The sequence below is a fragment of the Ectobacillus funiculus genome (genome assembly GCF_004138295.1).
Lineage (GTDB): Bacteria > Bacillota > Bacilli > Bacillales > Bacillaceae_G > Ectobacillus > Ectobacillus funiculus.
This window is the reverse complement of sequence record NZ_SCFM01000045.1, coordinates 1-56,405: the sequence shown is the minus strand read 5'-3', so window position 1 is coordinate 56,405 and position 56,405 is coordinate 1. Positions and strand designations below refer to the sequence as shown.

The window sequence follows — 56,405 nt, the reverse complement described above, 5'->3', positions numbered from 1 at the left end:
TGTTTTGTTCAGTTTTCAAAGAACTTGTCCATCGCTCAAAGGCGACTTTCATACTATATCATTTCACGCTATCCATGTCAACAATCTTTTTTAATTCATTCCAGATTGTTTTGCTCTCAGCGACGGATATTAATATATCAATTAATTCATTCGAATGCAATAGTTTTTTATTATTTTTTATTTTCGAGAGCTGCATAATTCTATCATATAAAGAAAGCTCGCCGATTGGCAAGCTCTGCCTTTAGGCGAAGCAGAGGTGTTGTTGTACTTATAGTTTATTCCTAACATTTCTCACTACGTCGAATGGTCTTCTAACTAGAAATTTATACTCTCTTAAAGAGTAAATATTAATAGGGGGATGCATATACATCAAAACATATATCCCTCGCTTACTTTTCCATAAACCTCTGCCCCTCATCCCTTATTTGTCCGCAGGAGTATTAAGGTGCTGTAACACTTTTGTAAAAGAGCCATTTCCTTTCTGGGAACGTAGTACAATTTTACTTATTCGCCACTCAGTCCCCCTTCGGCAGGTTGGCGCGCTCCATAAAAGGAACAACCTGATCGGATCAATTAAAAAAACCCGCAGATTGGCAAGCCCTGCCCTTAGGCGAAGACAAAGGCTTAGTTGCACTTATACTTTGTTCCTAAAATTTCTCACCACGTCGAATGGTCTTCCAGCTAGAAATTTGTACTTTCTTAAAGTGTAAAAAGTACTTAATAACGTTACATCCAAAATAGAAGAAGCGAGGTGTTCTTGATGAATGGAATATCGAAGCAAGAAAAAAGCTGGATTTTCTACGATTGGGCAAATTCAGCTTACTCCCTCATTATCACAACAGCTATCTTCCCCATATACTTTAAGGCAGCAGCAAAGAACGCAGGGGTAACGGCTGCAAACTCGACTGCATATTGGGGATACGCCAATTCAATTGCTACGTTGCTTGTATCAATTCTCGCTCCTATATTAGGAACAATTGCTGACTATCGTCATTTTAAGAAAAGGTTCTTCACCTTCTTCTTTTTCTTAGGAATAATCTTTACAACACTGCTGGCAATCATCCCTGGAAAGCAGTGGATTGTGCTGCTGATTTGTTATATGTGTGCCGTGATCGGCTTTGCAGGAGCTAATATTTTCTACGATGCATTTCTCGTTGACGTAACGAGTGAAGAACGGATGAATCGAATTTCCGCTAGAGGGTTTGCAATGGGCTATATCGGGAGCACAATTCCATTTATTTTATCCATCGCCCTCATTATTCTGGCACAGAAAGGCGTACTCCCGTTAAGCGTTACTATTGCAAGTCAAGCTGCATTTGCTATTACCGCGCTCTGGTGGGGATTGTTCACTATTCCCATGCTAAAAAATGTGGAACAGCGTCATTATATCGCGCAAGAGCCAAATCCAATTATAAATAGCTTTAGACGATTATTTGGAACCTTTCGGAATATAAAGCAGCAGCAGCCCCTCTTTCTTTTCCTGCTCGCTTATTTCTTTTATATTGACGGTTTGGATACAATCATTACAATGTCCACCGCATACGGAACAGACCTAGGGATCAGCTCTACAAATCTATTAATTATTCTATTCGTCACACAGGTTGTTGCTTGTCCGTTTGCATTATTATATGGAAGGCTTGCAGAAAGGTTTAATACAAAAATAATGCTATATGTCGGCATTATCATGTATATAATCATTTGCATCTATGCATATTTTCTTAAAACAACATTAGACTTTTGGATTCTTGCTATGCTTGTTGCTACCTCTCAGGGCGGCATCCAAGCGTTAAGCCGCGCTTACTTTGCTCGTCTTGTTCCGAAAGAAGCAGCAAATGAATTTTTCGGTTTTTATAATATTTGCGGAAAATTCGCAGCTATTATCGGCCCTGCACTTGTTGGTGTGACAGCACAAATGACTGGAAATACAAACAGCGGCGTATTCAGTTTAGTGGTACTGTTTATCCTAGGGGGACTATTACTGGTACGTGTACCAGAGCGAGCGGCAGCTTCTCATGAAGAACATATATGACTCCGATTGGCGAGCCCTGCTCTTGGGAGAAGACAGAGGCGTGGCCCTACTTATACTGTATTCCTAAAATTTCTCACTACGTCGAGTTGGCTTCCAGCTAGAAATTTATACTTTCTTTACAGCGCAAATCAAACAGCCCCTTTCATTTCTAAGAGGTGAAAGGGGCTGTTTGTCCTGTCGTTGCTTTAGTTATCAAGGGCAAATAACTTTCTATTATGCTATGTTATCCAAATTATTCAGCCTTCAGTTTCCAAACTACGCTTTGGAAATCGCCGTGTACTGTTGCAGGAATAGCTAAGCCGCTATACATCAACTCATCTCCCCCGTGAACCTCCGCATTATCCAACGTATAGTTCGCATCAGGATTTAGTCCTTTTAAAGGAAGAACCGATAAAGGAGCGTTCGCCTCAGCCAATACTCGATAATAGAATACTAAGGCTTCTGTTTTATCTTCAGAAACAAACATCCATGCTGTTTCATTTCCTGCAAATGGGCTGCATAAGCGGTAGAAGTCTCCAAACTGAATCAATTGACGATTTTCCTTATAAAAAAGAACCTGCTTTGTAATCTCTTCCTTCTCCTGATCCGTTAGCTTTGTTAAATCAAGCTCATATCCGAAGTTTCCGCTCATCGCAACGTCCCCGCGCATCTTAAGGGATGTCTCGCGGTGCACCTGGTGATTCGGAACAGCTGATACGTGAGATCCCATGGAGCTAATTGGGTATACAAGGCTAGTGCCATACTGAATTTTCAGACGAGATATTGCATCTGTGTTGTCGCTCGTCCATGTTTGCGGCATATAATGCAGGATGCCTGGATCAAATCGTCCGCCGCCGCCTGAGCAGCTTTCAAATAACACATGAGGAAAGGCTGCTGTAATTTCTTCCATCACTCGGTATAAACCAAGCATATAACGATGTGCTGTTTCCCGCTGACGCTCAGGCGGAAGAGCTGCCGAACCGATTTCTGTCATATGGCGGTTCATATCCCACTTCACATACGTAATCGGAGCACTAGCTAGAATCGCACATACACGCTTAATAATTTCATCACATACTTCTGGGCGGGAATAATCAAGAACCAACTGGTTACGGCTTTCTGAGCGCGGGCGATTCGGAACATGCAAGCACCAATCCGGATGCTCGCGGTATAAATCGCTGTCCACCGAGATCATTTCCGGCTCAAACCATAAGCCAAACTGCATATCTAGGTTCCGAACACGCTCCGCTAAATCATCAAGTCCCTCTGGAAGCTTGTCACGATCCACAAACCAATCGCCAAGGGAAGTTGTATCATTATCTCTTTTCCCAAACCAACCATCATCTAAGACAAACAACTCAATTCCTAATTCGCTTCCAACCTTTGCAATATCTTCAATTTTATCGGCGTTGAAGTCAAAATACGTCGCTTCCCAGTTATTAATTAAAATTGGCCGTTCTTTATCACGGAACGAACCGCGTGCCAAACGAGTTCTATATAAATCATGGAAGGTTTTAGACATCTCACTAAAGCCATTCGCCGCATATACCATAACAACCTCTGGACACTGGAAGCTTTCACCCGATTCTAGTTTCCAACTGAAGTCAAACGAGTTAATCCCCATTGAGACACGAGTATTATGAAATTGATCAACTTCTGCTTGAGCAATAAAGTTCCCGCTGTACACAAAGTTAAAAGCGTATACTTCTCCGTGGTCCTCTGTTGTATCTTTGCTTACTAATGCTAGAAATGGATTCTGTTGATGACTGCTCGCTCCGCGGCGGCTCTCAACAGATTGCATGCCTACTCTTAATGGATGGCGCTCTACATAGCGCTCTCTCCCCCAAGCACCAGAGAGGTGAACAAAATCAAAATTATCTGTACGAAAATCTACGTTTGCGCTTAACGCACTTAATAGCTTTAGGTTCTCGTTTCCTTTATTTTGATATGATACCGAACGTGTAATTACGTTTCTCTCCTCATAGACTGTGTAGGAAAGGGTAACGATTAAGTCTGTAAGCTCATCCTTCATTTCCACTTCTAGAGTGCTCGCTTCTTCATCTTGTTCTGTATATGTTGCCGGCAGGCCAGGTAGGGATGGCTTCCCATGAACAATCCGGTGAGATTGATAACGCAAATCCGTTACCGTCGTACCATTTTCTAACTGCACTTGATAAGCTGGTACCCGAAAATCTGTTGCCCCATAGCTTGGGTATTCCTGCGGCAGCGTATCAAGAGAGAATGTTCGATCCTTAGAAGGAGATGGATTCCCTGAGAATGCTCGATCTAGGAATTGAAGTGCATTCGTTCCAGAAAAATTCCGAATCTTTCTTCCCCAGTATAAATGAACAAGGTATCCTGACCTCACTTGCATTACATAACTCGTATTACCTGCTTGCAAATGAAATGTTTGTGTAGCTGAATCAAATTGTATCCCCATAAGATAACCCACCTTTTCTCTAAATGTTTCTAAATCAAAATCAATCCTATTTCACAGCTCCTCTTGTCACTCCGCTGATAATCCATTTTTGTGCAATGATATACACAATCACCATAGGAGACAACGCTAATAAATACGAAGCAAATGCCAGGTTGTAGTCAGTTCCAAATTCAGATTGGAACACATATTGTACGAGCGGTAGCGTCATTTGCGACTCATCGTTCAACAAAATGAGCGGCAGCAAAAAGTCATTCCAAGCCCATAAGCATGTCAAAATCGCCACCGTTGCATTCATAGGAGCAAGCAGCGGGAAAATCACCTTCCAGAATACACCCCACGTGCTGCAGCCATCCACAATCGCAGCTTCCTCAAGCTCTCTTGGAATCGAACGAATATAACCTACATATAAAAAGATATTAAAAGCAATTCCATATACCACATATAGGAAAATCAATCCGTTTGGATTATCCATCCCAAATGTCGACGTTTGTTTGACAATCGGAAGCATAATAATAGGAAATGGAATAAAAAGCGCACTTACAAAGTAGTAATACAAAACCTTAAAGAACTTTTTATCCATATTTCGGGCAATGGCATAAGCAACCATTGAATTTGTTAAGATCGTAAAAATAACAGTAATTGCAGTAATGTACACACTGTTCCCAAATGCGTGAAAGAAATTGGTCGCTTTAATCGCATTCGTAAAGTTTTCCCAATGTAATGCTTTCGGAAACGAAAGAACAGATTGGGCAGTTTCAGATGGTGACTTGATGGCAATCATAACCGCGATATACAACGGGAACAAAATCACTAAGGATCCGAGAGCAATCAATGTAGTTACAGGCCAATTTACGCGTTTGCTCATTACATATCCACCTCTCGTTTTTGTAAAAATCTAATTTGTAATACAGAGATCACTACAATGATGATGAAATATACAACAGAGTTCGCGGACTGATACGCAAATTCCCCACCTGAGAATCCACCCTTATAGATCAGCAGCGAAATTGACTCTGTAGCACGTCCAGGTCCTCCATTCGTTAAAGCAACAATTTGATCGAAGACCATTAAGAAGTTTTTCATAGCTAAAACCATATTGATTGTAAAGAAAGGTGCAATCATCGGGAACGTGATATGCCAAAATTCCTGCCATTTATTTGCACCATCTAAACCAGAAGCTTCATACAATTCAGACGGTACAGTTTGCAAGCCTGAAAGATAAAGAATTGTGTTCATTGCGCAAGCCTGCCATACTGCTACGATTACAACACCAACCCATGCCCAGTGTTCATTTCCTAAAATATTTGTGGAAAACAATGCAATCCCAAGCTTTTTCCCTAACTCTGGTACAACATTGGCAAATAAGTAGTTAAAAATAAAACCAACGATAAGCATACTTAAAACGTTCGGGAGAAAATACACACCACGGAAAAAGTTTTTATACTTAATTTTAGCGTTCAGCCCCATCGCAATCAGCAAACTAATCACGTTTACTAAAATAGTAGCCAAAACGGCAAACTTAAACGTAAATAAATACGAGTTCAGAACGTTGACATCCTTAAATAAACTCAAGTAATTTTTTAAACCAACAAAGTCATACCTTAAGCTAAGACCATCCCAGTTTGTAAAGGAATAATAAATCCCTTGCAGAGCCGGATACGTATGGAAGATTGCAAATAAGAGCACCGCTGGGACTGCCATAATATAATACGCAAGGTGGCCTTGCTTTAGCTTTTTCCTTTTAGGCACAACAGAAGACTCTGTGTTCTCAGTGGTTAATTTACCCACATTGTTCATGCGATTACCTCCTTATATAATAGGGAGAGGGAAACTGAAATTTCTCTCGATTCCCCCTCAACCATTCATCTATTTACGGCCTTGTACCTTTTTCCATTCAGTATCCAACTTGTTTAAGAGGTCATTTGTATTTTTATTTTGTGTAAACTCTTGAAGAACTTTGTCAAAGCCTACAGCACTTGGGATATAGTGATCTGGGAAGTCTACAAGCGCACCCTTCGCAATGCTATCGTTCAAGCCTTCAAGACTCGTATCTTTCTGCTCTACTCCCTTCACAGCGGAGAAAGCTTTTTGATCGTCAATATATGCTTTTGCAGTTTCTTGCGTTAAAAGGAAGTCGATAAACTTTTGTGCTTCTTTCGCATGCTTTGTTTGGCTGGATAAACCTAAAAGCAAGTCCACACCAGAAACAACCTTTGTTTCATTTGGATTGTTTGTTACAGGATATGGGAATACTCCTAAATCAATATTCGGGTTCGCTTTTTTGATTTCTGAGATTGCCCAAATACCTTGCAGGTACATAGCGGCTTCACCTTTTGCAAACGCTACGTTTCCATCGTTATAAGCTTTGCCCATCATATCTTTATGGCCATACTGCAGCAACTCTGCAAATTTATTTGCCGCTGTTTTATATCCTTGCGTGAAAGTTGTCTTGCCTGCGCTTAAATTTTTAAAGAAGTCTGGTCCTTGTGTATTCGCAGCAAGCACGTTGAATGCCGGAAGGGTAGTCCAAGAATCTTTAAATGTGAAATAGAATGGGATTTTCCCTGCATCTTGAACCTTCTTCGCTACACCAATGAACTCATCCCAAGTTTTTGGCACTTCCAGTCCTAGCTCCTTGAAGATTGCCTTGTTGTAAATAACAGCGTCAGCATTCGTTGCATATGGAATTCCATACACCTTATCTGAAGCGGTTACATCTTTTAGCATCTGTACATAGGACGGTTGAACTTGATCTAATCGCTTATCCTTCGTAACATCTGTAAATACTCCCGCTTTTGAGAGATCAGCAAAAACGTTATCTGCACCGATACCCATAATGTCTGGAATATCGCGTTTAGCAACACGTGTTTTTAAAACTGTTGTAGCATCCGGTGGATTGGAAACAACTACATCAATATTTGGGTTTTCTTTCTCAAACTTCTTAGCTAGCTCTTGGAATGTTCCCTTAGCTTCTGATTTATACTCAAAAAATTCAATTTTCACCTTACCATCGGAGGAAGCAGTATTGTCTGACTTGCCGCATCCGCTAAGGGCAGCGATTGATAAAGCTCCAGTGATTACTAACGGTATTACCTTTTTCATTACGTAAACCCCCTAATAATGTATAATTTTTATATATAAAATTATTGCTAACAAAAAGTGTTTCATTCGATACAAGGGGAGCTAGGTTCCCCCTGTATATTTAATTTAACAACTTTCTCGGACTATCAGTTTTGTAGGGAGCACAACCTTAACCGGAATTTGTCGCCCCTTCAGCCGACTCAATAACGTATCCACAGCAAGAGCTCCCATTTCATCTGTATGCACCTTTACACTTGATAAAGGCGGATTAAGAAAGGCTGCGGCTTCGATATCATCAAAACTTATCAGCGCCATTTCTTCCGGAACCTTTATACCAGCTTCATGAAGAGCACGCATGGCTCCAATCGCCATCGGATCACTTGCCACTACAAACGCTGAAGGACGATTCCCCTTATCTAAAGCCTCTTTCATTAGTTCATATCCTCCAGCCGAAGTCCATTCACCAATAAAAGTATATTCAGTATTATATAACCCCTTCTCTTTCGTGATTCTTTGAAAGGTCTTCTCCCGTGTATCCTCCATACGGTATACCTCTCCATTCAGCCGTTTTACCATCTCTTTTCCGCCGATATACCCGATACGTTCATGTCCTGCAGCAAACAATTGATGCAGCACCCCTTCTGTAGCTCTCTCATAATCAGAGATTACAGAATCAAATCGATCCTCATCGGGAGAACTGTTCACAAACACAACATTTGTGTTTTGAAGGTAAAATGGATTTCCTTCAGCTATATCAATACTGCCTATTACAATCAAACCGTCCATCTCTTGAAAATTACTATAGATTGTTTCTTCGTTAATTCTGATTACCGATGATATGTTGAGCCCAATCTGCTCACAACGCCTCTCTATCCCTTGGCGGATGGAGAGAAAATATGGATCATTTACCTCATCCTGCGGCGTTAAGGCTATAACTAGTCCAATTTGAAAGGTACGTTTTTCTTCCTTTGCTGCCTTCCCGCTTGATCTTCTTTTGGAAGGCTTATAATCTAACTGCTGTGCAACTTCCAATACTCTTTGACGTGTGTCATCGGAAACAGAAAGGGTTTGATCGTAATTTAATATGCGAGACACTGCTGCAGTAGATACATTTGCTTCGCGTGCTATATCCTTTATTGTCGCCATCAACTACTGATCCTCTCTTTCTTACAAATCTTATATGTTAGAAATTAGTAAAATTCATTTTCCATTAACTAAAGTTAACTAAATCCCTGATAACAATATACCAGTTAATGAAAGCTCTTTCAATATATTTATTACTAAATTTTAAGTAAATTTATAATTAAATCAATAAAACCCCATTAATTCTAGACTTTCCTTATTAAAATAACCTGATTTCCCCCTTTATGTTTTTACTAAAAACAAGTAAACACCCCATATTTTTCTTTTTCATCTTATTAAAACTTTAAACATACCCTCTCTATCATCTCCTTCCATTACTTAGTTTAGTAAAACTTTTATTAAATTCCCAGCCAAACTTCAGGTATTCTCAACATTAAATTAGTTGAATGTAAAGATTTATAAGATATTAGATAACTTTGCTCGAGCAAACAAATAAACCTCTCCGTTTTGCTAAGAGAGGTTTATTTCACTGCGGGAAATTTTAAAAATACAGTGTAAGTCTTCGTCTAACAGCTCACTAATCAGCAAATTTTCTTTCTTAATTGAAAAATGGACACACGTTCTAGACGAAATCTCTTATATAGCTAACCTTTTTTAAACAGCTATTACGAGTTTGGAGACGCTTATTTAATTAGCTCAAGCGCCCCTACCAATGTTTTTAAAAGGAACTGTAGATCCTCCTCTTTAACATTTAGCGGCGGGGACAATGTTAACACATTATTATAACCCGCTACCGTTACACCATTTTTACCAATAATCAAGCCATTTTCCTTACATGCTGAGATTACTTTATTTACAAGGTTTACATCCAGCGGTGCCTTTGAAGCCTGATCCCGGACGAGCTCAATCCCAATTAATAAACCTTTCCCTCGTACATCACCGACAAGCGGATGATTCTTTAGTGCTTCCTTTAATTCTCTAAGTAACTGAGCACCAATTGTACGAGAGCGCTCAACTAAATTTTCCCGTTCCATAATCTCCAAGTTTTTTAATGCAAGCGCACATGCTGCTGGACTGCCTCCGAATGTATTAATATGCCGGAAAAAATCGTATTCCTCGGTTCCGCTAAATGCTTCGTAAATTTCACGTTTTACAGCTGTTGCCGAAAGCGGCAAATATGCGCTCGTAAGTCCTTTTGCCATTGTAATAATATCCGGCTTTACGCCATAGTTCCTAAAACCAAACGGCTGACCCGTTCTCCCAAAGCCGCAAATAACCTCATCTACAATGAACAAAGCCCCGTGCTTTTCACATACCTCCTTAACACCTCTCATATAGCTGTCCGGTGGAATGAGAATACCGCCCCCTGTAATGATAGGTTCCATAATAACCGCTGCAATCGTCTCACTTAATTCCCACGTCATCACGTTATCAATCGCTTTAACGGATTCCATCTCACAAAGCTCTTTTCCATCCTCATTACTGCGATAACTGTCCGGCGGTGCAACATGAAGAAATCCTGGTGCAAGGGGCTCATACTTATATTTCCGCTGCGCTTGGCCCGTTGCTGCCAACGCCCCCATGGAATTGCCATGGTACGCACGATAACGAGATACGATTTTATAGCGTGTATGCTCACCCTTTTGCTGATGATATTGACGCGCAATTTTAAATGCAGTTTCATTTGCTTCTGACCCGCTATTGGAGAAAAAGATAACATACTCATCTCCAAGCCATTCATTTAATTTTTCTGCAAGCTTAATAGCAGGTACGTGACTTTGTGTAAGTGGAAAATACGCGAGTGACTTCAGCTGTTCATACGCCGCATCTGCAAGCTCCTCCCGTCCATACCCAACATTCACACACCAAAGGCCTGCCATTGCATCTAAATACCGCTTCCCTGTATGATCCGTAACCCACGCCCCTTCCGCCTTCTCCACAACCATTGTCGCATCAGGGTTATACGGCTTCATGGAATGCCAAAGATATTGTGAGTCCTTTGCCAAAATATCGTATCCTTGATTCATTTGCACCATCATCATGACCTCTCCTTCTTAAAAATCAAAACGGGATGTAATCATTTTCTTACGTGTAAAGAAATTTACGCCGTCCTTTCCATTTACATGCAAGTCCCCGTAGAAGGAATCCTTCCATCCGGAAAATGGAAAGAATGCCATTGTCGCTGGAACTCCCACATTGACGCCAAGCATGCCTGCATCCGCTTCTTCGCGAAACTTGCGGATTGCTTTTGCATCCTTTGAGTAAATTGTTGCACCGTTCCCATAACGTGACTTTCGAATATACAAAAGTGCCTCATCAAGATCAGCCGCATGCAGTAAACTTAAAACAGGTGCAAAAATTTCATCCTTTACGATTATCATCTCAGGAGTAACACGATCAAAAATTGTCGGTCCTATAAAAGTACCTTCTGGCATCCCAGTCATGTCCTTACGACCATCACGGACGAGGACCGCCCCTTCCTTCACACCAGCTTCAATATAATGCATGACCCTCTCTCGATGTGATTGGCGAATAACCGGTGTAAGCAGTACTTCATCCTCCATTCCATCCCCGATAATAAGTGTATCCGCCTTCTCCTTCAACACTCTTACAAAGCTATCATTATCACCAACAACAACGACAGCACTGCAAGCCATACAACGCTGACCCGCACTTCCAAACGCTGAGGTAATAATATGCTGCACTGCTTTTTCGATATCCGCATCCGGCATGACGATATGATGATTTTTTGCACCTGAAAGAGCTTGAACCCGCTTTCCCTCTTTAGCCGCGCGCTCATACACATATTTCGCCACTGGCTGTGAACCTACGAACGAAATTGCCCTTACGTCCTCATGCTCGAGTAAACCGTTTACAACATCGCGCGAACCATGAACAATATTTAGCACACCAGCTGGCGCTCCTGCCTCTGCGAACAACTCAGCAAGCCTGTTAGCTAAGATCGGTGTACGCTCAGAAGGCTTTAACACGAATGTGTTCCCACATGCAATAGCTAGCGGAAACATCCAAAGCGGTACCATCATCGGAAAATTGAATGGTGCAATACCGCCGACAACACCAAGCGGATAACGGAACATCTCAGAATCAATCTCTTCAGCAATACATGATAAGGTTTCACCCATCATTAAGGTTGGTGCTCCGGATGCAAACTCCACACACTCAATCCCGCGCTGAACCTCTCCGTATGCTTCCTTATATGCTTTTCCGTTCTCCTGTACAATGAGCCGCGTTAGTTCCTCATGATGCTCTGTTAATAAATGATGATATTTATATAAAATACGTGCACGCTTCGGAACTGGCACATCCTTCCACTTTTGAAAGGCCAGCTGTGCTGCCCGCACTGCTCTCTGCACATCCTCCTTTGTCGAGAGAACTACCTTCGCCAACACCTTTCCTGTTGCTGGGTTCGGCACCTCCAATGCCTCTTTGCCGCCTGCCTCTATCCATTGACCGTTAATGAAGTTTTTCAGTATGACCGTACCATTTTGAGAAGCTGCCATCTGATTCCCCCTCATGAACTATTATCCTCTTTTTTCCATTATCTCTCACGAAACTACGATGTTCATTAGACAGAACGTTAAACCTTTACGGTAGTTTCCTCTACACATTGCACAACTAGAAAAAACGCTACAATCCCCTGTAAGCAGAACCAGATAGACAAATGTTTTCGCACGCTAAAGAAAACTCGCTGATTGGCAAGCCCTGCTCTCGGGCGAAGACAGAGGCGTAGCCCTACTTATACTGTATTCCTAAAATTTCCGACTACGTCGAATCACTTCTAGCTAGAAATTTATACTTTCCTCCAGTAAAAAAAAACCAACCTATACATACAGGTCAGCTTACCTATCTTTCAACAGGATATTGTTTCATCTGCTTCGTCGAAACGAGATAATCATATGCTTGCAGCATAAACTCGATAACAAGGCGTTTTTCTGAATTCATAAAATCATTGCCAAGCAAGCCCTCCAGCTTTGTAATCCGGTGATATAGCGTTTGGCGCACAACAAACAGCCGATTTGCTGTCTCCTGCTTAGAGCCATTGCAGGATAAATACACTCGCAATGTTTCCATTAACTTCCCATTGTATTTCTTATCATAACGAACAACCGGATCCAAATATTCCATAACAATTCCCTGCAAATCGCTCTGCTCATTCAGCATAGAAAGGATGCGATACATATGCAAATCCTCATAAAAATGACATACCTTCGCCAGGTTATTTTGAACCCTTATCGTTTCCTGTGCTGTTTTAAAGCTTCTATGCATATCCGATAACTGCTCAATTAGTTTTCCTACCCCGACTGTCACAACTGTCTTTCGTTTCTTAATAAATTCTGAGTTTAGTAACTTCTCAATTCCCATCTCTAAACGCTGCTTCTGATTTTTAGTCTCTCGATAATTTAATAAAATAAAGGTCGCTTCATTTCTCTTTTCTATAGATAGTGCATAGAAACCCAGTTGCTCAAAAATAGTCCGAAACAACAGCTTAAAATATGTTTTATCAGAACCGGATTGGGGAAATTCATGGAACTTGCAAATACATACTGTTCCACCCTTACATTTTCCATTTGCATAGGAGCTCTTTAAAAAATCAGCAATTTCAATCTCCGTATGCTCTCCATGAAGCCAGCTGTTCACCCATTCATCCTCTTCTGCCCGCTTTTTTTCTTCCACATATAAATCTCGTAATAAGTGCTGCGCTACAGCGGTGGAAGTCCGATCTAAGATTAACGTATCATATTCACTAATTTCCTCGTCCTCAGCATAAATATACAAATCAGCATAGTTCTGCCCTAACACTTGGATCGATTGATGTGCAACCCGCTTTTGCAATAACTCCTTCCCCTGACATTCTACCAAAAAGGCATACGAAACATCGCTGCTAGATGGAACCATCTGCACATCATTTCCCTTCATCCGGAACAACACTGTATGACCAAGATGATCATGCAGCAGCGACAAAATTTCTTCATGATGCTGGATGGACAATAATTTCTTATTAAGTTGCTGGGAATACTCTTCTAGATTCGAAATCATTTGATAATGCTGATGAATTAAGTGAGAGTGGATATCGTGGGTAATTTCAACGAAAGGAACTTCCTTTAAAAAAAGTAAAATAGGGAATTGATGCGCATTAGCCAATGCAACTCCTTCCTGTGGAATAGGAAAGACTGACGATCCCATATCAATACACAGTCCAGAGGCGTTGCTGTCGATCAGCTCCTGCAGAAAAGCTACAAAGGCCTGCGAATCATCGCGCCAACCAACTCCAGTTGACAAAATAAGTTCATTTCCATTTAGCAGCGATTTGATTTTTGCTACTTCTACAACATGAACCCATTTCACAACTCGATATAGTCCCCCCTGTCCAGCAATGAATTGAATGTTTTCAAAATGCTTCCTTTTCAATATGTCCGTTACGGTAAGCTGGAAATGATATTGCATCTTCTCACTCCTTTTTGAAAACATAATCTTCTTAATACTATTCTTGCAGACTAGCACTTTTCCCTTTATAGCCCAACAATGCTTGCTTTGTCCTTATGTATAAGAAACTATACAATTATTTAAACTCTTCCCTCTACCGATTTGTCAGATTACCTGACTCTATTTCCTTTTATGGATTGCTAAATACACATCCAGCTTGTATGCCATTTCTCCATACGCGTATATGTAAAAGGGATTGACTGCATGCAGTCAATCCCTTTTACATATACTATCCTGCTGTTCCTTGGCGAATCAAAAAAGCCGAAAAGTACTTCCTTCCATCGGCCGTCCGAACATGCAGCGTTTCTGTTTCGCTTTCCCCATCATTCTGTCTCTCAAATTGTACGAAAGCACCGTCTAAGTTTTCCTGAACGGCCCGAATACTATATCCCTTCTGAATAAGAAAATCAATTCTATCGCGCTCCGTCAAAAACTCTTGATAGGACATGCACACACCCCTTTTTCACACTTCCGGTTATCCCCACATATAATTTTCAATTTGAGAAAGTAAGATTATTGCACCGGGATTGAGTCCTGCTGGTGTTTCATATCCTCACCGTATTTTTTTCTCTTCAGATACGATCCGTAACCAGCCTTCCCCACAAATTGCCTGTTTCGTACAACAAATTCACCGCGACATAGCACACTGACTGGCTCCCCTATTACCTTCATGCCTTCAAACGCGTTATAATCCACAGCCATATGATGCGTTTCCCTAGAAATGACACGCTCTACATTCGCGTCAAAGATGACAATGTCTGCATCTGTTCCAACTGCAATCGTCCCTTTTTGCGGAAATAAACCAAACAGCTTCGCAATTCTTGTAGAAGTAATATCAACAAACTGATTGAGCGTAATTCTTCCCTGTTTCACACCTTCAGAAAACAAGATGCTCATACGATCTTCAATTGTCGGGCCGCCATTTGGAATTTTTGTAAAATCTCCGCGCCCGAGCTCCTTTTGCCCTTTAAAGTCAAAGGAACATTGATCAGATCCGATTGTTTGCAGCTGACCGTTTTTCAAGGCATTCCATAGTACATCCTGATGCCATTTCTCACGCAGGGGCGGTGACCATACATATTTCGCCCCTTCAAAATTTGGCCTTTCTAAATAGGAGCGATCTAGTACTAAATATTGCGGACACGTCTCTCCCCACACATCAAGACCCTTATTTCGCGCCTCTGCAATTTTCTCGACTGCATCAGCACAGGAAACATGTACAACATAGAGCTGCGAATTCGCTAGACCCGTCAGCTGGCAAGCCCGTCCTGTTGCTTCTCCTTCTATTTCGGGCGGTCTTGTAAGCGCATGATAGATAGGATCTGTATTCCCTTCCTTGAGTGCTTGCCTTGTTAAATAATCAATCACATCACCGTTTTCCGCGTGAACCATGACAAGCGCACCAAACTCCTTTGCCGCGAGCAGCGTACGGTATAGCGTCCCATCATCTGCCTGAAATACATTTTTGTAAGCCATAAATACTTTAAAGGAAGTAATCCCTTCCTCATGAATAACCTGCGGAAGCTCCCTAAGCACATCATCATTCATTTCGCCAATCATTAAATGGAAGCTATAATCAATAACCGCTTTATCCTTTGATTTTTCATGCCATGTCTGGATTGCATTGCCTAGCGGCTCCCCTTTATTGGTTAAGCAAAAGTCAATGATAGTAGTCGTTCCGCCAAACGCAGCTGCTACCGTACCTGTCTCAAAATCATCTCTCGTAACTGTCCCGCCAAAAGGCATATCCAAGTGGGTGTGCGGATCAATACCTCCTGGAAACAAATAGCGTCCTGTTGCATCAATTACCTCTACACCCTCACTCTTCAAATCTGTACCAATAGCTGCTATCTTTCCGTCTTCAATCAATACATCCGCTTCGTATATATCAGCAGCCGTTACAATTGTTCCATTTTTAATCAGCTTTCCCATTGTATAAGTTCCCCCCTATATATCTTCCGCCTCACCTTCACAATTCACTTACTTTACAATATTAGTCTCACAATCTGATAAAGCCCCCAATGCAGCTTGACGCTCATTCCACGTCATTGGCGCAATTTCACTTGGAAGCTCTACCATTGAAATCGCACCGTCCACTGGACAAACAATAGAGCATAAATTACAGCCTACACAATCCTCCTCACGAACACGGAGAAAACCTTTACCTGATGCGTCCCTCAGCATATCAATACATTGATGGGATGTATCCTCACAAGCAATATGGCATTTATTACAATTAATGCACGTTTCGGTATTAATACGAGCAACTATCTTATAGTTCAAGTCAAGATCTCCCCAGTCAGAGTAACGCGGAACTGATTTTCCGATAATATCCCTGACAGAAGCAATTCCTTTGCTATCAAGATAGTTATTGAGCCCATCGATCATATCCTCAACAATACGGAAGCCATGGTGCATGGCAGCGGTACAAACTTGAACCCCTGTCGCACCCATAAGTAAAAATTCTGCAGCATCCTGCCAGTTTGAAATACCGCCAATACCTGAAATGGGCACATTAATACGCGGATGACGAGCACATTCCGCTACCATGTTTAACGCAATTGGCTTCACCGCCGGTCCACAATAGCCGCCATGAGCTCCTTTTCCAGCAACATGAGGAATTGTATTCCACGTATCAAGATCGACACCCATTAAGCTATTAATAGTATTAATCATACTAACAGCATCAGCACCGCCCTTCACCGCTGCCTCCGCTGTTGCTGTAATATCGGTGATATTTGGCGTAAGCTTTACAATAACTGGTGTTTTTGCGACTTCCTTCACCCAGTATGTTTGTCTTTCAACAAGAGAAGGAACCTGACCGGAAGCAGAGCCCATACCTCGTTCTGCCATACCGTGCGGACAGCCAAAGTTCAACTCAAGTCCATCCACACCAACCTCCTCGACACGCTTTACAATTTCATGCCATTTCTCCTGCTTTGGTTCAACCATAAGCGAGGCGACGATCACATGATTAGGAAATCTCTTTTTTGTTTCGTAAATTTCCTTTAAGTTGACCTCTAATGGCCTGTCTGTAATCAATTCGATATTATTAAAACCGGCTACTCGCTGACCGTTAAAGCTAACCGCTGCGAATCGGGAAGAAACGTTTAAAATTGGATCTCCAAGCGTTTTCCATACAGCTCCGCCCCAGCCTGCTTCAAATGCACGCTGTACTTGGTAACCAGAATTCGTAGGCGGCGCTGACGCCAGCCAAAACGGGTTTGGAGATTCAATACCTGCTAAATTTATTTTTAAATCCGCCATCTTCCGTTCCCCCTTCTCCTGAATTAAACGGTTTCTGTCACAGACGCAAACTGCTTATGTATCTCATGAGCCGTCAGCTTTCCTTGCTGAGCTGCAGTTACGACCATCGCCTCGCCTTGTCCTTTACCAAATGTCACATCACCACATGCATAGACCTTCGGGTTTGATGTTTGAAATGTTCCCTTCGTAACCATTACAACACCGTGGCTATGTGTGAGACCAAATCCCTCAATCATCTCTATGTAACGCGATTGGCCAATCGCTTTAATTACAACATCCACAGGAATCACAAATTCAGAGCCTGCTACCACTTCCGGACGCCGTCTACCGTCCTTATCAGGATCACCAAGGGCCATTTTCACGCACTCGATACCTGTAACACTTCCATTCTCACCAATAATACGCTTAGGCGCAGTCAGCCACCGGAATTCTACGCCATCCTGCTTGGCAAACTCGTACTCGAAATCGTACGCACTCATCTCCTCACGTGTGCGGCGATATAAAATCTTAACATTCTCTGCACCAAGCCTTACCGAACATGTCGCACCATCAATAGCTGTATTCCCCGCACCAATAACTACAATTCGTTTTCCAATGAATTCGTTTGTCAGCTCGTTTGTTTTTGTCCGTTTCACAAAATCAATAGCATCATACACACCGTCCAGCTCTTCTCCATCAATGCCAAGCATCGGAACCTTTCCCATACCAATTGCAAGCACAACAGCATCATATCGTTCCAAAAGCTCCTCTGTTGAAACATCACGACCCACACATGTATTAGTTCGAATCTCCACATCTAAGCTTCTCACTTGATCTACTTCCCAATAAGACACAGCCTGTGGCAGACGGAATGAAACAATGCCGTACGTGTTCAATCCTCCTGCCTGTGCCTCCGCTTCAAAAATGGTTACAGTATATCCGAGACGAGCAAGCTCCCTTGCTGCCGACAAGCCTGCAGGCCCTCCACCGACGACCGCTACTGTTTTCCCCTTCTTCTCCCCTACCTCAAACAATATCTGTTCATTTCGGATCGCCCAATCCGTTGCATAACGCTGCAAACTTCCAATCTGAATCGGCTTAGTAGCATGGTTTAACACGCAAGCACCCTCACATAGCTCCTCCGTTGGACATACACGTGAGCAGCTAGCACCAACTGGATTTGACAGCATAATCGTTGCTGCCGATCCCTTTAGATTTCCTGAAGCAATCTTCTTAATAAATTTCGGAATATCAATTTCCGTCGGGCATGCCTTTATGCAAGGAGCGTCGTAACAATATAAACAACGATTTGCTTCTTCAGCTGCCTCTCTATTTGAAAGCCCGCTCTGAACCTCCTTAAAATTTGACCGCAAGTCTGTTAATGAAAGAGCCACTTTTTTCGTTTTATTCAATCTCCCTCAACCCCCTTTAGAAAATAGGAAAAACGAATTCTATGAAAAAGAGTGAGAATTTCATTTCAAAAACAAATCGCTATCTAAACTGATTTTGCATTGCGGTCCTACCCCGCATCCATTCCCTAATCATATCGCCTTGTATGTATGCAGATGTCCCGGTCGTTTTTGTACTTGTTCTTATTGTAATAATTTTCTGAATTCTTTCCATTATACAATTTGTAAAAAGTTTACATGTTTTTATTAAGCATAATGTAAAATTTCAGCCAATCACTATCAGTGAAAATAACCAATGATTTGCAATCTCTTTCAAACTTTAAACCCATAAGAACCTCCATCATAAATAAGCTACTTTGACAGATTTTTTATTAAGTTGTTTACTCTTCTCCTTATTTCCCAGGAAAATTTGGGTTTTCGACAATATTTCTTGACAAAATACGCTTCTATTCCTGTTCAATCAAACGTTTGTTTAAATAGTTATCAAGGATTCCATAAAACTTCTAAGCAGGAAAAGTGCAGATACTCGCTTCTTTTTGATGAGCAAACAACCTCTGTACAAGAAATTTGTATACAAATAAAGAAAACTCGCCGACTGGCGATCCGTGCCCTTGGGCGAAGACAAAGGCATAGTTGCACTTATACTGTATTCCTAAAATTTCCGACTACTTCGAATTCACTTCTAGCTGGAAATTTATACTTTCCTACAATGTAAAAAAAGCTTGTCCACAATTTGGATAGCTTCTTGGAATAGTTTGCTTTTATTTTAATTTCAAATATAAAATAGAAAGGACGTTATGATTAGCCCGCCCCTGGTATCAGCCCCACCTACGCTCTATACCTTGGCAGCCACGCATGCTGCCCTACCCACTTCCTACTGTAACATTGGTTTGTAAATCGCTTATTAATCCTTTGTAAAAAAAAGGATTTTCGAGCATATCTTCCATTCGTTTCATACTTTCGTTATCGATGCTTTTTCTGTGTGCCAGTCAGGCAATTCCTTGTATTCATGCGAATAAATTTCACCTTGGTTCAACCCCTTACGACAAACAGTCACTTTCAAGGTAAAACAGATAGCACATTTCCCAATGTTTTTGGGTGCTATGTATCCTAATATTATGGCTAGATCTTTGATATAGCACTGTTGTTCTAAAGAAGGCTTGCTAATTACCTCTATTTTTTGCCTAATTCAAGGCGAAGGTATACTATAACTATATAAATTATGTAGGAGGTGCACTTTTGACAAATTCATTCCGTGCCTTTGTTGTGAACAAAACAGAAGACAATTTCTCTGCAGATATTCAACACCTAACATTAGATGATTTACCTGAGGGAAATGTAACCATCCGTACAGCTTACTCAAGCGTCAATTATAAGGATGGCTTAGCAAGTATCCCAAAGGGGAAAATCGTTCGATCATATCCATTCATACCGGGCATTGACCTTGCTGGTACAGTAACAGAATCAAATGATTCCCGCTTTCAGGCAGGAGATGAGGTTATTGTGACAAGCTATGAGCTTGGGGTATCCCATTTTGGCGGTTTTAGCGAGTATGCACGGGTTCCAAGTGACTGGATTGTCCCGCTTCCGAAAGGATTAACGTTAAAAGAAGCAATGGTATTTGGAACTGCCGGCTTTACAGCAGCCCTATCCATCCATCGTTTAGAAGAAAACGGACTTACACCAGAAAAGGGACCTGTGCTCGTAACAGGTGCAACAGGCGGGGTTGGAAGCACAGCTGTCGCAATGCTCGCAAAACGCGGCTATCACGTTGTTGCCAGCACAGGCAAGGCATCTGAGCATGAGTACTTGCGAGCAATCGGGGCTGCTGACATACTTTCTCGTGAGGATTTTTCGATTGACCCAATTCCAGTGCTCGGGAAGCAAAGGTGGGCAGCTGCAATTGACCCTGTCGGAGGCAAAGCACTTGCTTCCATATTAATCATGTTGCAATATGGGGGCTCAGTTGCAGTAAGCGGCTTAACAGGTGGCGGAGATGTACCGACAACTGTATATCCTTTTATTTTGCGCGGAGTAAACTTGCTCGGCATTGATTCAGTGTACTGCCCAATGGAGCTGCGTAAAACGCTCTGGGAACGTATGGCAACCGATTTGAAGCCAGAGGCACTTCTAAATTACATTGCTCAAGAAGTTACATTGGATGAACTGCCTCAGGTACTTTCCTCAATTTTAAAAGCTGAAATGCGTGGAAGAACAATTGTAAAGTTGTAAAGAAAATTCGTCAATTGGCGAGCCCTGCCCTTGGGCGAAGACAGAGGCGAAACTGCCCTGACACTGTAGCCCTAAAATTTTCGACTACGTCGAATGACTCCTAGCTGAAAATTTATGCTTTCCTGCATTGTAAAAAAGCAGGTCATGTTATAGCTAGCTTCCTGTAACATGACCTGCTTTTTTGTTTATGTTCTCTCCAATTAAAATTTAGTAAGCACCTCTTTCAAAAATACCCTAAAGACTTCCGCCTCCTCTGTTTTTGTCTTTTGCAACAGATATGTTTTCGATTTCGGCGCTATAACCTGCTCTCTCCTTATCTCTCTCAGTCTGCTATTTTGCACTTCATCTCTAACCATCGTTACTGGTAAATAAGATACACCAAGCCCCTGTTCAATAAAACGCTTTGTAATCTCCACTTGATTTACAGCCATCGTTCTCACATTCGGATAATAGCTTTTAATTTGCCGTAAAAGATAATCCCAATAATCCGGATGATTATCCGTAATGACTCTGTATGTACTAAGTGCCATATGTTCTTCAAGACAATACTCATTATAAGGACCTACCAAAACAACCGGTTCCTCATGTACAACCTCGCTATATATATTTGTTTGCATTGCTTCCACTCGCGTTAAGCCCAAATCCGCCCTGCCTAAGCTAACCTCCTCTCCTACCTGAAAAGAAGAAGTTATCTGAACCACTACGTCTATATCAGGATTTTCATCCATAAAGGTCCTTAGTAACGACGGAAACATAGAGGATGCAATTTGCGGTGCCGCTGCAATTACTAACCTCCGCTTATAGCCCTGCCTCCATGACTCGAGACTGGTTCGACCTTCCTCGTATTTATCTACGATGCTCCTTGCGTATGGAAGAAACTGATAGCCAGCAGCAGTTAAAACTGATTTTTTCTTTGTTCTCTCAAACAACTCAACATGGAGCTCCTCCTCAAGACGTTTGATATGCTTTGTGACAGCAGGCTGCGTTAAAAAAAGCTCTTCAGACGTCTTCCTAAAATTCTCGTATTTAGCTGCAACGATAAATGTTTTTAACCACTTAATCTCCAAAATCATCCCCCCGTGATAACGATGCGTTATCAAAATCCCTTTCTTTTGTTAATTTTCATTATATATCCGTTTTTGTACAATACAATTACAAACACTACATGATTTGTAAACCACAGATACTAAGGGGGAATAAAAAATGAAGCATGCTGGGCAAGATGCATGGAACGCTACAATGTATGACACAAACCACTCCTTCGTTTCAAGATTCGGTCAGGACTTAATTACTGCATTAGCTCCAAGAGAAGCTGAACACATTTTGGATGTTGGCTGTGGTACAGGAGATTTGGCAAATAAAATTCACGAGCTTGGAGCCCAAGTGATAGGAATTGATGCATCAGAGAATATGATCCAGCAAGCACAGCATAAATATCCACAGATACAGTTTGCTGTTCATGATGCAACTGCGCTAGATTATCACGAGGAGTTTGACGCGGTATTCTCCAATGCGGCACTTCACTGGATTAAGCCGCAAAGGCAAGCTCTGCACAGCATATATCAGAGTCTGAAGCAAGGAGGCCGATTTATTGCGGAATTTGGCGGTAAAGGTAATATTAAAATGATTACAGATGAAGTGATCAATCAATATGCAGCTTATGAATTAGAATACGACATGGCACAGTTTCCTTGGTATTTTCCGAGCACTGGTGAATATGCAGCTCTCATGGAGGAGGTAGGTTTTACCGTCGCTTATATTCAATACTTTTATAGACCGACACCTTTAGAGGGGAAGGATGGAATCCGGAATTGGCTGCATATGTTTGGAAGTGGACTTTTTATCGGAGTGCCTGAGGATGTAAGAGAACAGATGATTATGGCAGTTCAAGAGAATCTTGGCAAGAGCTTGTTTCATGATGGAAAATGGATTGCTGATTACAAAAGAATTCGCGTAATAGGCATTAAGGAATAGACATGTTGATCTTCCTATCCACAAAAGGAGAGCAGAAATCCTGCTCTCCTTACCGAAACTTCCGAAGCAGCCTCTCCCGGTACATACCAAACGCACCTGTACTTCGCATCTTTCGCTTTTCCATTAATTGATTGAAACGAATTTCCTTCTCCGTTAACTTGCTTTGCACTGAAGTTCGTTCCTGTTCATCTATGCAGCAGGCAAGCAAATCTTCAAGCTTCAGCATATCCTTTTTAAGCTGAACCTCCTCTGGAACCATTCCAGCATTCTTTAAAATCTTATATCCCATTCGTAAGTCTTCTGGCACACCAGATAAGTCATCGAGTTTTAACGGCTTACCCTCACCAGGCAAATTCTCAAAATCACCATTTTGTATTGACTGTCGAATGCGTTCTTCCGCCATAATTAAGAATATATCCATTGTTTCGCCTCCCTTGCAGTTTCAAAGTCTTATCTATCTGTTTCCTGCAAATGTTACTTATTTTCCTCCATTACATTTTATCTCTACTATTGCTGCTTTGTAAAAACACTTAATACATACAAGTATCATTTTATTACATTTATTTAATTATAGACATGAGCGACATATCCTATTCATATACTTTTTATATCTATGAACGAACAAACTGCCTACAGCTCCCAGGCTATTCGTTCATAATCGAGCCCTGCCTTCGGGCGAAGACAGAGGCGTAGCTGCACTTATACTTTATTCCTAAAATTCTCACTACGTCGAATTGTCTTCTGGCTAGAGATTTATATTTTCTTAAAGTGTCAAAAAGCCCTCAGTTTTAAAAACTGAGGGCTTTTTATTTATATTAGAATTTCGCGTGATATTTTTCGATTTCCCAAGTGTGTACAGCTGTACGATAGCTATCCCACTCACCTTTTTTCAATGCAACGTATTCGTTAAATACGTGCTCGCCTAATGTAGCGCGGCCGATTGTACCGTTCTCTAGCTCAGCTACAGCTGTTTCTAAGCTGCCAGGAAGGTTGTCGATGCCGTATTCAGCACGAACTGCATCAGTCATGTGGAAGATATCTTCGTCAACTGGAGCTGGAGCAGTTAGGCCTTTCTCTACGCCATCTAAACCTGCTGCTGCGATTACCGCAAATGTTAGGTATGGGTTCGCAGATGGATCTGGACAACGAAGCTCAACGCGTGTAGCAAGACCACGTTTTGCAGGGATACGGATCAATGCAGAACGGTTAGATGCAGACCATGCGATGTAGCAAGGTGCTTCGTAGCCAGGCACAAGACGCTTATAAGAGTTTACTAGAGGGTTTGTAACCGCTGTAAAGCTCTTTACGTTTGCGATTAGACCAGCGATAAATTGGTATGCAGTTTGAGAAAGCTGGCGAGAATCAGCTGGATCGAAGAATACATTTTGGCCATCTTTGAAGAAGGACATGTTTACGTGCATTCCAGAACCGTTAATACCGAAAACTGGTTTTGGCATAAATGTTGCATGAAGACCATATTTCGCTGCAATTGTTTTTACAACCCATTTGTAAGTTGTAGAGCTGTCTGCAGCACCTAAAGCATCTGCATACTTGAAGTTGATTTCATGTTGACCTTCAGCTACTTCATGGTGAGACGCTTCGATTGTGAAGCCCATTGCTTTTAATGCACGGTAGATTTCTAAACGAACGCGCTCGCCAAAGTCTTTTGGAGATGGCTCGAAGTATCCAGCGTTATCATGTAAAGCCATTGTTGGGTTACCGTTGTCGTCTGTTTTGAATAAGAAGAACTCAAGCTCAGGACCTACAGAAATTGTGTAGCCTTGTTCACCTGCTTGTTCTACTACTTTTTTCAATACGTTACGAGTGTCGCCTTCATAAGGAGTGCCATCTGGGTTAGCTGCGCTGCAAAGGAAACGTGCTTCAGAATAGCCTTCTTCTACTGTCCAAGGAAGAACAGCGAATGTATTTAAATCTGGTTGCAGATATAAGTCAGATTTGTTGATTGGAGAAAATCCAGTAATAGAAGAACCGTCAAACATCATTTTGCCTTCTACAACATCTTCTAATTGTGCAGATGTAACTGTTACGTGCTTTAAAATACCTTCGATATCTACAAATTGTAAGTGAAGAAGCTCCACATTTTTTTGCTCTACGATTTCTTTAATTTTTTCAAGAGTAAGTGTACCGCTATTTGCTTGAGAAATTTGACTCATGTTACTCTCCCTCTCATTTCCGTGTCATATTTTTTAACATAGGCTTATTATAATCCAAACAACTTGGTCTTTTCAATAGCTTTTTTGAACTTTTATTCGTTAAAATTTTCCTAAACGGGTCAAATTTTCGATAATTCCTTAACAAAAACGTTTTCTTTTTAGAAAATGTTCATTATTACAAGCAAAAAAGGACTACAAAAACTAAAGAAAGCTCATCATTGGCAGAAACAGAGATGTAGTTGCCTTACACTGTATTTCGACAATTTCCGACTGCGTCAAATGACTTCAAGCTGGAATTGTATATTTTCCTACAGTATAACCTATAGAAAATGTTGTTCTATAAACAAGAATTACCTCAAAGCATCAAATATAGAGCTTATACACAAAAGTGATGCTTTCCGCCTAAAGCAATGACATCAGCAGTATGCAGTATTAAGACGAATTATTTTTCTTAAGCTTCATTCTCATAAAGAAAAGCAACGAGCCAAATACTCGTTGCTCTTCTTTATCTTAAAATGCCCAGTTGCCGTTTTTAAAAATCGGTTCACGCTTTCCATCTTTTGTTACACCGTAGATATTCATATCAGCTGATCCAATCATAAAATCTTCGTGCACAAGGCTTTTGTTTGCACCGCGCTCCGACAGCTCCTCTGGTGTCATTGCTGTTCCATTTTGCAGATTAACTGGATATGCTTCGCCCAACGCAAGATGATTTGATGCATTCTCATCAAATAGCGTATTATAAAACGTCAATCCAGAATTAGAAATCGGGGAACGATGTGGAACAAGCGCTACTTCTCCAAGCCGGCGTGAACCTTCATCCATATTTAACAGCTGCTCTAGTGTTTCATAGCCTGTTTCTGCTGTAAAATCCACGACAACTCCATCTTTAAATGTTAGCGTAAAGTTATTAATTACGTTACCGCCATAATTCAACGGTTTCGTGCTGCGCACTGTACCGTTTACGCCATCCTTATGCGGCATTGTGTATACTTCCTCCGTCGGCATATTTGGATTAAATCGTATACCGCCTTGGTCTACAGAACCCCCACCCTGCCATACATGATTCTCCGGCAGGTTTACAGTAAGACTCGTCCCTTGCGCTTCATACATAAGCTGCACATACTGCTTGTCATTTAGGTACGTTACCTTTTGCTTTAATGTTTCATTATGTGCATGCCATGCCGCAATCGGATTTTCTTGATCAATACGGACAATTTTAAAAATAGCATCCCATAGCTTCTCTATGGCTTCTGCTTCCTCCACATCAGAAAACACTTTTGCTGCCCACTCTGCTGTTGGAACTGAAATCAATGACCAGCGTGCTTGATCTGCCATCATATAGCTGCGATATTTTTTCAGCGCTGTACCAGCTGTTTTATTCCACATGGAAATACGCTGCGGATTAATTCCTTTTAAAAGCTCAGGGTTCGGAGAATAAATAGACAAAAATGCAGCTCCATTTTCCGCCATTTCCTCCATACCCTTAGCTCTCCACATCGGATATTCTGTGAAGGCTTCATCTGGTGCCTTTTCATATTTAATGCGTGTGATATTTTCATCTTGGAATTCTACATGTACATTTTTGGCGCCTGCTTCATATGCCTTTGTAACAATTTTACGTACAAACTCCGCTGCTGGAAGCGGAGCATTTACGACAAGCGTTTGTCCTTGTTGAATGTTTACTCCGATACGTACTGCCAAATCAGCATATTTTTCAAGCATTTGTTCGAGTTGTTTCATCTATTGTCCCCTCCATATGTATGTATTCATTTCACTATGTTAATACGAATTCCAGAACGCAAAGAAGTTATGTGCAGCTGAACTGTTAATTACAAATTTAGCTAGAGATATTAAAGCCCTCCAGCTTCTTTATGTTTCCAAACACAGAAGCCGCTGCTGGCGGCTTCCTGAGTAAGATGTTGTTCTAATTCATTTATTCGATCATTTGTATACAATAGCCCTTTTGCTGCAGCTTTTCAAAAACCTGATCAATATGAGCCTGATCCTTTGTCTCAAGTGAAAGATGCAGCTCTGCGTAACCAGGGAATACCTTCATGCCAATACGCTCATGTTGAACATTCAATACGTTTGCTCCAGCCTCCGCGATAATTTGCAGCACCCTTTGCAATTGTCCCGGCTTATCAGGCAAGGTAGTAGAAAAATGGACAAAGCGGCCAGCTTCTACCATGCCGCGCTCGATAATGCGAGCGATAACATTCACATCTACGTTACCGCCACTTAGGATCACAGCAATTTTTTTCCCCTCAATCGGAAGCTTTTTGTATAGAAGCGCTGCAAGCGCACTAGCACCAGACCCTTCTACAAGAAGCTTGCTGCGCTCTAACACCATTAGCATCGTACGGGCGATCTCCATTTCATCAACGGTAACAATATCATCTACATATTTTTGAATCAATTGAAAGGTTAATTCCCCCGGTCTTCTGACAGCAATGCCATCTGCCATTGTCGGAAGTGCATCAACTGTTGTGACTTGCTTTTCATCCCATGATTTTTTTATACTTGGACAGGCTATGACTTGCACACCGTATACCTTCACAGAAGGCTTCTGCTCTTTAATGGCTAATGCTACACCCGCAAGAAGCCCCCCTCCTCCAGCTGGACACAGAATAACTTCAACATCGGGTATCCCCTCTAGTATTTCTAGGCCGACTGTCCCTTGTCCTGCAATAATTGCCGCATCATCGAATGCATGTACAAACGTTGCTCCTGTTCTCTCTTTAAGCTGGAGCGCATAGGCGAGTGCCTCATCAAAGACATTCCCCTGCAGTTCTACCTTTGCGCCGTATCCTTTTGTTGCTGCAATCTTACTAAGCGGTGCACCTTTTGGCATCACAATTGTACACGGAATTTGCAGCATGCTGCTTGAGTACGCTACACCTTGGGCATGGTTACCCGCAGAAGCAGCAATGACCCCTTTTCTAAGCTCAGCCTCTGACAAGGACATAATCTTATTGTAGGAACCTCTCACCTTAAACGATCCTGTTTTCTGTAAATTTTCTAGCTTTAGATACACCTCATTGTTTGTAAATTCACTGAATGTACGGGAATAATCTAAAGGAGTTTCGTGAACAATTCCCTTCATTTTCTTCCGCGCTGCGAAAACATCCTGTATGGATACCATGCCCAATCCCCCATGTCTCTACATTGCATAATACAACTGTATTGTTTGTAAGGATGATGAGTTTATTCTCATCCTGTATTGATGCAACGTTCATACTAAATAATATACAAAATGATAAATTTTGTGCCCATCCTAAATGGGCGCTACATGGAATCGTTTTCCTAATATAAGGTCATCAAATATCCCTCCTACTATTAAAGATACTTTCAACCCCAAGGAAGCGCTTTTGATATAAGGTTAGCTTCTCAAGGCTTTTTAACAGCATTTTTTTTGATATACACATCTAAAAATGGATAAATGCATAAATAGCCTTCATACAGAAACCTTCAGTTTGTTTTAAAATAAGACGACAAAACCATTGAAACCGATACCACAATATAATAAAATTAGGTTTGAATTAAGAAAAAAGGAACGGGATAAAGAAAACTCGCTGATTGGCGAGCCCTGCCCTTAGGCGAAGACAGAGACGTAGTTGCACTTCTATTGTATTCCTAAAATTTCCGACTACGTCGAATTGACTTCTAGCTGACAATTTATACTTTCTTACAGTGTTAAATAAAAGAAGCTCTTATCTAAGTTTATTTTTTAATAACGTTTAAAATATTTTTTTATACCTCGTTTTGAAAGCGATACCAAAATAATGCAGTACACTCAATCAAAGAGCAATGCAATTTTCCCTTTATACAGCGATTATGTCAAATATCCAAAAAGAGTCCTACAAGCAAAAATGCCAAAGTCCCAATTGTGGAACAGGCTTTCAGGAGAAGCTAAGAACGCCAACTATTTATTTTTAGAAGAGAAAGGAGAAGAAATATGGAGAAAAAATGGTGGAAGGAAAGTGTCGTATATCAGATTTATCCTCGAAGCTTTATGGATAGTAATGGGGATGGAATTGGGGATCTCAAGGGAATTCTTTCAAAATTAGATTACTTAAAAGAATTAGGAATTGATGTTATTTGGATATGTCCTATGTATAAGTCTCCAAATGACGATAATGGCTATGATATTTCAGATTATCAGGACATTATGGAGGAATTCGGTACGCTAGCGGACTTTGATGAACTGCTAGAAGAAGTTCATCAACGCGGAATGCGATTGATTCTTGATTTGGTCATCAATCATACAAGCGATGAACACCCTTGGTTTATTGAATCTCGCTCCTCTAAAGATAATCCAAAGCGTGATTGGTATATCTGGAGGGATGGCAAAAACGGCAAGGAACCAAACAACTGGGAATCTATTTTCAGTGGTTCTGCTTGGAAGTATGATGAAGAAACAGAACAATATTTTATGCACATCTTCTCCGAACGACAGCCTGACCTAAATTGGGAGAACTCTGAAGTAAGAAATGCTTTACATGATATGGTCAATTGGTGGCTGGAAAAAGGGATTGATGGTTTCCGTGTTGATGCAATTTCCCATATTAAAAAGGAGCCAGGCTTCCCGGATATGCCGAACCCAAATAACTTAGATTACGTTCCCTGCTTTCCTTATATGATGAATGTTGAGGGGATTGATACATGGCTAACAGAACTTTCCCAAAAAACAATCAAGAACTACGATGTTATGACTGTTGGAGAAGCAAATGGTGTAGGGATTGATGATGCCGAAAAATGGGTTGGTGAAGAAAATGGCCATTTCAATATGGTTTTTCAGTTTGAATTTCTAGGTCTTTGGGATAAGGATTCAGAAGATCTTGTCGACGTACGTGCATTAAAAAAAGCATTAACCAAATGGCAAACTGGTTTAGAAGGTAGAGGTTGGAACGCCCTCTTCATCGAAAACCATGATCAGCCACGCAGGGTTTCAAGCTGGGGAAATGATCAGGAGTATTGGAAAGAGAGTGCCAAAATGCTAGGCGCTTTATATTTTCTCATGAAGGGCACACCATTTATTTATCAGGGCCAGGAAATTGGGATGACGAATGTCCAGTTTCCGTCTATTAACGAATACAATGATGTCGGTATGATTAACTACTATAAGGTTGAAACGGCAAAAGGCCGTTCCCATGAGGAGATTATGGAAGTCGTTTGGAAACAAGGTCGAGATAATTCCCGTACTCCGATGCAATGGGATGCAACCAACATGGGAGGATTTACAACCGCGGGCCAAACTTGGTTAGGTGTAAATCAAAATTATAAAGAAATTAACGTAACAGAACAATTAAAGGATCCTGACTCTATTTTACATTTTTATAAAAGCTTGATTCATTTGCGAAAAGAAAACCCAGTGTTTGTATATGGCACTTATGAATTGTTATTGCCAAATCATCCGAAGCTATTCGTATACACTCGCACATTAGGAAACCAAAAAGCCCTAATCATTTGCAACTTTAGCGAAGCAGAAACTAGTTTTAAAGTCCCGAATCGTTTCAGTCATTCTGTTTCAGAACTTGTTATGAATAACTATGTAGTTGTGGATAAAGCTCTGCCTAAGCGTCTCACCCTAAGACCTTACGAAACCCGTGTCTATTTAATGATGTAACACCATAAGCGAGCACAGAAGCGTAGTTGCACTTACACTTCATCCCTAAAATTTTCCATGATGTCGAATTAACTTCGATCGGGAAACTTATACTTTCTTAAAGCGAAAGAGGGGGGACTACTTTGAGTACCCCCTCTTGATATTCCCTCGCGATTCTCTCACCTTGTTACCCTTCTATCACGTCACTCAGACGAACCATAACCCACTCATTCTCCTAAACAAGCACGAGACAACAGTCTCAGGGGTCCTACTCTCTTAATCAAAAGGGCGCCTTATTTTCATTTTATAAGACCCTTGTCCAATCCAACTCCTCTCTTTCTGCATTAATATAGAAAGAAGAATTCTTTAAAAAGAGGAGATTTGGCGTGCTTTCAGACAATATTATTAAAACAGGGATGAAATACTTAGGAACACCATATGTATTTAATTCGTCACCGTATCAAACTAACACCTTTGACTGCAGTTCCTTTATGCAGCACATTTTCAAACGACACGGTGTCACTCTTCCAAGAAACTCACGGCAGCAGTATCGAGCTGGTGTCAACGTTCCCTACTCTAATATACAAAAGGGAGACCTGTTATTTTTTACAACACCACGGCGTATGAACAGACAAGGGATAGAAAAGATTGGGCATGTAGCTATCTATATTGGACAAGGTCGCATGCTCCACACCTCTCGTAGGGAAGGAAAGGTATCTGTTGTCCAATTTGCGGGTAATTGGAAAGAAAGGTTTATCGGTGCAAAACGATTCGGATAGGAAAAGCGCACGGTCGCCCCGCTTCTGAGGAAGACAGTTCCTCGCATACTGAGGCGCCTTTTGCCTCGATAGATAGAGGTCTTTAGCATATAGACACCCCCCCGCCCTGCCCTTGGGCGAATACAGCGTCGTGATTGCACTTACACTGTATTCCTAAAAGTTCTGACTGTTTCGGATGACTTCTAGCTGGAAATTTATAAATTGTTTAATATATAAGACATAGGAGCAGCTTGTGTAACTGCTCCATCTTTTATCTTAGCTAGTAAACTGTTCAATGTTCCGTTTTAATTCGCAGGCACATGTCCCTAAATCCTCAGCCAGCTTATCAATGACTGCAATGTTCTCAGATTGCTTCATTGTTACCTGAGAAACCTCCTGCGCACCAGTCGATGTTTCATCAGCATTTACAATATTAAGGCGCTTTTACATGTTAATCCTCTTTTCTGTCCTTCCTAACTCCGCTATAATCAACTATGTATGAATAAAAACTGATTTTAAAAGGAAACATTTCAAATACATTTAGGATAAGGTGCATAGCTATGAGTATTTTAACAGTAAAAGATTTAAGCCACGGCTTCGGTGATCGTGCTATTTTTAATAACGTCTCCTTTCGATTGCTCAAAGGAGAGCATATTGGGCTCATCGGTGCGAATGGTGAAGGAAAATCAACATTTATGAATATCATTACAGGCAAGCTTCAGCCCGATGAAGGAAAGGTTGAATGGTCGAAAAACGTACGTGTTGGCTACTTGGATCAGCATGCAGTGCTGCAGCGTGGTATGACGATTCGCGATGCATTACGGAGCGCATTTCAATATTTATTTGATATGGAAGCGCAAATGAATGAATTTTACGTCAAGATGGCGGAAGCAACTCCGGAAGAGCTAGAACAAATGCTTGAAGACGTTGGAGTTATTCAAGATATGTTAACTAACAATGATTTCTATGTAATTGATTCTAAGGTTGAAGAGGTGGCCCGCGGACTTGGACTTGATGATGTCGGTCTTGATCGAGATGTTCAGGATTTGAGCGGCGGTCAGCGTACAAAGGTTCTTCTTGCTAAGCTTCTTCTTGAAAAACCCGAAATTCTCTTACTGGATGAGCCGACAAACTATCTTGATGAGCAGCATATCGAATGGTTGAAGCGTTATTTACAGGAATACGAAAATGCCTTTATTTTAATATCCCACGATATCCCATTCTTAAATAATGTAATCAACTTAATTTATCACATGGAAAATCAAGAGTTAAATCGATATGTCGGTGATTATGATAACTTCATGCAAGTATACGAAGTAAAGAAACAGCAGCTTGAATCAGCTTATAAAAAGCAACAACAAGAGATTGCAGATCTGAAGGATTTCGTAGCTCGCAACAAAGCACGCGTTTCTACCCGTAATATGGCGATGTCTCGCCAAAAAAAGCTGGATAAAATGGAGGTTATTGAGCTTGCACAGGAAAAACCAAAGCCAGAATTTCATTTTAAGCCTGCTCGCACTTCCGGAAAGCTAATTTTTGAAACAAAGGATCTAGTTATTGGCTATGACAGCCCTCTTTCTAAACCGTTAAACCTGCGGATGGAACGCGGACAAAAAATCGCCCTTGTCGGAGCAAACGGGATCGGGAAAACAACGCTTCTCAGAAGCATTCTTGGTGAACTTCAGCCAGTTTCTGGTTCTGTTCAATTAGGTGAGCACCTGCATATCGGCTATTTTGAACAGGAAATCAAGGAAGCAAACTATAATACATGTATTGAAGAGGTATGGAACGAGTTCCCTTCCTTTAATCAATACGAGGTACGCGCCGCCCTCGCGAAATGCGGATTAACAACAAAGCATATCGAAAGTAAGGTAGCAGTGCTAAGCGGTGGAGAAAAGGCAAAGGTACGCCTTTGTAAGCTTGTCAACAAGGAGACAAACCTTCTTGTACTCGATGAGCCGACAAACCACTTAGACGTAGATGCAAAGGAAGAACTAAAACGTGCCTTAAAAGAGTATAAGGGCAGCATTCTTCTCATCAGCCACGAACCGGAATTTTACCGCGATGTGACTACAGATATTTGGAATTGTGAATCCTGGACTACAAAGGTCTTTTAATATAAACGGAATCCCAATTCGGCAACACTTGCTAATACAGCACAAAATCTTCAGCATAAACTATCAAAGTTTAAAGTGTAAGGAAAAACGCCCGGCCTATGACAAAGCCGGGCGTTTTTCCTAGTATTAGAATACGATTGTTTTATTTCGATCAACGATTACACGGTCTTCTAAATGCCATTTCACAGCACGCGCCAATACGCTACGCTCGATAGAACGACCGATTTTTTTAAGCGCCTCCACATTGTGGTGATGACGCACTCGCTCTACCCCCTGCTCAATAATTGGTCCTTCATCTAAATCGTTCGTTACATAATGAGATGTAGCCCCAATTAGCTTTACCCCACGCTCATGTGCACGCTCATAAGGTCTCGCGCCAATAAAGGCCGGAAGAAACGAGTGATGAATATTGATAATTCGATTCGGATGTGCAGCTACAAAATTAGGAGTTAGAATTTGCATATAACGCGCTAAAATAATTACATCAATCTTATACTCCTCTAGCAATCGCAGTTGCTGTGCTTCTGCCTCTGCACGATTTTCCTTGTTTGCAGGAACATGGCAAAAAGGAATGCCAAATGACTCTGCTGTTTCGCGGGCATCCTCATGGTTGCTGACGATAAGAGCGATATCTGTTAATAAACCTCCGCTTTGCCATTCCCAAAGCAATTCTAATAAGCAATGCAATTCTTTTGAAACAAAAATCGCTGTGCGTTTTAAATCATGTACATAGGATAGCTTCCATTTCATAGAAAACTGCTCAGCAATCTCTTCGAAAGCTTGCTCTATCTCTTTTGCTTTTTGGCTTAATCCTGGGCACTCAAATTCAACACGCATGAAAAATATACCGCCCTCTGGATTTGTAGAATACTGACTGGATTCAATAATATTAGCATTATATTCGAATAGGAATCGAGATACCGTTGCCACAATCCCTGGTTGGTCAGGGCAGCTAATTAATAAACGCCCTCTATTTCGATTTTGCTCCTGAAATGCTTGCATTTGCTTCTGAATATATGGTTTCATTTGTTCTACCTCTCTATTACTATTGATTATCAATTATACTTTGCGCAGAGAAATATGCAAATATAATGTTTACAATTTTGAATTGGAAATGATAGGTGTACGCTAAATCATAGCTTTTCATATTCATCATATAAGGAACAGATCCGTATCATTTCAATGAAATGCTCTCCAAAACTTCCCTTGTGTATGAAGAATATCTCTTATTCTAATATAAGGGATCGTGAACGTTGGAAAACCTGCTACAAAGGGAGCAATTTCATACGGTTTGAAATAAATATATAATGCCTTATCTGTTACATAGAATGGCTGATCTGCTTGTATTCCCTTATACGCATCAGGAAATACATACGAATATTGATTTTCTGTTTCAATTTGTTGTTTGATGATGTCACTTAATACTTTCTCATAATTACTGTCCTTTATAAATAGGTCTTCAAGCTGATAAATCGTCCCATCTCGTACATCTATGTGGACGTATACCTTCGTTGGCATACCGTGAGCTGCTCCAAATGGAAATTTATATCCGTTCAGCTCTAATACAAGTAAATGCTTCTGGAAAAGCGACAATGAAAAGTCCCCTGTATAGCTATATTGCTGCGCAGTGCTATCAATCGGTTTCACCTGGGAAAGGCGCTTCAACTCCTGATTTACTTCTTCTTGTGCAGCTTTATTCTCCATGCCTTCTATTCTCGGATAATATACAAGATAATGACGGTTCGGTTTATATTTTTCTTCCCTCACTGTATACAAATTATTTAAACGTATCGTTCGATTTTGCTGCCATACGACATCCCCAAATCTGTTTCGATATGATAAACGATTATCTACATTTGCTTCAATCAGATTTCCAACGATGCGAACCGTCCCGTTTCCATGCACAATTGGTAGACCCGTCTCAGCTTTTCCATTCTTACCGATAAAAAAGGTATTCCTGCCATCATCTACAGAAGCTAACCCCTTCTCATAATTGCCTACATCATAATACACAAAATCCGTTAAAAACAAACCGCTTGTATCTGTGATAGCATAGCGTGATCCGATAAAAGGTTGTTTTTTATCAAGTGCCTTCCCTACCGCAAGCCTACCTTCTCCAAGAGGCAGAATATCATTATACGCAGGCTTAATGATCAATCGACCATTCCTATCAATAAGTCCAAATGCGTTCATGTAATTCTCCGCTGTATTCACGACAGCTCTTCCTTCTTGAAACGTCTGTGCTCCTGTATATTTCGGTTCAATCACAACATGTCCGGTTTCATCTATAAACCCATACCGACTATCTGACTTCTCTTGAAAGGCTAATAAACCTTCCCCGATATCTCCAACAAAGGCATACGGATAAGTATGGACAATTGTTCCGCTTCTATCAACCAATGCAAATTGAGAATCACTTATTTGTACAACAGCTTTTCCACCCTTAAAGTCCCTAGCTAATTCATACGAAAGAGGAATAACCTCCCTGCCCTGTTCGTCTAAATAACCGTATAAATATTTACCCTGTTGGTTTGTATCAGCGTATATAGCACGCCCTTCTTTGTATGTCCCAATATAGCTGTAGGGCTTGCTCGTTAGTACATTTCCTTTCTCATCAATAACATGAAATCCACGGTTATCTGTAACAGCGGCACGTCCTTCTGAAAATTCCGAAATGGTTCCGTATCTAGGTTTTACAACGAATGCTCCAGATGCATCAATTACCCCGAATACCCTCCCGACTCTCACAACGGCCAAGCCATTTGCTTGAAAACGAAGCGCATCATCGTATTGCGGCGGCAAAATAAACCGTCCCCCGCCATCGATATATCCCCATTTCTCACCTTGTAGTGTTTGAATGGAAGCACGGTATAAGTAGGCCGCCCTCATGTTCGATAGTTCTTCCCTTAGCTGCGGCCATTCTCCTTTAAGCATAGGAGGAGCAGTTAAGCTTGTAGCAGTACCGGTTGATAGGAGGGCTTGATTCGGAATCTCTTTCATCTTTTCCTGATAGTATCTTGCAACCTTTTTTCGGTAGTATGGATACAGATCCGCTGCAGGCTCTAAACTGTTATTTCTCCACCTGTATACCCCAAGCTGATACATCTCTTCATTTTCACGCAGCCACAAGGCAATTTCATATTGTCCATCTAGGACCGGCATATCCTCAACCTCTATCCCGCTAAAATAGATCCCCGGCCTTGTAATTTCTCGTACTCCGTTCTGCGTCCACTCATATATGGAAAGCTCTGACCAAGTCTCCCTTACCTGCCAGCCTGCAATAATATTCACCAGCCCTCTTCCTGTAACAGGAGCTACATATAAATAGGAAATATCATAGCCGCGTCCTCGTATATGAGCAATTACCCTCCACCCCTGGTTAAACTGCTTCAGGGTTAAGAGATAGATCTCCCCATACCATCTGTAGGCACCAGTTATTTCATTTGCTCCGTCACCCTCTATGTCGGCCTCATAGATAACTGCATGATCGCCATCCATAAGCAAGCTTGCATGAACCGGTAAAAATGCTTGTAAAAGACTCGCGTATCCTCCCATGCGCTCCCCCCTATTTTCCTTATAAATCTGAATGTTCGTGAGCTGCACTTATTGCATATAAATAATCCTCTTTTATAAGAGATAGACTAAACAGGGTACTTGTAATACTTTTACACGAAGCAAATTTACTTAGAATGAAAATACAGCAACACTTTCTTTTATTCCGATTCTTTTCAGTATATGATAGATACTGACACAATTTACGAAGGAGACTTATTTCCATGTCTAATTTAGAAAATAATGAGCAAGCAGTTCCAAAGAAAGTCAGTCTTCAAGAAGCGATGAAACAGATGCTCGCTAACAAGAAGCAAGGACAGACAGCTGGTAAAACAGACAATGGTCTTGTCAAAAATACAAAAGCAATGAAAAGCCAGCAGACGAAAAAACCAAACAATCAACGACGAAGAACAGGTGTATAATAGTTTTTTTGGGAATTTATTATTATAATATATTCAGTTCCTGAAAATATTGACGAGAACAGCACTTGTGAATACGTAAAAAACAAGGCTTTCAAATCGTTCGAAACAAATTGTGCTACAAGGAGGTTTAAAAGATGGAGCATAACACGTCTAACTTCATTCGAAATATTGTAAAAGAAGATCTAGAAACAGGTAAGCGCGATTATGTTATTACCCGCTTCCCGCCAGAGCCAAACGGCTACTTGCATATTGGTCATGCAAAATCGATTGTATTAAACTTTGAACTGGCAGATGAATTTAAAGGAAAAACAAATTTACGATTCGATGATACGAATCCTTTAAAGGAAGATGTCGAATATGTAAACTCCATTAAGGAAGACGTAACATGGCTCGGCTACGACTGGGACGGCTTATTCTTCGCTTCTGACTATTTTGAAGAAATGTATGAGCGCGCAGTCCTTCTCATTAAAAAGGGACTGGCTTATGTGGATGACCTATCAGCAGCGGAAATCCGTGAATACCGTGGTACTCTTACACAGCCTGGCAAGGAAAGTCCATTCCGTAATCGTTCTATCGAGGAAAATCTCGACCTATTTAACAAGATGCGCAACGGGGAATTTAAGGACGGCGAAAAGGTATTACGGGCTAAAATCGACATGACCTCACCTAATATCAATCTGCGCGACCCTGTTATTTACCGTATTGCTCATGCAACGCACCATAATACAGGCGATGCATGGTGCATCTATCCAATGTACGCATTCGCCCACCCTCTTGAGGATGCAATTGAGAATGTTACGCACTCTATTTGTACAACAGAGTTTGAAGATCAACGTCCTTTATACAATTGGATTATCGAGAATTGTGAAACAGAAAGCAAACCGCAGCAAATTGAATTTGGTCGCTTAAATCTCACAAACACTGTTATGAGCAAACGAAAGCTAAAGCAATTGGTAGATGAAGGTATAGTAGATGGCTGGGATGATCCACGTATGCCGACAATTTCCGGCTTGCGCCGAAAAGGCTACACACCGGAAGCTATTCGTACATTCTGCCGTGAAATTGGTGTCGCAAAGGCATTCAGCACAGTTGACTCGCAGATGCTGGAGCATTTTGTCCGCGAAGACTTAAAATTAAAAGCACCGCGCACGATGGGGATTGTTCGACCATTAAAGGTTGTTATTACAAACTATCCGGAAGGCGAAGTGGAATGGCTCGATGCGGAAATTAACCCAGAAAATCCTGAAATGGGTATAAGAAAAATTCCGTTCTCTCGTGAAATTTACATTGAGCAGGATGACTTTATGGAAAACCCGCCAGCAAAATATTTCCGTCTCTTCCCTGGCAATGAAGTACGCCTAAAGCATGCATACTTCATTAAATGCAATGATGTTGTGAAGGATGAAAATGGAAATGTGATTGAACTTCACTGTACGTATGATGTGGAAACAAAGAGCGGCAGCGGCTTTACAGGACGTAAGGTAAAAGGAACGATTCACTGGGTTGAAGCTTCCAAAGCGATATCAGCTGAATTCCGTTTATATGAGCCGCTTATTCTAGATGATCAAAAACAAGAAGAAGGTGAAACCTTCCTTGATCATATAAATCCAAATTCCTTAGAAATTCTACAAGGCTATATTGAGGAAAATATGAAGGATGTACAGCCTCAGGATAAATTCCAATTTTTCCGTCACGGTTACTTTAATGTAGATCCTAAACATACATCGAAGGATCATATAGTGTTTAACCAAATTGTTTCCTTGAAAAGCTCATTTAGAATATAATAAGTAGAAATGAGGCTGTGAAAAAATTCTCCACAGCCTCATTTTATGTTTATATACCTTATGCCACTAAATTTGCGCTTTTCAATACCTCTTCCAGCTTTAGAAGAGCTTCCGCCTCATCTTGTCCTTCCGCAGAAATCTTTACTTTCGCTCCTGCTGGAATCCCAAGAGCCATTACACCCATAATCGATTTCAAGTTTACTATTTTCCCGTTGTACTCCAGTGTAATTTCAGATGCGCATTTACTCGCCTGGCTCACTAATACAGTTGCAGGTCGTGCGTGAATCCCTGCCTCCTCAATCACTGTAAATGTTTTTTCAACCATAATCAATCTCCTGACTATTTATATTTATACCCGATCCTTAGAGGTTGTAACATACTCATACAACTCTACAAATTCCATTGCTAAATCCTTTATCATAATCGCATTCATTAAATGGTCTTGAGCATGAACCATTAAAAGAGAAATCTCGTTCTTTTCTCCTCTAATTTCACCTTGAATTAAAGAAGTTTGTATATGATGAGCCTGATTTAATGCCTCGCCAGCCTCTTGAATCTTTTCTCTTGCAGTTGCAAAATCCCCTTTCTTTGCTGCTGCAATAGCCTCCATTGCTGAGCTTTTACCATTTCCCCCATGAAGGATAATTTGAAAGACAACTTCTTCTGAATTTCCCACAACCTTTTCCTCCTTTGAACTATGAGCAAACTCGCTTATTCTATTTTAGCTGTTAATTGCTCTGCAACCTTCACTACTTCTTCCCCATTGCACATTCCATAGTGAACAGGATTAATTACATCAACTGGAACCCCCTTCTGTTGCCCTAGCTGTTTCAGCTGTGGCAGCAAGAAACGCACTTGCGGACCTAGCAATAACACGTCAGCACTATCAATATGATTTTTCACTACATCCCCTGGAACTGCCCAGATTTTATACGACTTCCCTTGCGCTTCTGCACTTTTCTCCATTTTCGTTACTAATAAGCTAGTCGACATTCCTGCTGCACAACATAATAAAATATTCATATAAGGATTCCTCCATTTATTTAATAATTGAGATGAAATTGTGTTTTTTTGATGATTTCATTCTATTATAAAAACGCTTACAATTAAACATATGCTTTTTCCGTTATGTAACGGAAAGTTTAAATACAAGATAACTACTGTCTGGAAACTTATACCTTCCTGCAGTGGTACAAAAAGGCTGGTCCTGGTACAATTTGATTCGTACCGGAACCAGCCTCTCTATTATGCTTCAACCTTTGCAAAAAATTGTGGTAAATAATCTTTATGTGCTTCTAGCATTTCATCCAAGATTTTTTTACCAACCTTATCGGAAGGAACAAGCGGGTTAATTGTCATAGCAAGTAAAGCTGTATCATAGCTGCCTGTTACAGCTGCTTCGGCAGCTACACGTTCAAAGGACTTGATTTGCTGTACGAGTCCTCGGACTGCAACTGGTAAATCTCCGCTAATGATTGGCTTTGGACCTTCTTTTGTAATTACACAGCTCACCTCAACAGCAGAGTCATGTGGAATGCTTGCAATCGCACCGTTATTAATCGTATTAACCGGTTGAATATCACGTTTATCATTATAGATAGAAGAAATTAGACGAACAGCTGCATCGCTATAGTAAGCCCCGCCGCGTTGCTCTAATTGAGGCGGCTTCACAGCCAAATTAGGATCTTTGTACAGCTCAAATAATTCATCCTCAAGCTGCTTGACCACTTCTGCTCTTGTTGTACCCTCTTTAAAGTTTTTCAGCTCTTTTTGAAGCATTTCATCTTTTTTGTAGTAGTACAAATGATATGGACAAGTTAAAGCGTTGAGCGCTCGAATGAATTCCGGTTCCCATCCTTGTCCTTCTACATTTTTAACAAAGCTGCTGTTTTCTGGATTTGATAGCATTTCAATCACTTTATCTTTTACACTTACTCCATCTACATACACATCTAATCCGTATACCATATGGTTTAGACCGGCGAAATCAATACGAATGCGGGAATGCTCCACATCTAGCAGCTTTGCAATCCCCATTTCAATTCCAATCGGAACATTACATAAACCAACGATTTTCCTATGATCTGTATAACGAAGAACAGCCTCTGTTACCATACCAGCCGGGTTTGTGAAGTTAATTAACCAAGCATTTGGACATAATTCCTTAATATCCTTTACAATATCCAAGATAACTGGAATTGTGCGTAATCCTTTAAATAGTCCACCTGGACCATTTGTCTCTTGTCCTAATACTCCATGGCTTAAAGGAATTCTTTCATCCTTCGCACGAGCATCAAGTAATCCTACACGAAACTGAGTTGTAACAAAGTCTGCATTAGGCAAGGCCTCTCTTCGATTTAACGTTAAATGTACCTCGATATCTAGACCTGCTTTTTCAATCATACGCTTAGCAAGGTTTCCTACAATTTCTAACTTTTCTTTTCCTTCTTCTACGTCTACTAACCATAATTCACGTACAGGCAGTTCCTCATAGCGTTTAATAAAACCTTCTACTAATTCCGGTGTATAGCTTGATCCTCCACCAATCGTTACAATTTTGATACCTTGTTTCAATGTATTGTTTTCCATAGTAATCCTCCTCTTTAAATAAGTGGTATGTATATAGTGATTCCAACCAGTTTATGCGTTATAACACCGGGAAGAGCCCTAGCTATGAGCACATCCCGGAGAAAACATGTTACTCAAATCGTCTTCGTCTACATTCATAGCTAAATTGCTCAAACACTGACACCTTGGGGTAACTTTATTAGCTCATACATATCTACCATCTCTGTTGCTAGATCCTTCATTGTGATCGCATTCATTAAATGGTCTTGCGCATGAATCATAAGAAGAGAAATTTCTGTCTTCTCCCCGCGAATCTCCCCTTGAATTAAGGATGTTTGGAAATGATGAGCCCCATTGAGCTCCTCTCCAGCTTCCTTCAGCTTCTCTCTTGCTTCTGCAAAATTACCCTGTTTCGCCGCTGCGATAGCTTCCATTGAGGAGCTTCTTCCATTTCCGGCATGAAGGATGATTTGAAAAATCACTTCTTCTAAGTTGCTCATGATATATTCCTCCTTTATGAAATCAATTTGACACAGATAAAATGTATGTCAGGCAGGTTGTCTCCTGCCTGATATAGACAAATTGTTTGAAAAGAGCTTATGCAATCTTATTACCTGTTGCATCACTTCCGCCTTCTTCAACGAAATTCTTCTTATCCCACATTTTGAAGAATGGATAGTACATACAAAACGCAATCGCGATATTTACCAGCTGCATCACAGCCCCGGAAATTTTCCCGCCTGTAGCTAAATATCCTGATAGAAGCGGCGGCATTGTCCAAGGCACTGCAATTCCCGCTGTTTTAGCAACTAAGCCCGTTGACATTCCAATATATGTTGCGATTACTGTAAGAATTGGTGTTAAGACGAACGGGATAATCAGCATAGGGTTCATAACAATCGGCATACCAAAGATAATCGGTTCATTGATATTAAAAATAGCGGGTCCAATTGCTAATTTTCCTAATTGCTTTCCTTGCGTACTTCTAGAACGTAGAACCATAGCTACTACAAGCGCCAAAGTAGCACCGCTTCCACCAATGTTAATAAAGTTATCAAAAAATTGCTGTGTTACAATATTCGGTAATGCCTCATGATTTTGGAAGGCTAAACGGTTTTCATCCATTGCGCCATACCAAATCGGTGCCATTACACCACTTACAATGTTAGATCCGTGCAAGCCGCAAGACCATAACAATACAACAACTAGCTCAGCGACAATACTTCCACCTAATGTTCCACCTAGGATACCAAGCGGCTTTCCTAATACTTCTCCGATAATATTGTGTAAGCTTTGAAAATCTGTTTGTTCAACAAGTAAACGTAGTACCCAAATCAATGTAATAACTGCAAATCCAGGAATGAGTGCGGCAAATGATTTTCCTACAGATGGCGGTACTCCATCTGGCATTTTAATGATGATATCCTTTTGAATAATCCAACGATAAATTTCAGTAGAAAGCATTGCGATAAGCATTGCAACGAATAATCCTTTACTTCCCATTAAAGCAGTAGGAATTCCACCATCTACCAAAATAGCTTCCTTTGCTCCCTCTGCAAGGAAGGATACTTTGTACGGCGTTGCCAGTAAGAAAGCAGCAACAGAAATAGCTCCTGCTGATAGTGCGTCTACTCCATATTTTTCAGCTAATCGATAGGCAATCCCAAATGCGGCAATAAGCGCCATAATGTCGAATGTTGCTCCTACAGGATATGAAAGCTTCGTTGCCCATTGATCTCCAAATATTCCTGCCATAAATTCGTTATAGCCTGGTATCGGCAAGTTCGCCAGAATTAAGAAAACAGAACCGATGATGATAAGGGGCATAGAGAGTACGATTCCATCGCGCAGGGCTTGTAAATGACGTTGCCCTGCGATACGACCAGCGATTGGCATAACCTTATTTTCTAATACATCTGTAAATTTGCTCACAGCATTCACGCTCCTATTTAGAAACTAATTGTTCTGCAAATTTCACTACCTCTGCACCGTTACAAGTTCCATAGTGAACTGAGTTAATCACATCAACCGGAATACTTTTCTCTTCTCCTAATTTTTTTAATTGAGGAAGCATATAGCGTACTTGTGGGCCTAACAACAAAATGTCTGCTTGATCAACATGATTTCGTACAGAGTCACCTGAAACAGCCCAGATCTTATACTCTTTACCTTGCTCTTGTGCACTTTTCTCCATTTTTGTAACTAGTAAACTTGTAGACATTCCTGCAGCGCAGCATAATAAAATATTCATGTAAAATTCCTCCTTGGCTATATTCTACTTTTTGTAATCATGCATGAAAGCGTTTCCTTTTCGTGTCTTTATATTAACTTGAAAGCGATTTCAACTACACATAACCTTTTTCCGTTACACAACGGAAAAAGATAATAGAATCTTTAGACTATTTATTAGGTTAAATGGTACTAACTAGAACTATAAAACTGTTCACTGTATAAGCACTGATGCCCTATCTATCCCTGGAAACATGGAAGTACAACTCCCCCACTTACCCTTCGTCACTATAAGCAGTCCTCGGATTGATAAGAAAACTCGCCGATTGGCGAGCCCTGCTCTTGGGCGAAGACAGAGGCTTAGTTGCACTTATACTTTATTCCTAAAATTCCCCACTACGTCGAATGAACTTCTAGCTAGGAATTTATACTTTCTTGAAGTGCAAAAGAATATTCTTTGTAGAAGAAGGCTGGGTCACATAACTCTCCGCAATAAAAAAATCCCCCGCTACAATCGTTCATAACAGAGGAATATTCCATAACTATTATCTTTTCCCTAAAAACACGCGAGTAAATTCGTTATAGTTCTTACATTTCAATAATTGCTGCACCAAACTCTGATCCTCTACTACCTTTCCTAGCAAATTATACATTTTTTGCAGGTCTGTTGTGCTGTTTTTTTCTACACTTAACAAACAGACAAACTGGACCTGTTTGTCCTTCCACAATATAGGTCTTTGTAACGTACAAATAGACCAAAAGGTAGTATCTGTCTCCGGCATAATAGGATGAGGGATAGCTACTAAATTACCAAAGCTAGTAGGTGACATAGCTTCCCTTTGAAATACAGAATCTATAAATCCCTCTTTAACAAGCCCCTGCTTCTGGAGATTATCCCCTAAAAACCGCAACACTTCTTCCTTTGTTTCAAACCTTTGTTGAAGGAACACCAATTCTTCTCTTGTGTATTCCAGTGTTTCATTAGAATGATCTAGCATAGTATGTTCAATCTTTTGAATATCATTTCCATCTAGAATGGTATTCACTTCAATGACTGGAATAGGCAAGGAGTCGGAGATTGGAATCGTACTAATGATAAAATCAAGTGTATGCATAGGTACCTGATGAAGCTTATAGTATTCCGTTGTTCCTGCTATTTCCATCCTTGAACCAAACTTGGATTGCAGCTTATAGTATACGAGCTTGGCACTTCCTACACCCGAAGCACAGACAATCATACATCTCTTTGGCTGATGCAGCATCTTTTTCCGCTCTATAGCTGCCCCTATATGAAGGGCAAGATAACCGATTTCATTTTCATCTATTTTAATTTCTAATTCTTTTTCTAAAATCATTCCAGCAAGGATTGCTGCCTCAAAAGCGAGTGGATAATTTGTTTTTATCGCTGCAAGCATAGGGTTTCGTAAATTCATTCCATATCGGTATCGATTCATTGCTGGCTTTAGGTGCAGACTAATTCCGAAAATAAGCTCTTTATCATACCTAATTCCTAAATTTAATTTACTCTCAATCCCCTCTAGAACCTTGAGTGTAAGAGGATAGATTTCCTTGTCCATTAACACTTGGAGGTTTTCTTCATCCATGTCTGTATGGGTGACTAGCTTTGTCCCTAACAAATGCATGGCAATATACGCAACCTCTGTTTGCGGAAACGATATTTGCAGGCTCTGTTCAATGGCTTCAACAATTTCTAATGCTGCTTTATATTCATATTGTTTAATAATGTGAACTAGCTCATTTCCATAGATAGACACATGATTACTACTTCTAATACGTTTACAAGCAATTGCAATATGAATAATAAGATTATTAAGTGCTACATCAGAGAGTGTGATTCCGTACTCTTTAATTTGTCCTAGGATGATATTTCGGATTATTATTATTTCTTCTTTTGCAATAATAGAAAGCTGCTCATTAATCTTATTTAGCTCTCTTGCCTTCTGATTAAATATATACTCCGACATACAAAAGCGGAGCTTAATTTCTTCCCCTTTTAGTTTCAGTCCATAATTGGGGCGCTTTTCTAAAATAATTCCGTATTGCTGCAAGATCTTTTTTACATCCCGTAAATCATTTTGAACAGTCGATTTACTAATGTATAATTCATCTGCTAAATCTTCAAGCTTCATATACTCATTTGTAAGCAGCAAACGCTGCAAGAGATACTGAACACGCGCTTCCTGTGTGTCTGGGATCCCACCTTGCTGCATTGATTCATCTCGGAACATTTCTTGTAGCAGCCTGTGGAAAGCCTGGTCATCCCAAACCTCTAGTTCATAGCCAGTCCCTCTTATTGATTTAACCCCAGCACCATGCTTAGAAAGCAATGTATCCAATTCCTTCATATCATTTCTGGCAGTCCGGGAGGTAACTCGATTTATGTTTGCCAAGTATTCACCTGTCACAACGGATGAAGCAGACTTCGCAGCTACTAATTCACGCAGAATCGTAGCTATTCGGGAATTACACATCATGATCACCTTCTCCCTGGATATATAATTTTTCCTTTTGATATTATGCTCAGAGCTTATTTTGCTAAAGATAAACATGACTTCAAAATTACATCCATCTACAAATAAAAAACCTAAATTACTAGAAAGTAAGAAAATAACCGTCCTACTGTTCCAGCAATTTAGGTTTTGCCTGCTTAACCAGTAACAATCCTAAGTTTTCCTCACGTTCATTTTGCATTCAAAAATTAACATGAATTTTAAAAACTGTCAACGCTTTCAAAGTGATTGGGTCAGCTTTTCAGAATACCTTAGCTTTTCTTTATAAGGGATTGCACTCTGGCCGTTAGCCTTATGCTATGTCTGAATAAACAGCTACCGCTCCTTAGCGGCGTTCTCAACCATTCTAATAAACACTGTACATTTTTTAAATACCGTTTTCATTAAATTATACACTGACAATATTTTTATTGTACACTAATACTATTTGCATTTATACTTATTTTTTCCGTTACACCTTACACCACGAAAAGAGGATAAGCGTTTCTTCCCTGTATGGCATATGAAGACGGATCATAAGAGCCAGACAGTGTTCACAAAATTATATTGTCTTATTAAATACAAAAAGGAATCAAACTGATTCCTTTTTGTTGTTTTCATATAAAAAATTCCTACGGTCCATCGCTGGAGGAAACGGAAGAGCTTGTGGAAATAACAGCAACATACGAAACCATCGCTGCCTGCTGTGCTTGAACAATGGCTTCAATTGCCGTATATAACCCTGTTTCAAGCATACGTGAATCTGATATTTTATCACTCACAAGAAAGTTTACAGCCATCATGAAGTTTACATCTCGATAAGCTTTAAATCGTTTTTCATGATTTAAATGCTCCATAGCTTTACCAACCTCTTCTATGACCTCCGTGCCGTCCTCTAATAGCGCAAGTAAGCCTATCGTAGAATAATGCATCTTCTTTACCTTCTGCCCCGATTGCTTCAGGGCTTGCAGTAATACAGCGCAGCGTCCAATCAAAATATCCTGCCCTACTTCACGATGCAAGGAGAGAATATGGCTTAGAAATTGCAAATCATTTCCCTTTGAAAAGCCTGCCCTACTTAGCTTTTCATAGAAGTCCTCCATCCGTTCAAGCAGGAGCTCTACAGGTTCCTCATGCTTTCCGAGAAGCACCGCCAATGGATAGTCACTGCTTGATGTTAGAAACTTATGCTTTGCCTTCATTCCTTTATATATAGTTAACGACCGTGTAAGAATCTCCCCATACTCCTCTCGATTAGACAACATTGCTGCCGCTGCAATATAAGTGAAGATTCCTCTCGAAAAGCCGCCAGCTACAAGCTTGTCATACAGTTCTAGCAGTCTATGAAATGCTTCAATCGGCTGCTCAAAACGTACATCAAGCATAGCTGCTATTGTAAAACGTGAATACGATTTCAGCGGTGAGAAGAAACCAGCCTGCGCTTTCACATATTGACTCAGCTCGAAAAACTGCGGGAAGTGAAACGGCTTATCATTTACAACATACATAGACGCAACAATCATTAATGTGCGTTTATCATTAATCTTCCATCTTAGCTTTTCTTTCAATTGTTCATATATATGCTTATATTCATCTAGTTTCTCCTGTACCACTGTCATCGTAATCCCCTCCCGTTCTCACAATAGCTCTTACTCATACATTCGCAACAGGAAGGGCATATTCCTTGCTTGCTTTCTATATTCTCTTAAAACCTGAGGATTCCCTAATAATTAATTCATCCTTTAATACAAACTTTTTCCTCTCCAACGTTTCCCCGTTCATCAGATTTAGTAATAAATCCATTGCCTTTTTTCCAATCTCATACTTTGGCTGGTCAATCGTTGTTATGTTAGGTTCGAATACGGAAGTCATCTTAATATTATCAAAGCCTACCACTGCTATATCCTCCGGTACACGCAATCCCTTATCTTTTACGGCTTTAATTGCTCCTATCGCCATTAAATCATTAAAGACAAAAACGGCAGTAGGCGGAACCTCTAGCTCAAGCAAATGCAGCATTTGATTGTAACCGGACTCAAGGCTAAAATCGCCTTCCTTAATGTACAAAGGGTCAATGGGCAATTGGTGACTGATCAGGGCTTGTTCATAGCCCTTCAGTCGATCTCGGCTTAATATAACATTCATAGGTCCCGCTATATGTGCAATTCTAGTATGGCCCAGCTGGATAAAATGTTCAGTTGCTTTTCTAGCTGCACTAATATTGTCAATAGACACAGTCGGAACATCCAGTTCATCAATATACTCACAGGCGAGCACCACTGGAAATTGATTTGCAATCTCTTCTAAACGTGCTCGATCCATTCTGGCTGTTAATAAAATCATGCCATCCGCTTGCTGCTGAAGTAACAACTCAATATATTCATGTTCCCTGTTGATATTGTTCTCTGTATCCCCTAAAATCACCCGATAGCCACTTTCAAGTGCTATATGCTCAATTCCTCTAAGCACTTCTGAAAAGAAAGGACTTGTGACGTCTGGAATGACAACTAAAACTGTTTTTGTTTCTTTTGTCCTAAATTGTCTGGCCACCATGTTCGGCTGATAATTCAGCTCTTTAATAGCCGCCAACACCTTTTCTCTTGTATCCTTACTTACCTTATCCGGTTTTCTGAGAACCCGGGAAACAGTTGCTGTAGATACATTTGCACGCTTTGCCACATCAATCATTTTCATCATCTATATTCACTCTTCCTCTTGATGTAATCGATTACAAAGAAACTTATAATAAATAATTATCTATTTAACACAAGTAGCTTAAATAGAAAGATACTTCTTATATGATAACGGATAATGACTAAAAGAATCAACTACCCTATAGATTCTTAAAATTCCTAACATACAGTTCTTCCTCATAAAACAACAATACCGAGCATATCTACAAAATATGCTCGGTATCTTTCAAATATCTCAGCAAGCTTTCTTTATCTTTTCAGATCAAGCTGATTGCTGATACTGCTCAAATTTTCCCTCTGTCTCCCTACCTGGCTTTGGAGTTAATAGGCTTACTACATAGATAGCAAGTAGGTTCGCAGCAAATCCTGGAAGCATTTCATAAAGTGTGTCCTTCAAAACTGGAATGCTTGTCCAGATGATAACAGTAATTGCCCCTGCCAGCATTCCCGCTAAAGCTCCCCAGCGGTTCATCCGCTTCCAGTATAGGCTCAATAAAATAACTGGTCCAAACGAAGCCCCAAATCCAGCCCACGCATATCCTACCAATGATAGAATTGTACCTGTTTTACCGTAAGCAAGCACTACAGCAACAATTGAAACAAGCAAAACAGAAAGACGGCCAACTAGGATAAGCTCCTTCTCTGTTGCAGAACGTCTAAAAAACGTCTTATATAAATCTTCAGTCAACGCACTTGAAGTAACAAGAAGCTGTGAAGAAATTGTGCTCATAATTGCTGCCAGAAGTGCCGCCAGCAAAAATCCAGTAATAATAGGATGGAATAAGATTTCACTCAATTCAATAAATACTGTCTCTGGGTTTGCTAAGTTCAACCCTTGCTTAGAGTAATAAGCAATTCCGACAAACCCTGTAAGCATAGCGCCGCCTACAGAAAAGATCATCCATCCCATCCCGATGCCGCGTGCTTTTTTAATTTCCTTCACAGAAGAAATGGCCATAAATCGGACAATAATATGCGGCTGGCCGAAATAACCAAGGCCCCATGCAAATAAAGAAATAATGCCTAAGAGACTTGTCCCTTTAAACAGATCAAACAAGGTAGGATCAATGGTTTTAATCTCAGTAAATGCTGATCCAATTCCACCAGTATGCCTAACAGTAAATAAAGGAACCATAATAAGAGCAATCACCATAATTAATCCTTGAACAAAGTCTGTCCAGCTTACCGCAAGAAACCCGCCAAACAATGTATAAAAAACAACAACACCTGCAACAATCCAAAGACCGATATGGTAGTCCAGACCAAATGTGTTTTCAAACAAGACCCCGCCGGATACCATCCCAGAGGATACGTAAAATGTAAAGAACACCATAATAATAAGTCCAGAAATTAAACGTAGCATCTTAGAAGCATCACCGAAACGGTTCTCTAAAAAAGCTGGAATAGTCATAGAATTGTTTGCAACTTCAGTATAGCTTCTTAATCGCGGCGCAACATACAGCCAGTTCGCATAAGCACCTAACGTAAGACCAATCGCGATCCAAGACGCACTAATTCCTTGAACAAACATAGCTCCTGGAAGCCCCATCAATAACCATCCGCTCATATCGGCTGCCCCTGCGCTGATTGCAGTAACTGCCGGACCAACCGTTCTTCCGCCTAGCATATAATCAGACAAACTGGACGTACGCTTGTAAGCATAGTAACCTATAATGAGCATGCCTAACATGTATACACCAATAGAAGCTAATAACTCAACCTTCATCTATATTTCCTCCTTTCACCTTTTCTAATATAATGGTTTGTCCTGAATATCGCAATAATTTATACATAATATACTCTATCGTTTTCTCTAGAAACACTGCCTGTTGAAGACTAATAAGAAGCTATTCCCATCAAATTCAAAGCACTTCTTTATGGGAAATTTCGCAGATTTTAATTATAATGAAGTACGAGGTTACAAGCGATGGAATAACCTTAAAATATAAAGAAAAATCGCGGATTGGCAAGCCCTCACCTTTGGTGAAGACAGAGGTGTAGTTGCACTTACACTGTACTCCTAAAATTTCCGACTACGCTGAATTCATCTCCAACTGGAAAATTATACTCTCTTACAATGTGAAAAACCTTGGATGTATATGCATCCAAGGTCTCTTTGTAATTATTTATTTAATTGTATAAATATTACTCAAATAGCTTTTTAATCCTTCCCATTGGCCCCTGACCCATTTCCTTTTTACCTTTGATTACATTTGTATACAAAGCGTCAATGAGGCTTAACTGAACAATTCTGGAAAAGACATCCTCAGAGCGCATTTCAACTCCATTAGAAACTGTACGCAAAAGGACATCTGCTTTCTTATTGAGAGAGGATTTTGTCAAATTAGTAATGACAATTGTCTTAGCCCCTGCTTCTTTTGCCGCCTCACAAACTTGGACCGTATCTGTATTGGCACCTGAATCTGAAATAATGACTGCTACATCCTTTTCGGTAAGCTGTGATGCCGCTCGCAGCTGTAGATATGGATCCGTATAGGCTACCGTAGTGATTCCTGAACCAATAAATTTATGATGGGCATCAAGCGCTACGATTCCTGAGCCACCTATCCCGTAAAATTCAACCCGTTCTGCCTGTAATATAGCTTTTACCGCCTTTTTGATTAGGGAAAAATCCATCATCTGAATCGTATCTTTAAAGGTCCGAATACTGGTATTAAAGATTTTTTCCGTAACGGCCCTTTCATTATCATGCTCTTGAATTTTTTCCTGAACCATTTCTCGAATCGGCAAGGCAACTTCAGAAGCCAATACAATTTTCATGGCTTGATATCCTTTAAAACCCATTCTTTGGCAAAAGCGAAAAACAGTTGAAGTTGCTACACCAATATCCTCAGAAACCTGTGTAATCGTTTGATGCATGATTTTCTCTGGAAACTGCAAAATATAATCAGCAACTTTTTTTTCTGTTTCACTAAGCTCCGGGTAAAAGGACTGGATTCTAGTGAAACACTGTTGAGGCTGTTCCATTTTTTTCACCCCTTTCCCACAGCATCTTACTCTATATTATAACTAAAATCCTTTAACAAAGAAATTTTTTTCTTGGAAACGATTGCACAAGGAATTTTTTTTCGTATAATGAACATATCAGAAAAATTTTTCTCCTCGGCTCGAGGAGAAACCGAAACAAATACGCTTATGGCTGTATGAAGAATCGGAAGGGGGATTGGAGTGGAGCACTTAGAGGCCCTAATGCAGTAACACTCTATAAGATATCGGAGGACTTACCATGTCCGAATTTATACCTATTCTAGCCACTGCCGCTGGGGTATCATTACTTCTATTCTTAGTTATTCGAACGAAGCTTCACGCGTTTGTCGCACTTCTTCTTGTTAGTTTGCTTGTTGGAGTAGCTGCAGGAATGCCTTTACATGAGGTTATTGCTTCCATGCAACAAGGTATGGGTGAAACACTCGGTTTTGTAGCAGTTGTCGTTGGTCTAGGGGCTATGTTTGGCCAAATGCTTGAGGTATCAGGCGGAGCAGAGCGTCTTGCCAAAACCCTAATAAAAAAGTTTGGAGAAGACAAAATTCCTTGGGCATTAGGTTTTACAGGGTTTCTCGTAGGGATTCCCGTCTTTTTTGATGTCGGCTTTGTTGTTTTAGTCCCCATTGTTTACCGCCTGGCAAGGAAAACCGGACGCTCCCTTCTCTATTATGGTATTCCGCTGTTTGCCGGCCTGGCTATTACCCATAGCTTCATTCCGCCAACTCCCGGTCCCATTGTTGTTGCCAATTTAATTGGTGCCGATCTTGGATGGGTCATTTTATTTGGAACCATCGCAGGCTTGCCGGCGATGATAATAGCAGGACCATTATTTGGAAAATACATTGCAAAAAAAATACATGTGGCTGTTCCGCGCTATATAAATGTAGAGGAAATTGAAGATGATCAAGAACTGCCAAGCTTTGGACTCATTGCAAATATTATTTTAGTGCCATTACTTTTGATTCTTTTGAATACAGTTTCAAAGGTTGTCTTGCAAGAAGGAAATATTATCCGCACATTCCTTGCATTCTTAGGCCACCCATTTGTCTCTTTGCTTATTTCAACAATCCTTGTATTTTACTTTTTAGGTGTTAAACGCGGATATTCAAAGCAAGAGGTACAAATGATTGCTAGCAAAGCCCTGGAGCCGGCAGGCATGATTATTCTTGTCACAGGTGCTGGCGGTGTATTTAAGCAGGTTCTAATGGATTCTGGCGTAGGAAAGATATTAGCTAATTCAATGGAACATTCTTCTCTTCCGCCCATTGTCCTTGCATTTCTAATAGCATCCGCTGTAAGAATTGCCCAGGGCTCTGCAACAGTTGCCATGGTAACATCCGGCAGCTTATTATCTCCCTTTATAATCAATCTTGGTTTAGAAGGACCCATTCTAGGATTAATTGCGATTTCCATAGCGGCCGGTGCCACCATTGCATCTCATGTAAACGATTCCGGCTTTTGGCTTATCAATCGATATTTTGGATTGGATGTAAAAGATACCCTTCGCTCTTGGACAATCATGGAAACATTAAGCTCCCTCACAGCATTTGTAGTTGTATTTTTGATTAGTTTATTTATTACTTAACAATTTGAATGTAGCAAAAGGCCTCTAACCTTTTATAGATGATCTATGCTACATAGATAGGAGACTATAATGATGAAGCAAACTGGATATATGTTAGGTGTTGATATTGGAACAACAAGTACGAAAGCGGTCCTTTTCTCAAAGGACGGCACAGTAATTACCCACCACACAGTTGAATATCCCTTATTAACTCCAACGCCTTTAACTGCTGAGCAAAACCCTGGAGAAATTTACGAAGCAGTACTAGCAACGATTAAAGAAGCGATTGGAAAAAGCTCCATTCAACCGGAGGATCTCCTTTGCGTTTCATTCAGCTCAGCTATGCACAGTGTCATTGCAATTGATGAATCAGGAAAGCCTCTTACAAATTGTATCACTTGGGCGGATAACAGAAGCACAAAGTGGGCAGAAGCGATTAAAGAGAAGTGGAATGGTCATAGCATTTACATGCGTACGGGAACACCGATTCACCCGATGTCGCCGTTATGCAAAATCCGCTGGATGAAGGAAGAAAAACCAGAGATTTTCGCAAATTCTGTTAAGTTTATTTCCATTAAAGAGTATGTATTTTATCAACTGTTTAAAGAATTTGTAGTCGATCACTCCATCGCTTCAGCAACTGGGATGATGAACTTACACAACCTAGATTGGGATGAGGAAGCACTTGAGGTGGCCGGCATTACAAGAGATCACCTATCTAAGCTCGCTCCTACCACTCACTACTTGCAGGGACTTAACGAAGATATCGCAAAGGAATTAGGAATTCTTCCTTCTACTCCTTTTGTCCTTGGCGCAAATGATGGTGTGCTATCCAATCTTGGTGTAAACGCTATTGATCCTGGAGTTGTAGCTGTAACAATTGGGACAAGCGGAGCGATTCGTACCGTAACAGACCGCCCTGTTACAGATCCAAAAGGACGCATCTTCTGTTATGCCTTAACCGAAGACCACTGGGTCATTGGCGGCCCTGTAAACAATGGCGGCATGACATTCCGCTGGGTGCGGGATACAATCGCCGCAGCTGAGGTGGAAACAGCTAAAAGCTTAGGGGTTGATCCATACGAAGTACTCACTAGAATTGCAGCACGTGTTTCTCCCGGTGCAGATGGATTGCTATTCCACCCTTATTTAGCTGGAGAACGCGCACCGTTGTGGAATGCCAATGCTAGAGGCTCCTTCTTTGGTCTAACCTTACATCACAAAAAAGAACATATGATTCGTGCTGTATTAGAAGGTGTAATTTTCAACCTATATAGCGTTTTGCTCGCACTTGAGGAGCAGATTGGTGCGCCGACGAAGGTACAAGCAACCGGCGGCTTTGCACGCTCAGAACTATGGCGCCAAATGATGGCAGATATTTTCGATCAAGAAGTGACCGTTCCAGAAAGCTTTGAAAGTTCTTGCCTTGGTGCAGCTATTCTTGGCCTATATGCCTTAAAAGAAATTGACTCACTTCGTGTTGTTTCCAACATGGTAGGAGCTACCCATACACATCGTCCGATAAAAGAGCATGTTGAAGTATATCGTGAATTAGTTCCTATTTTCCTGCGTGTTTCCCGTAAGCTGAATGAAGAATACAATGCCATTGCAGACTTTCAAAGAAAAACATTAGGTTAATTAAAAAGACATAAAAGAGTTGGTTTGAATTTTGAACCAACTCTTTTTCATTTTCCAAATAAAGAAAACTCGCCGATTGACGAGCCCTACTTATACTGTATTCTTAAAATTTCTGGCTACGTCAAATTCGCGTCTCGCTGGAAATTTATACTTTCTTACAGTGTAAAAAGAAACAGACTGCGGAGAATATCTTCCCCACAGTCTGGACTGCTAGAATTAGCAAAAGCTAGCTAATTAAAGTTTAATGGATTGTAGATTTAATCCTTCTCTAATGGACTTCAACGTTAATTCGTTGGACCATTCTGGTCTATCAGGGTAAGCGAATACTGAGTTTGTCACAATGCCATCGAACTTCATTTCTCTTAATTGTCGATATAATGCTTCAAAGTTAATTTCACCTTCACCAGGGTTCAAATGCTGGTGAATTGTTACGTTTGCATTCGGAGGATTCACAATATATCGTAATCCGAATCCTGCTTTATGATTCAAAGTATCAGCAATTAGAACATGAGCAAGTAAATCTCCTGCTTCTTCTAAGTGTTTTGCTACATCGCCAATACCATCGTCATAGAAGAAAGCATGTGCAACAGAGTATACCAGTTTAATCCAGTCTTTATCCAGTGCACGAATCATTCGAATTGCTTCTGTATTCAACTCAATAAAATCGTTAGGGTGGGATTGTAAATTAAGCTTGATGCCTTCTCTTTCAAAAATTGGCATTAGCTCTTCCATTGATTTCACAAAAGCAGCTTCACTTTCAACCGGACGGCTTTTGTCGCCGGCAAATTCGCTGTTCATTAAATC

General features: G+C 40.6%; 42 protein-coding genes. 10 read left to right on the top strand and 32 right to left on the bottom strand.

What is annotated here, in order from left to right; all coding sequences use genetic code 11:
- The first annotated feature begins 760 nt into the window (after positions 1-760).
- Positions 761-2,029, top strand: coding sequence for an MFS transporter (locus tag EP737_RS20830; RefSeq protein WP_129730585.1), 1,269 nt, complete (start codon positions 761-763; stop codon positions 2,027-2,029).
- Positions 2,030-2,261: 232 nt separating this feature from the next.
- Here the strand turns inward: EP737_RS20830 and EP737_RS20825 are convergent, their stop codons facing one another.
- The 12 genes from EP737_RS20825 to EP737_RS20770 form a co-directional block, all read right to left on the bottom strand.
- The gene (locus EP737_RS20825) at positions 2,262-4,448 is read right to left on the bottom strand and encodes an alpha-galactosidase (protein WP_129730583.1); all 2,187 of its coding nucleotides are present in this window, start codon (positions 4,446-4,448) and stop codon (positions 2,262-2,264) included.
- Between the two features lie 46 nt (positions 4,449-4,494).
- Positions 4,495-5,313 (bottom strand): carbohydrate ABC transporter permease, encoded by an 819-nt coding sequence (locus tag EP737_RS20820; RefSeq protein ID WP_129730581.1) that lies wholly within the window; start codon positions 5,311-5,313, stop codon positions 4,495-4,497.
- Entirely contained in the window at positions 5,313-6,149 is an 837-nt protein-coding gene (locus tag EP737_RS20815; RefSeq protein WP_246040330.1) for a carbohydrate ABC transporter permease, read from the bottom strand. The genes EP737_RS20820 and EP737_RS20815 overlap by 1 nt, the downstream gene beginning before the upstream one ends.
- A gap of 165 nt (positions 6,150-6,314) precedes the next feature.
- The gene (locus EP737_RS20810; protein WP_129730577.1) at positions 6,315-7,550 is read right to left on the bottom strand and encodes an ABC transporter substrate-binding protein; all 1,236 of its coding nucleotides are present in this window, start codon (positions 7,548-7,550) and stop codon (positions 6,315-6,317) included.
- Positions 7,551-7,655: 105 nt separating this feature from the next.
- Positions 7,656-8,675, bottom strand: coding sequence for a LacI family DNA-binding transcriptional regulator (locus tag EP737_RS20805; protein ID WP_246040329.1), 1,020 nt, complete (start codon positions 8,673-8,675; stop codon positions 7,656-7,658).
- Between the two features lie 620 nt (positions 8,676-9,295).
- Positions 9,296-10,648 (bottom strand): aspartate aminotransferase family protein, encoded by a 1,353-nt coding sequence (locus EP737_RS20800; protein WP_129730595.1) that lies wholly within the window; start codon positions 10,646-10,648, stop codon positions 9,296-9,298.
- Positions 10,649-10,666: 18 nt separating this feature from the next.
- A complete protein-coding gene (locus EP737_RS20795) occupies positions 10,667-12,133 on the bottom strand; it encodes a CoA-acylating methylmalonate-semialdehyde dehydrogenase (RefSeq protein ID WP_129730573.1) in 1,467 nt (488 codons plus the stop codon).
- A 343-nt stretch (positions 12,134-12,476) separates the two neighbouring features.
- Positions 12,477-14,078, bottom strand: a complete 1,602-nt coding sequence (locus EP737_RS20790; protein WP_129730571.1) for a PucR family transcriptional regulator — start codon at positions 14,076-14,078, stop codon at positions 12,477-12,479.
- Between the two features lie 268 nt (positions 14,079-14,346).
- Positions 14,347-14,565, bottom strand: a complete 219-nt coding sequence (locus EP737_RS20785) for a hypothetical protein (RefSeq protein ID WP_129730569.1) — start codon at positions 14,563-14,565, stop codon at positions 14,347-14,349.
- Positions 14,566-14,630: 65 nt separating this feature from the next.
- Complete coding sequence (gene hydA, locus EP737_RS20780; RefSeq protein ID WP_129730567.1) at positions 14,631-16,049, bottom strand: dihydropyrimidinase; 1,419 nt, start codon at positions 16,047-16,049, stop codon at positions 14,631-14,633.
- A 48-nt stretch (positions 16,050-16,097) separates the two neighbouring features.
- The gene (gene preA, locus EP737_RS20775; protein WP_129730565.1) at positions 16,098-17,384 is read right to left on the bottom strand and encodes an NAD-dependent dihydropyrimidine dehydrogenase subunit PreA; all 1,287 of its coding nucleotides are present in this window, start codon (positions 17,382-17,384) and stop codon (positions 16,098-16,100) included.
- Between the two features lie 23 nt (positions 17,385-17,407).
- A complete protein-coding gene (locus EP737_RS20770) occupies positions 17,408-18,757 on the bottom strand; it encodes an NAD(P)-dependent oxidoreductase (protein WP_129730593.1) in 1,350 nt (449 codons plus the stop codon).
- A gap of 1,254 nt (positions 18,758-20,011) precedes the next feature.
- On the opposite strand from EP737_RS20770, the gene EP737_RS20765 reads away from it, so the two are divergent.
- The gene (locus EP737_RS20765) at positions 20,012-21,004 is read left to right on the top strand and encodes an NADPH:quinone oxidoreductase family protein (RefSeq protein ID WP_129730563.1); all 993 of its coding nucleotides are present in this window, start codon (positions 20,012-20,014) and stop codon (positions 21,002-21,004) included.
- Positions 21,005-21,204: 200 nt separating this feature from the next.
- On the opposite strand, the gene EP737_RS20760 is transcribed toward EP737_RS20765, so the two are convergent.
- The gene (locus EP737_RS20760) at positions 21,205-22,077 is read right to left on the bottom strand and encodes a LysR family transcriptional regulator (RefSeq protein ID WP_246040326.1); all 873 of its coding nucleotides are present in this window, start codon (positions 22,075-22,077) and stop codon (positions 21,205-21,207) included.
- Between the two features lie 130 nt (positions 22,078-22,207).
- Between EP737_RS20760 and EP737_RS20755 the strand changes: the two genes are divergently transcribed.
- The gene (locus EP737_RS20755; protein WP_129730559.1) at positions 22,208-22,978 is read left to right on the top strand and encodes a class I SAM-dependent methyltransferase; all 771 of its coding nucleotides are present in this window, start codon (positions 22,208-22,210) and stop codon (positions 22,976-22,978) included.
- Positions 22,979-23,027: 49 nt separating this feature from the next.
- Here EP737_RS20755 and EP737_RS20750 read toward each other — a convergent pair whose 3' ends face one another.
- The 4 genes from EP737_RS20750 to ilvA form a co-directional block, all read right to left on the bottom strand.
- Positions 23,028-23,399: a DnaJ family domain-containing protein gene (locus tag EP737_RS20750; protein ID WP_129730557.1), complete on the bottom strand. Its 372-nt coding sequence runs from the start codon at positions 23,397-23,399 to the stop codon at positions 23,028-23,030.
- A 394-nt stretch (positions 23,400-23,793) separates the two neighbouring features.
- Positions 23,794-25,152 carry a glutamine synthetase family protein gene (locus tag EP737_RS20745; RefSeq protein WP_129730555.1) on the bottom strand — a complete coding sequence of 453 codons (1,359 nt, stop codon included), beginning with the start codon at positions 25,150-25,152 and terminating at the stop codon, positions 23,794-23,796.
- A 510-nt stretch (positions 25,153-25,662) separates the two neighbouring features.
- The gene (locus EP737_RS20740) at positions 25,663-26,895 is read right to left on the bottom strand and encodes an aminopeptidase (RefSeq protein WP_129730553.1); all 1,233 of its coding nucleotides are present in this window, start codon (positions 26,893-26,895) and stop codon (positions 25,663-25,665) included.
- 193 nt (positions 26,896-27,088) lie between these two features.
- Complete coding sequence (gene ilvA, locus EP737_RS20735) at positions 27,089-28,297, bottom strand: threonine ammonia-lyase (protein WP_129730551.1); 1,209 nt, start codon at positions 28,295-28,297, stop codon at positions 27,089-27,091.
- A gap of 813 nt (positions 28,298-29,110) precedes the next feature.
- Here ilvA and EP737_RS20730 point away from each other — a divergent pair.
- The 3 genes from EP737_RS20730 to EP737_RS20720 all read left to right on the top strand — a co-directional run bounded on the left by EP737_RS20730 (position 29,111) and on the right by EP737_RS20720 (position 33,635).
- Entirely contained in the window at positions 29,111-30,781 is a 1,671-nt protein-coding gene (locus tag EP737_RS20730) for a glycoside hydrolase family 13 protein (protein ID WP_129730549.1), read from the top strand.
- Between the two features lie 365 nt (positions 30,782-31,146).
- The gene (locus EP737_RS20725) at positions 31,147-31,539 is read left to right on the top strand and encodes a C40 family peptidase (protein WP_129730547.1); all 393 of its coding nucleotides are present in this window, start codon (positions 31,147-31,149) and stop codon (positions 31,537-31,539) included.
- A 539-nt stretch (positions 31,540-32,078) separates the two neighbouring features.
- Positions 32,079-33,635 (top strand): ABC-F family ATP-binding cassette domain-containing protein, encoded by a 1,557-nt coding sequence (locus EP737_RS20720; protein WP_129730545.1) that lies wholly within the window; start codon positions 32,079-32,081, stop codon positions 33,633-33,635.
- Positions 33,636-33,761: 126 nt separating this feature from the next.
- Here the strand turns inward: EP737_RS20720 and purU are convergent, their stop codons facing one another.
- Both purU and EP737_RS20710 read right to left on the bottom strand, forming a co-directional pair.
- On the bottom strand, positions 33,762-34,661 hold the full coding sequence (purU, locus tag EP737_RS20715; protein ID WP_129730543.1) for a formyltetrahydrofolate deformylase: 900 nt from the start codon (positions 34,659-34,661) through the stop codon (positions 33,762-33,764).
- A 153-nt stretch (positions 34,662-34,814) separates the two neighbouring features.
- Positions 34,815-37,190, bottom strand: coding sequence for a WG repeat-containing protein (locus EP737_RS20710; RefSeq protein WP_129730541.1), 2,376 nt, complete (start codon positions 37,188-37,190; stop codon positions 34,815-34,817).
- A 221-nt stretch (positions 37,191-37,411) separates the two neighbouring features.
- On the opposite strand from EP737_RS20710, the gene EP737_RS20705 reads away from it, so the two are divergent.
- Both EP737_RS20705 and EP737_RS20700 read left to right on the top strand, forming a co-directional pair.
- On the top strand, positions 37,412-37,609 hold the full coding sequence (locus EP737_RS20705; RefSeq protein WP_129730539.1) for a hypothetical protein: 198 nt from the start codon (positions 37,412-37,414) through the stop codon (positions 37,607-37,609).
- A 134-nt stretch (positions 37,610-37,743) separates the two neighbouring features.
- Positions 37,744-39,393 carry a glutamine--tRNA ligase/YqeY domain fusion protein gene (locus EP737_RS20700; RefSeq protein WP_129730537.1) on the top strand — a complete coding sequence of 550 codons (1,650 nt, stop codon included), beginning with the start codon at positions 37,744-37,746 and terminating at the stop codon, positions 39,391-39,393.
- A gap of 58 nt (positions 39,394-39,451) precedes the next feature.
- On the opposite strand, the gene EP737_RS20695 is transcribed toward EP737_RS20700, so the two are convergent.
- The 12 genes from EP737_RS20695 to EP737_RS20640 form a co-directional block, all read right to left on the bottom strand.
- Positions 39,452-39,718 carry a phosphocarrier protein HPr gene (locus EP737_RS20695; protein WP_129730535.1) on the bottom strand — a complete coding sequence of 89 codons (267 nt, stop codon included), beginning with the start codon at positions 39,716-39,718 and terminating at the stop codon, positions 39,452-39,454.
- Between the two features lie 24 nt (positions 39,719-39,742).
- Positions 39,743-40,069 carry a PTS sugar transporter subunit IIA gene (locus tag EP737_RS20690; protein ID WP_129730533.1) on the bottom strand — a complete coding sequence of 109 codons (327 nt, stop codon included), beginning with the start codon at positions 40,067-40,069 and terminating at the stop codon, positions 39,743-39,745.
- A 35-nt stretch (positions 40,070-40,104) separates the two neighbouring features.
- The gene (locus EP737_RS20685) at positions 40,105-40,416 is read right to left on the bottom strand and encodes a PTS sugar transporter subunit IIB (RefSeq protein ID WP_129730531.1); all 312 of its coding nucleotides are present in this window, start codon (positions 40,414-40,416) and stop codon (positions 40,105-40,107) included.
- Positions 40,417-40,638: 222 nt separating this feature from the next.
- Positions 40,639-41,967, bottom strand: coding sequence for a 6-phospho-beta-glucosidase (locus EP737_RS20680; RefSeq protein WP_129730591.1), 1,329 nt, complete (start codon positions 41,965-41,967; stop codon positions 40,639-40,641).
- 164 nt (positions 41,968-42,131) lie between these two features.
- A complete protein-coding gene (locus EP737_RS20675) occupies positions 42,132-42,464 on the bottom strand; it encodes a PTS lactose/cellobiose transporter subunit IIA (RefSeq protein ID WP_213084043.1) in 333 nt (110 codons plus the stop codon).
- Positions 42,465-42,558: 94 nt separating this feature from the next.
- Positions 42,559-43,857 (bottom strand): PTS cellobiose transporter subunit IIC, encoded by a 1,299-nt coding sequence (celB, locus tag EP737_RS20670; RefSeq protein ID WP_410776883.1) that lies wholly within the window; start codon positions 43,855-43,857, stop codon positions 42,559-42,561.
- Positions 43,858-43,906: 49 nt separating this feature from the next.
- The gene (locus tag EP737_RS20665) at positions 43,907-44,233 is read right to left on the bottom strand and encodes a PTS sugar transporter subunit IIB (RefSeq protein WP_342046590.1); all 327 of its coding nucleotides are present in this window, start codon (positions 44,231-44,233) and stop codon (positions 43,907-43,909) included.
- Positions 44,234-44,735: 502 nt separating this feature from the next.
- Positions 44,736-46,682, bottom strand: coding sequence for a BglG family transcription antiterminator (locus EP737_RS20660; RefSeq protein WP_129730589.1), 1,947 nt, complete (start codon positions 46,680-46,682; stop codon positions 44,736-44,738).
- Between the two features lie 650 nt (positions 46,683-47,332).
- Positions 47,333-48,319, bottom strand: a complete 987-nt coding sequence (locus tag EP737_RS20655) for a DUF4003 family protein (protein WP_129730523.1) — start codon at positions 48,317-48,319, stop codon at positions 47,333-47,335.
- 76 nt (positions 48,320-48,395) lie between these two features.
- Entirely contained in the window at positions 48,396-49,397 is a 1,002-nt protein-coding gene (locus tag EP737_RS20650) for a LacI family DNA-binding transcriptional regulator (protein WP_129730521.1), read from the bottom strand.
- A 258-nt stretch (positions 49,398-49,655) separates the two neighbouring features.
- On the bottom strand, positions 49,656-51,119 hold the full coding sequence (putP, locus tag EP737_RS20645) for a sodium/proline symporter PutP (protein ID WP_129730519.1): 1,464 nt from the start codon (positions 51,117-51,119) through the stop codon (positions 49,656-49,658).
- A gap of 419 nt (positions 51,120-51,538) precedes the next feature.
- The gene (locus EP737_RS20640) at positions 51,539-52,381 is read right to left on the bottom strand and encodes a MurR/RpiR family transcriptional regulator (protein WP_129730517.1); all 843 of its coding nucleotides are present in this window, start codon (positions 52,379-52,381) and stop codon (positions 51,539-51,541) included.
- A 259-nt stretch (positions 52,382-52,640) separates the two neighbouring features.
- Between EP737_RS20640 and EP737_RS20635 the strand changes: the two genes are divergently transcribed.
- Both EP737_RS20635 and gntK read left to right on the top strand, forming a co-directional pair.
- Complete coding sequence (locus tag EP737_RS20635; RefSeq protein ID WP_129730515.1) at positions 52,641-53,984, top strand: GntT/GntP/DsdX family permease; 1,344 nt, start codon at positions 52,641-52,643, stop codon at positions 53,982-53,984.
- A 90-nt stretch (positions 53,985-54,074) separates the two neighbouring features.
- Positions 54,075-55,601, top strand: coding sequence for a gluconokinase (gene gntK / locus EP737_RS20630; RefSeq protein ID WP_379947835.1), 1,527 nt, complete (start codon positions 54,075-54,077; stop codon positions 55,599-55,601).
- 234 nt (positions 55,602-55,835) lie between these two features.
- Here gntK and EP737_RS20625 read toward each other — a convergent pair.
- Positions 55,836-56,405: sugar phosphate isomerase/epimerase family protein (locus tag EP737_RS20625; protein WP_165350879.1), on the bottom strand; the 570-nt coding region annotated here is incomplete at its 5' end.

Excerpts from the sequence above, each read along its gene's own strand:
- ilvA (WP_129730551.1), bottom strand. The coding sequence starts at position 28,297 with ATGGTATCCATACAGGATGTTTTCGCAGCGCGGAAGAAAATGAAGGGA.
- EP737_RS20655 (WP_129730523.1), bottom strand. The coding sequence starts at position 48,319 with ATGACAGTGGTACAGGAGAAACTAGATGAATATAAGCATATATATGAA.
- EP737_RS20785 (WP_129730569.1), bottom strand. The coding sequence starts at position 14,565 with ATGTCCTATCAAGAGTTTTTGACGGAGCGCGATAGAATTGATTTTCTT.
- EP737_RS20805 (WP_246040329.1), bottom strand. The coding sequence starts at position 8,675 with ATGGCGACAATAAAGGATATAGCACGCGAAGCAAATGTATCTACTGCA.
- EP737_RS20705 (WP_129730539.1), top strand. The coding sequence starts at position 37,412 with ATGTCTAATTTAGAAAATAATGAGCAAGCAGTTCCAAAGAAAGTCAGT.
- EP737_RS20650 (WP_129730521.1), bottom strand. The coding sequence starts at position 49,397 with ATGATGAAAATGATTGATGTGGCAAAGCGTGCAAATGTATCTACAGCA.
- EP737_RS20710 (WP_129730541.1), bottom strand. The coding sequence starts at position 37,190 with ATGGGAGGATACGCGAGTCTTTTACAAGCATTTTTACCGGTTCATGCA.
- EP737_RS20635 (WP_129730515.1), top strand. The coding sequence starts at position 52,641 with ATGTCCGAATTTATACCTATTCTAGCCACTGCCGCTGGGGTATCATTA.
- EP737_RS20760 (WP_246040326.1), bottom strand. The coding sequence starts at position 22,077 with ATGATTTTGGAGATTAAGTGGTTAAAAACATTTATCGTTGCAGCTAAA.
- EP737_RS20695 (WP_129730535.1), bottom strand. The coding sequence starts at position 39,718 with ATGGTTGAAAAAACATTTACAGTGATTGAGGAGGCAGGGATTCACGCA.
- celB (WP_410776883.1), bottom strand. The coding sequence starts at position 43,857 with ATGCCAATCGCTGGTCGTATCGCAGGGCAACGTCATTTACAAGCCCTG.
- hydA (WP_129730567.1), bottom strand. The coding sequence starts at position 16,049 with ATGGGAAAGCTGATTAAAAATGGAACAATTGTAACGGCTGCTGATATA.
- EP737_RS20745 (WP_129730555.1), bottom strand. The coding sequence starts at position 25,152 with ATGAGTCAAATTTCTCAAGCAAATAGCGGTACACTTACTCTTGAAAAA.
- EP737_RS20700 (WP_129730537.1), top strand. The coding sequence starts at position 37,744 with ATGGAGCATAACACGTCTAACTTCATTCGAAATATTGTAAAAGAAGAT.
- EP737_RS20790 (WP_129730571.1), bottom strand. The coding sequence starts at position 14,078 with ATGCAATATCATTTCCAGCTTACCGTAACGGACATATTGAAAAGGAAG.
- EP737_RS20685 (WP_129730531.1), bottom strand. The coding sequence starts at position 40,416 with ATGAATATTTTATTATGTTGTGCAGCAGGAATGTCGACTAGCTTATTA.
- preA (WP_129730565.1), bottom strand. The coding sequence starts at position 17,384 with ATGGCGGATTTAAAAATAAATTTAGCAGGTATTGAATCTCCAAACCCG.
- EP737_RS20825 (WP_129730583.1), bottom strand. The coding sequence starts at position 4,448 with ATGGGGATACAATTTGATTCAGCTACACAAACATTTCATTTGCAAGCA.
- EP737_RS20820 (WP_129730581.1), bottom strand. The coding sequence starts at position 5,313 with ATGAGCAAACGCGTAAATTGGCCTGTAACTACATTGATTGCTCTCGGA.
- EP737_RS20720 (WP_129730545.1), top strand. The coding sequence starts at position 32,079 with ATGAGTATTTTAACAGTAAAAGATTTAAGCCACGGCTTCGGTGATCGT.
- gntK (WP_379947835.1), top strand. The coding sequence starts at position 54,075 with ATGTTAGGTGTTGATATTGGAACAACAAGTACGAAAGCGGTCCTTTTC.
- EP737_RS20730 (WP_129730549.1), top strand. The coding sequence starts at position 29,111 with ATGGAGAAAAAATGGTGGAAGGAAAGTGTCGTATATCAGATTTATCCT.
- EP737_RS20660 (WP_129730589.1), bottom strand. The coding sequence starts at position 46,682 with ATGTGTAATTCCCGAATAGCTACGATTCTGCGTGAATTAGTAGCTGCG.
- putP (WP_129730519.1), bottom strand. The coding sequence starts at position 51,119 with ATGAAGGTTGAGTTATTAGCTTCTATTGGTGTATACATGTTAGGCATG.
- purU (WP_129730543.1), bottom strand. The coding sequence starts at position 34,661 with ATGAAACCATATATTCAGAAGCAAATGCAAGCATTTCAGGAGCAAAAT.
- EP737_RS20810 (WP_129730577.1), bottom strand. The coding sequence starts at position 7,550 with ATGAAAAAGGTAATACCGTTAGTAATCACTGGAGCTTTATCAATCGCT.
- EP737_RS20830 (WP_129730585.1), top strand. The coding sequence starts at position 761 with ATGAATGGAATATCGAAGCAAGAAAAAAGCTGGATTTTCTACGATTGG.
- EP737_RS20795 (WP_129730573.1), bottom strand. The coding sequence starts at position 12,133 with ATGGCAGCTTCTCAAAATGGTACGGTCATACTGAAAAACTTCATTAAC.
- EP737_RS20755 (WP_129730559.1), top strand. The coding sequence starts at position 22,208 with ATGAAGCATGCTGGGCAAGATGCATGGAACGCTACAATGTATGACACA.
- EP737_RS20740 (WP_129730553.1), bottom strand. The coding sequence starts at position 26,895 with ATGAAACAACTCGAACAAATGCTTGAAAAATATGCTGATTTGGCAGTA.
- EP737_RS20815 (WP_246040330.1), bottom strand. The coding sequence starts at position 6,149 with ATGGCAGTCCCAGCGGTGCTCTTATTTGCAATCTTCCATACGTATCCG.
- EP737_RS20640 (WP_129730517.1), bottom strand. The coding sequence starts at position 52,381 with ATGGAACAGCCTCAACAGTGTTTCACTAGAATCCAGTCCTTTTACCCG.
- EP737_RS20750 (WP_129730557.1), bottom strand. The coding sequence starts at position 23,399 with ATGGATATATTCTTAATTATGGCGGAAGAACGCATTCGACAGTCAATA.
- EP737_RS20800 (WP_129730595.1), bottom strand. The coding sequence starts at position 10,648 with ATGGTGCAAATGAATCAAGGATACGATATTTTGGCAAAGGACTCACAA.